The 41,440-nt window shown below is 64.6% G+C and carries 36 protein-coding genes and 4 pseudogenes; 14 read left to right on the forward strand and 26 right to left on the reverse strand.

Annotated elements, in window-relative coordinates:
• Positions 1–7: 7 nt before the first annotated feature.
• Positions 8–1,108 carry an NAD(P)-dependent alcohol dehydrogenase gene (locus tag R4I43_RS28460; protein WP_324268780.1) on the reverse strand — a complete coding sequence of 367 codons (1,101 nt, stop codon included), beginning with the start codon at positions 1,106–1,108 and terminating at the stop codon, positions 8–10.
• Between the two features lie 124 nt (positions 1,109–1,232).
• Here R4I43_RS28460 and R4I43_RS28465 point away from each other — a divergent pair, with 124 nt between their 5' ends.
• The 7 genes from R4I43_RS28465 (at position 1,233) to R4I43_RS28495 (ending at position 8,867) form a co-directional block, all read left to right on the forward strand.
• Positions 1,233–2,033, forward strand: coding sequence for a crotonase/enoyl-CoA hydratase family protein (locus tag R4I43_RS28465; RefSeq protein ID WP_324268781.1), 801 nt, complete (start codon positions 1,233–1,235; stop codon positions 2,031–2,033).
• Positions 2,034–2,102: 69 nt separating this feature from the next.
• Positions 2,103–3,308: an acyl-CoA dehydrogenase family protein gene (locus tag R4I43_RS28470; RefSeq protein ID WP_324268782.1), complete on the forward strand. Its 1,206-nt coding sequence runs from the start codon at positions 2,103–2,105 to the stop codon at positions 3,306–3,308.
• On the forward strand, positions 3,305–4,345 hold the full coding sequence (locus R4I43_RS28475) for a phosphotransferase family protein (RefSeq protein WP_324268783.1): 1,041 nt from the start codon (positions 3,305–3,307) through the stop codon (positions 4,343–4,345). The genes R4I43_RS28470 and R4I43_RS28475 overlap by 4 nt, the downstream gene beginning before the upstream one ends.
• Positions 4,342–5,082 (forward strand): SDR family NAD(P)-dependent oxidoreductase, encoded by a 741-nt coding sequence (locus R4I43_RS28480; RefSeq protein WP_324268784.1) that lies wholly within the window; start codon positions 4,342–4,344, stop codon positions 5,080–5,082. The genes R4I43_RS28475 and R4I43_RS28480 overlap by 4 nt, the downstream gene beginning before the upstream one ends.
• 18 nt (positions 5,083–5,100) lie before the next feature.
• Complete coding sequence (locus R4I43_RS28485; protein WP_324268785.1) at positions 5,101–6,282, forward strand: thiolase family protein; 1,182 nt, start codon at positions 5,101–5,103, stop codon at positions 6,280–6,282.
• Between the two features lie 32 nt (positions 6,283–6,314).
• The gene (locus R4I43_RS28490) at positions 6,315–7,076 is read left to right on the forward strand and encodes an SDR family NAD(P)-dependent oxidoreductase (protein ID WP_324268786.1); all 762 of its coding nucleotides are present in this window, start codon (positions 6,315–6,317) and stop codon (positions 7,074–7,076) included.
• Between the two features lie 528 nt (positions 7,077–7,604).
• Positions 7,605–8,867, forward strand: coding sequence for an IS256 family transposase (locus tag R4I43_RS28495; RefSeq protein ID WP_324268787.1), 1,263 nt, complete (start codon positions 7,605–7,607; stop codon positions 8,865–8,867).
• A 40-nt stretch (positions 8,868–8,907) separates the two neighbouring features.
• On the opposite strand, the pseudogene R4I43_RS28500 reads toward R4I43_RS28495, so the two are convergent.
• The 24 genes and pseudogenes from R4I43_RS28500 to R4I43_RS28615 form a co-directional block, all read right to left on the reverse strand.
• Positions 8,908–9,739, reverse strand: a pseudogene (locus tag R4I43_RS28500) (transposase family protein).
• 251 nt (positions 9,740–9,990) lie between these two features.
• Positions 9,991–10,494 carry a hypothetical protein gene (locus tag R4I43_RS28505; protein WP_324268788.1) on the reverse strand — a complete coding sequence of 168 codons (504 nt, stop codon included), beginning with the start codon at positions 10,492–10,494 and terminating at the stop codon, positions 9,991–9,993.
• A 37-nt stretch (positions 10,495–10,531) separates the two neighbouring features.
• On the reverse strand, positions 10,532–11,179 hold the full coding sequence (locus R4I43_RS28510; protein WP_324268789.1) for a hypothetical protein: 648 nt from the start codon (positions 11,177–11,179) through the stop codon (positions 10,532–10,534).
• A gap of 1 nt (position 11,180) precedes the next feature.
• Positions 11,181–11,768, reverse strand: coding sequence for a hypothetical protein (locus tag R4I43_RS28515; RefSeq protein ID WP_324268790.1), 588 nt, complete (start codon positions 11,766–11,768; stop codon positions 11,181–11,183).
• A 16-nt stretch (positions 11,769–11,784) separates the two neighbouring features.
• Positions 11,785–12,309, reverse strand: a complete 525-nt coding sequence (locus R4I43_RS28520) for a hypothetical protein (RefSeq protein WP_324268791.1) — start codon at positions 12,307–12,309, stop codon at positions 11,785–11,787.
• A 17-nt stretch (positions 12,310–12,326) separates the two neighbouring features.
• The gene (locus tag R4I43_RS28525) at positions 12,327–12,932 is read right to left on the reverse strand and encodes a hypothetical protein (protein ID WP_324268792.1); all 606 of its coding nucleotides are present in this window, start codon (positions 12,930–12,932) and stop codon (positions 12,327–12,329) included.
• A gap of 92 nt (positions 12,933–13,024) precedes the next feature.
• A complete protein-coding gene (locus tag R4I43_RS28530) occupies positions 13,025–13,468 on the reverse strand; it encodes a hypothetical protein (RefSeq protein WP_324268793.1) in 444 nt (147 codons plus the stop codon).
• Positions 13,469–13,553: 85 nt separating this feature from the next.
• The gene (locus R4I43_RS28535; protein ID WP_324268794.1) at positions 13,554–14,321 is read right to left on the reverse strand and encodes an alpha/beta fold hydrolase; all 768 of its coding nucleotides are present in this window, start codon (positions 14,319–14,321) and stop codon (positions 13,554–13,556) included.
• A gap of 2 nt (positions 14,322–14,323) precedes the next feature.
• Entirely contained in the window at positions 14,324–15,241 is a 918-nt protein-coding gene (locus R4I43_RS28540; RefSeq protein ID WP_324268795.1) for a dihydrodipicolinate synthase family protein, read from the reverse strand.
• 24 nt (positions 15,242–15,265) lie between these two features.
• Positions 15,266–17,179, reverse strand: a complete 1,914-nt coding sequence (locus R4I43_RS28545; protein ID WP_324268796.1) for a flavin-containing monooxygenase — start codon at positions 17,177–17,179, stop codon at positions 15,266–15,268.
• Positions 17,176–18,012 carry an acyl-CoA thioesterase gene (locus tag R4I43_RS28550; protein WP_324268797.1) on the reverse strand — a complete coding sequence of 279 codons (837 nt, stop codon included), beginning with the start codon at positions 18,010–18,012 and terminating at the stop codon, positions 17,176–17,178. Before R4I43_RS28550 ends, R4I43_RS28545 begins: the two co-directional genes overlap by 4 nt.
• Positions 18,009–18,794, reverse strand: coding sequence for a crotonase/enoyl-CoA hydratase family protein (locus R4I43_RS28555; protein ID WP_324268798.1), 786 nt, complete (start codon positions 18,792–18,794; stop codon positions 18,009–18,011). The genes R4I43_RS28550 and R4I43_RS28555 overlap by 4 nt, the downstream gene beginning before the upstream one ends.
• A complete protein-coding gene (locus tag R4I43_RS28560) occupies positions 18,791–20,608 on the reverse strand; it encodes an AMP-dependent synthetase/ligase (RefSeq protein WP_324268799.1) in 1,818 nt (605 codons plus the stop codon). Before R4I43_RS28560 ends, R4I43_RS28555 begins: the two co-directional genes overlap by 4 nt.
• A 3-nt stretch (positions 20,609–20,611) precedes the next feature.
• The gene (locus R4I43_RS28565; RefSeq protein ID WP_324268800.1) at positions 20,612–21,406 is read right to left on the reverse strand and encodes an enoyl-CoA hydratase/isomerase family protein; all 795 of its coding nucleotides are present in this window, start codon (positions 21,404–21,406) and stop codon (positions 20,612–20,614) included.
• A gap of 47 nt (positions 21,407–21,453) precedes the next feature.
• On the reverse strand, positions 21,454–22,290 hold the full coding sequence (locus R4I43_RS28570; RefSeq protein WP_324268801.1) for an alpha/beta fold hydrolase: 837 nt from the start codon (positions 22,288–22,290) through the stop codon (positions 21,454–21,456).
• 263 nt (positions 22,291–22,553) lie between these two features.
• Positions 22,554–23,735 (reverse strand): acetyl-CoA C-acyltransferase, encoded by a 1,182-nt coding sequence (locus R4I43_RS28575; protein ID WP_324268802.1) that lies wholly within the window; start codon positions 23,733–23,735, stop codon positions 22,554–22,556.
• A gap of 128 nt (positions 23,736–23,863) precedes the next feature.
• A complete protein-coding gene (locus R4I43_RS28580) occupies positions 23,864–25,894 on the reverse strand; it encodes an acetoacetate--CoA ligase (protein WP_324268803.1) in 2,031 nt (676 codons plus the stop codon).
• An 80-nt stretch (positions 25,895–25,974) separates the two neighbouring features.
• Positions 25,975–27,222, reverse strand: a complete 1,248-nt coding sequence (locus tag R4I43_RS28585) for a CaiB/BaiF CoA transferase family protein (RefSeq protein ID WP_324268804.1) — start codon at positions 27,220–27,222, stop codon at positions 25,975–25,977.
• A complete protein-coding gene (locus tag R4I43_RS28590; protein ID WP_324268805.1) occupies positions 27,222–28,058 on the reverse strand; it encodes an enoyl-CoA hydratase/isomerase family protein in 837 nt (278 codons plus the stop codon). Before R4I43_RS28590 ends, R4I43_RS28585 begins: the two co-directional genes overlap by 1 nt.
• 45 nt (positions 28,059–28,103) lie before the next feature.
• Complete coding sequence (locus tag R4I43_RS28595) at positions 28,104–29,609, reverse strand: coniferyl aldehyde dehydrogenase (protein ID WP_324268806.1); 1,506 nt, start codon at positions 29,607–29,609, stop codon at positions 28,104–28,106.
• A 52-nt stretch (positions 29,610–29,661) separates the two neighbouring features.
• The gene (locus R4I43_RS28600) at positions 29,662–32,202 is read right to left on the reverse strand and encodes a carbon-nitrogen hydrolase family protein (RefSeq protein ID WP_324268807.1); all 2,541 of its coding nucleotides are present in this window, start codon (positions 32,200–32,202) and stop codon (positions 29,662–29,664) included.
• Complete coding sequence (gene ribB / locus R4I43_RS28605; RefSeq protein ID WP_324268808.1) at positions 32,199–33,452, reverse strand: 3,4-dihydroxy-2-butanone-4-phosphate synthase; 1,254 nt, start codon at positions 33,450–33,452, stop codon at positions 32,199–32,201. Before ribB ends, R4I43_RS28600 begins: the two co-directional genes overlap by 4 nt.
• Positions 33,389–33,988 carry an NADPH-dependent FMN reductase gene (locus tag R4I43_RS28610; protein WP_324268809.1) on the reverse strand — a complete coding sequence of 200 codons (600 nt, stop codon included), beginning with the start codon at positions 33,986–33,988 and terminating at the stop codon, positions 33,389–33,391. The genes ribB and R4I43_RS28610 overlap by 64 nt, the downstream gene beginning before the upstream one ends.
• Before the next feature lie 370 nt (positions 33,989–34,358).
• Positions 34,359–34,531 (reverse strand): annotated as a pseudogene (locus R4I43_RS28615) (transposase domain-containing protein); the annotation flags it as partial.
• A 447-nt stretch (positions 34,532–34,978) separates the two neighbouring features.
• Between R4I43_RS28615 and R4I43_RS28620 the strand changes: the two are divergent.
• The 3 genes and pseudogenes from R4I43_RS28620 to R4I43_RS28630 form a co-directional block, all read left to right on the forward strand.
• Positions 34,979–35,101, forward strand: coding sequence for a hypothetical protein (locus R4I43_RS28620; RefSeq protein ID WP_324268810.1), 123 nt, complete (start codon positions 34,979–34,981; stop codon positions 35,099–35,101).
• Between the two features lie 162 nt (positions 35,102–35,263).
• A complete protein-coding gene (locus R4I43_RS28625) occupies positions 35,264–35,449 on the forward strand; it encodes a hypothetical protein (protein ID WP_324268811.1) in 186 nt (61 codons plus the stop codon).
• An 88-nt stretch (positions 35,450–35,537) separates the two neighbouring features.
• Positions 35,538–36,245, forward strand: a pseudogene (locus tag R4I43_RS28630) (IS5 family transposase); the annotation flags it as partial.
• Positions 36,246–36,381: 136 nt separating this feature from the next.
• On the opposite strand, the gene R4I43_RS28635 reads toward R4I43_RS28630, so the two are convergent.
• A complete protein-coding gene (locus R4I43_RS28635) occupies positions 36,382–37,335 on the reverse strand; it encodes an AraC family transcriptional regulator (protein WP_324268812.1) in 954 nt (317 codons plus the stop codon).
• A 101-nt stretch (positions 37,336–37,436) separates the two neighbouring features.
• On the opposite strand from R4I43_RS28635, the gene R4I43_RS28640 reads away from it, so the two are divergent.
• The 4 genes and pseudogenes from R4I43_RS28640 to R4I43_RS28655 all read left to right on the forward strand — a co-directional run bounded on the left by R4I43_RS28640 (position 37,437) and on the right by R4I43_RS28655 (position 41,413).
• Positions 37,437–38,483 (forward strand): AraC family transcriptional regulator, encoded by a 1,047-nt coding sequence (locus R4I43_RS28640; RefSeq protein ID WP_324268813.1) that lies wholly within the window; start codon positions 37,437–37,439, stop codon positions 38,481–38,483.
• 250 nt (positions 38,484–38,733) lie between these two features.
• The gene (locus tag R4I43_RS28645; protein ID WP_324268814.1) at positions 38,734–39,162 is read left to right on the forward strand and encodes a tautomerase family protein; all 429 of its coding nucleotides are present in this window, start codon (positions 38,734–38,736) and stop codon (positions 39,160–39,162) included.
• Positions 39,163–39,226: 64 nt separating this feature from the next.
• Positions 39,227–40,359, forward strand: a pseudogene (locus R4I43_RS28650) (IS701 family transposase).
• A 124-nt stretch (positions 40,360–40,483) separates the two neighbouring features.
• Entirely contained in the window at positions 40,484–41,413 is a 930-nt protein-coding gene (locus R4I43_RS28655) for an MFS transporter (protein ID WP_324268817.1), read from the forward strand.
• The last annotated feature ends 27 nt before the right edge of the window (positions 41,414–41,440 follow it).

Below are 41,440 nucleotides of genomic sequence, written 5' to 3' on the forward strand. Positions count from 1 at the left end.
GGTGTACTCACTGCCCCTCCGGGATCAGAACCGGTTTGATGGTCACGCCGCTTGCGGCGTCGCGCTCCGCCTCGTTGATGGCGCTGAGCGGGTAGGTGCGGATCAGCTTGTCGAACGGGAACCGGCCCGCGCGCCACAGCGAGATCAGCCGAGGCAAGAACACGTGCGGAACAGCATCGCCCTCAAGGATGCCCATCACGTTCTTGCCCGTGGCCAGAGCCGAAGGGGCGAGGACCAATTCGCGGGAGCCGGCACCAACGAGCCCGATCGTGCCGGTAGGGCGGAGGGCGTCGATGCCGGTGGCGATCACTGCGGGGGCACCGGTGGTGTCCAGGGCGTACTGCACTCCCCCGCGGGTCAGCTTCCGGATCTGCTTGGCGACATCATCGGCTCCGCCGCGCAGCACGTGCGTGGCTCCCAGTTCCTTCGCCAGCTCGAGCCGAGCATCGTGCAGGTCGACGGCGACAATCATGGCGGCACCCGCCACCCGGGCGGCCATCACCGCTGCCAGTCCCACTCCGCCCGCGCCGAATACCGCGACATCGCTGCCTGCCTCGACACCGAGTGCGATCAGCACTGAGCCCGCACCGGTCTGGATACCGCATCCTAGCGGTCCCATCAGCTGTAGTGGCAGGTCGTGGTCCACAGCTACGACGTTGCGCGTTCCGGCGATCACGTGGCTGGCGAACGACGACTGACCGAACCAGCGCGCCGCGACAGGATGCCCCGCACCGTCAACGACGGGCCCTGGGCCGTCCTGCGCCTTTCCGGTCATGTTGCGCTGGAAGAACGTCTCGCAGTAGGCCGGGTTCCCCAAGGCGCAATTCGTGCAGCACCCGCACGAGTCGAAGCTGAGCAGCACATGGTCACCAACGGCGATGTCGCCGACACTCGACCCCACCTCGGTGACCACGCCCGCGCCCTCGTGCCCGGCGATGAGTGGCGGTGTCGCGAGGAATCCGGCCTGACGGGGTAGCACGTCGGTGTGGCAGAAACCCGTCCCGGCGATTTCCACCAGCACCTGACCAGGTTCTGGGGCTGCGAGCTCCACGTGTTCGAGGGCGAACGGAGCCGCCCGATCCCGGAGCACAGCGGCGTGCACCTGCATGACATCTCCTAGAATTGACCGCACGTACGGTCATAGCTTAGCTTCTCGGAGACGTCGCGCAACGGCCTCGTCGCCACCAGGCCTCTTTCCACGCCGTTCGCACTGTCGCCAAGGAGGAATTCCGGTGACCATCGCCGAGCAGAGCGCTCCCGCCGCCTTGTTGGAGCGTCACGGAGCCGTGGCTCTCATCACCCTGAACCGGCCGCGCGCGATGAACGCGGTCAACGCCGCGCTGTCCACTGCGGTCGGTGCAGCACTCGACGAACTCGCCTCCGACCCGTCGTTGCGAGTCGGAGTCATCACCGGCGCGGGCCGCGCCTTCAGTGCTGGCGCCGATCTGAAGGAATTGGCCGCCGGGCGGAGCGTGCACGACCCGCAGCATCCTGAACGCGGCTTCGCCGGCATTGTCCGGCACTTCGTCGACAAGCCGCTGATCGCCGCTGTGAACGGCTTCGCGCTCGGTGGCGGCACCGAAATCCTGCTCACCTGCGACATGGCCGTGATGAGCGACGAGGCCGAACTCGGTCTTCCCGAGGTCACCCGAGGGTTGGTCGCCGCGGCAGGTGGACTGCTGCGCTTGCACCGGCAGATCCCACCGAAGGTCGCGGCCAGGGCCGTCTTCACCGGCGATCCGATCGACGCGGACGACGCGCTGCAATGGGGCCTCGTCAACGAGGTCGTGCCCGCCGATCAGGTACTGGGCACCGCGCTCACGCTCGCCGAGCGGATCGCCGAAAACGCCCCGCTCGCCGTCCGCGCGAGCAAACGGATCATGGCCCACAGCAACGAGGTCGGCTCTGACTGGCACGAGGCAGCTTGGGCGATGAACGAGGAGGAGTTCGCCACCGTCCGCACAAGCCAGGACGCCCGCGAGGGCGCTGTCGCCTTCGCCGAGAAACGCAGGCCCGCCTGGACCGGTTCGTGAAGGCCGGGCCAGCGCCCACGCGGCTCGTCCATTCTTCGTGACCGCCGAGACACCCGAAGAGGAGAAATCGTGCCCGTGCAGTTCGACCCCGGTCCAGCCGTGACTGAGCTCGTCCGGCGTACCGAGCACCTCATCCAAGACGTCGTGCTCCCGATCGAGCTCGCGCACCAGGGCTCGGCCCACGACGCAAGCGAGGATGTGCGGCGACAGCTGCAGGACGCCGCGCGCGAAGCGAAGGTGTTCGCCCCGCATGTCGACACCGAGTTCGGCGGACTCGGCCTCGACATGCGCGACCGCGCACCGGTGTTCGAGGCGGCCGGCTATTCGCTCTTCGGCCCGCTAGCGCTCAACTGCGCAGCGCCCGACGAGGGCAACATGCACTTGCTGGAGAAGATCGCCACGTCACAGCAGAAGGAGAGGTTCCTGCGTCCGCTGGCCGCCGGCGATGTCCGGTCCTGCTTCGCGATGACAGAGCCCGTGCCCGGCGCGGGCTCCGACCCCAGTGCCCTGGCCACCACGGCCCAGCGCACCTCAGCGGGGTGGCTGCTCAACGGTCGCAAGTGGTTCATCACGGGCGCTCACAACGCCGGTTTCGCGATCGTGATGGCCCGCACCAGCGGCGAACCCGGATCCCGCGGCGGCGCCACCATGTTCCTGGTGGACGCCGGAGCACCCGGCTTCCAGCACGTGCGCAACATCGACACACTGGACGAGAGCATGTTCGGCGGTCACTCCGAGCTCGCCCTCGACAACATCGAGGTCGGCCACGACGCGATTCTCGGAGAGCTCGACCGCGGGTTCGAATACGCTCAGGTACGCCTCGGTCCGGCTCGCACCACGCACTGCATGCGCTGGCTGGGCACGGCACGCCGCGCCGCCGACCTGGCCGCTGAGCGGGCCGCAACGAGGCAAGCGTTCGGTGGCAGGCTCGGCGACCTGGGGATGGTGCAGCAGCTGCTCGCGGACAACGAAATCGACATCGAGGCCAGCAGGACATTGATCCTCAAGACGTGCTGGGACCTCGACACCGGAGCCCCAGCGGGCCACATCACCTCGATCACCAAGACCTTCGTAGCCGAAGCCGTCAACCGCGTGGTCGATCGCGCACTGCAGATCTGCGGCGCGCTGGGCGTCTCCGGTGATGCCGCCCTGTCCCGGCTCTACCGCGAGGTCCGGCCCTTCCGCATCTACGACGGTCCATCGGAGACCCACCGCTGGTCCATCGGGCGCCGTATCGTCCGCCGGGCCCTGACCAGGCTGGAGGCACGGCCATGAGTATCTCCTCCCACGTACCTCCCGGTATCAACCTGCCCGCTCTGCAGCGCTACTTCGACACCGCGGTATCGGAGACGGCCGGTCCGTTGACGGTTGGACTGATCACCGGCGGCAAGTCCAACCTCACCTATTCGGTCACCGACGGCTTGCACAACTGGGTGTTGCGCAGGCCCCCGATGGGACCATTGACGCCTACCGCGCACGACATGGCCCGCGAGTTCCGCATCGTCGCTGCCCTGCACGGCACCGGCGTTCCGGTCGCCCGAGCGGTCACCCTCTGCGAGAACACCGAGGTCCTCGGTGCGCCCTTCGCGGTTGTGTCCTACGTGGAGGGCAGGACGCTGAGAGACGGTGATGACGCCGAGAAGCTCAGCTCCGAGGAGGCAAAGCGGTGTTCCCGCGCTCTCGTCGACACGTTGGCCCAACTCCACGCCGTGCCCTACGACGAAGTCGGGCTGACCGGCTTCGGGCGTCCCGATGGCTACCTGGAGCGTCAGGTCAGGCGTTGGCGCGGACAGTGGGATCGGGTGGCGACCCGCGAATTGACCGCGGTGGACGTTCTTCACCAGGAGCTCGCCCGCTCGCTGCCGCACCAGTCCATCTCAGCCGTCGTCCACGGCGACTACCGCATCGACAACACCATCCTGGATTCCTCGGACGTTGGCCGGATCGCCGCGATCGTCGACTGGGAAATGGCCACCCTCGGCGACCCGCTCGCCGATCTCGGACTGCTGCAGGTCTATTGGGACCCGGTGACCGAGCCCGTTCTGGGCGTGCGCCACGCACCGACCGCGAATACCGGGTTCCTGTCAGCGGACGAGCTGGCTGAGCGCTATTCGATCAGCTCGGGGTTGCACATCGCCAACCTTGGGTTCTACCGCGCGCTGGGCTACTTCAAGATGGCCGTCATTGCCGAAGGAATCCACCAACGCTACCTGGCAGGCGAAACCATCGGGGACGGCTTCGACAGGGTCGGCCAAGCGGTCCCAGAGCTGCTCGAATCCGGCCTCGACACCCTGGGAGCTCGACACCCATGAACACACCCTCCGCACTCGTCACCGGCGCATCCCGGGGCATTGGGCTGGCCATCGCGCAGCGCCTGGCCGAGGCCGGGTACGCACTCACGGTCTCCGCCCGCCGGGAGGAAGGACTGACACGAGCCGCCGCACAGATCAGCGAAGACACCGGCGCCACCGTCCACTCGACGGTGGCGAACTTGGCAGTCGAGGACGACGTGCGTGGACTGGCCGCGGCCCACTCGGACCGGTTCGGCAGTCTCGATGTCCTCGTGCTCAACGGCGGGGTGGGTACGGCGGGCTCCCTGGCGGAGACGTCGATGAAGACCTACGACCTCACGCTGTCGGTGAATCTACGCGCCCAGTTCCTGCTGATCCAGCAATGCCTACCGCTCCTGCGGAAAGCGGCGGCGCGAGAACCGAACCGGGGCGGCAAGATCGTTGCGCTCGCTTCGATCACCGGGGTCGCCTCGGAACCGCACCTCGCCGCCTACGGCGCGAGCAAGGCCAGCCTGATCTCCCTGTGCGAGAGCGTGACACTCGAGGAATCAACGCATGGGGTGACGGCCACGGCCATCTCCCCCGGTTTCGTCGACACCGACATGACCGCGTGGAAACGCGACTCGCTCGGCTCGGACACGATGCTCACCACCGGTGACGTCACCGAACTAGTCCTCGCCGTCACGCGCCTGTCCGCACGCGCAGTGGTACCCAACATCGTCGTGACCCGCGCCGGCGACCAGCTCTGGCGCGCCTGATCATCCAGTGGAGGAAGCATGAACAACGCCGTCATCGTGGATGCGATCCGGACGCCGTCCGGCAAGGGCAAGCCGGGCGGTCGACTGTCCGGAGTGCACCCCACCGATCTCCTCGCCGGAGTCCTGCACGCGCTCGTCGAGCGTTCGGACCTCGACCCCGCGCTCGTTGACGATGTGATCGGCGGATGCGTCGACCAGGCCGGCGAGCAGGCGCTCAACATCACGCGCAGCGCAGTCCTCGCCGCCGGGTTCCCGCAGGCCGTACCCGGCACCTCCATCGACAGGCAATGCGGTTCCAGCCAGCAGGCAGCGCACTTCGCCGCACAGGGAGTGGCCGCGGGAGCCTACGACATCGTGATCGCGTGCGGCGTGGAGTCGATGAGCCGGGTTCCGATGGGCAGCACCACCATGGGCAAGGACCCCTACGGCGAGGCTCTGGCCGCCCGGTTCCCGCAGGGACTGGTCAACCAGGGCATCGCGGCTGAACTCATCGCCGCGCGCTGGAGGCTGACCCGCACCACCCTGGACGAGTTCTCGGCACGCTCGCACGCCCGGGCGGCAGCAACCGCGGCCTCCGGGGGATTCGACGCCGAGATCGTTCCGGTCACGACCGCGGACGGCGAACCCATCAACGCAGACGAGACCATCCGGCTGAGCAGCACAGCAGACAAGCTCGCCGACCTCCCACCCGCATTCGCCGATCCCACTCTCGGCCACCGGTTCCCCGAGATCGACTGTCGGATCACCGCGGGCAACTCCTCACCGCTGACCGACGGTGCCTCTGCGGTACTCATCATGCGCGAGGACAAGGCCGCCGCATTGGGCCTGCAACCCATCGCGCGCTTCCACAGCTTCGCGGTGACGGGCAGTGACCCGCTGCTCATGCTCACCGGTGTCATCCCGGCGACACACCAGGTCCTCAAGCGGGCCGGCCTCGCTCTCGACGACATCGACGCCTACGAGGTCAATGAGGCGTTCGCCCCGGTACCTCTCGTGTGGAAGGACGAGCTCGACGCCGACCCGCAACGGCTCAACCCCCGCGGCGGCGCCATCGCACTCGGCCACCCCCTGGGCGCATCCGGTACCCGCCTGCTGACCACGCTCGTCCACCACCTCAAAGACACCGGCGGCCGCTACGGCCTGCAAACGATGTGCGAAGCAGGCGGCATGGCCAACGCCACGATCATCGAACGCCTGTGACCCGTCGCCTGCTTTGACAACCGGAGTATCGAATGGACATTGCTGAAACATCTGCATTGATCACGGGTGGCGCTTCGGGGCTCGGCCTGGCCACCGCTCAACGGCTGGCTGCCGCAGGCGCACTGGTCACACTTCTCGACCTGCCATCTGCCAGGGGCCAGGAGGCTGTCGAATCGATTGGCGACACTGCGACCTTCGCCCCTGCCGACGTGGCCGATCCCGAGAAAGTGGGCGCCGCTGTTGCGCTCGCAGCGGACCGGGGACCGCTTCGGATCGTCGTCAACTGCGCCGGGATTGGCGATCCAGGTCGCACGGTCGGCAAGAACGGGCCCCTGCCTTTGGAAAGCTTCCGCAAGGTCGTGGAGGTAAACCTGATCGGTACGTTCAACGTAATTCGACTCGCCGCAGCACGCATGGTCGAGGTCGAACCCAGCGGGCAAGAACGGGGCGTGATCATCAACACCGCATCGGTTGCTGCCTTCGACGGTCAAATCGGCCAGGCGTCCTACTCCGCATCCAAGGGCGGGATCGCGGCAATGACATTGCCAATCGCCCGCGACCTGGCCGGCCGACAGATCCGCGTGGTCACGATCGCTCCCGGCATGTTCGCGACGCCCATCCTCGACGGGATCACCGACGACGCCCGGCGCTCACTTGAAACACAGGTGCCGCACCCGTCCCGGCTCGGCGCCCCCGATGAATACGCCGCACTGGTCGAGCACACCGTGGCAAACCCCATGCTCAACGGTGAGGTCATCCGTCTCGACGGCGCGATCCGCATGGCACCGCGCTGACGATCCCCATCAAAGTCGGTATCGATGAAAGGTCGTCCAAAAGCCGCCTCGCGCCCAGACCGATGCGCGTTGCGTACGCGGTCAGCCCCGGACGGGTACCGCACCCCGCGATCGTTGAGTTCCCGCGCGTATGCGGGCAACGCTGCGCCCCGCAGCGCGCTGGGTGAACATCCACCCCACCCACCGGGCGGTCGCCGGATTCGGCTCCAACCGATGCAACCGACGCCCCCACTGCGCATGAACACTATTCGGGTGTGGGCCCGCACCGCCGCCAACACCCGATGCCGCGCCTTCAACACTTCACGGTCAAGCTCAACCCGCACACCCGCCTCCGGCCAGCAATGCCATCACCACCCGCGCTGTTGGCAGATGGCCTTGATGCCAGGACCACCGCCTCGAACGCCCCGCATCGCAATACTCCGCCACAATGAGGTGATCTCAGCAAAAGTTTTGGGACTGTCCGGGATCTTGTGGGCGGGGTGGTGATCCGGGAAGCTGGGCCGTCCTGGCTCGGCGGGAAGGATCATCGTGTCGGAGGAATCGGAACAAGCGGCCTCGGAGCCGTCCGTGGTCGATGGTGTGGATCTTGCGGATTTGGTGGAACGGGCTCGATCCGAGGACGTGTCGTTAACCGGTCCAGGTGGCCTGTTATCGCACATTACGAAAACAGTTCTGGAGTCCGCGTTGACCGCGGAACTGGATGATCATCTCGGTTACGAGAAAGGCGATCCGGCGGGTCGGGGCGCGGCCAATCAGCGGAATGGCCGTTCGCAGAAGACGGTCCATACCGATGTCGGTTCGGTGCGTATCGATATTCCACGGGACCGCAACGGATCGTTCGATCCGCAGATCGTGCCGAAACACGCACGCCGCATCGAGGGATTCGACGAATCGGTTATCTCGCTGTACGCGAAGGGATTGACTACCGGCGAGATCCAGAAGCACCTATCCGAGATCTACGACGTCGACGTGTCCCGAGAGTTGATCTCGAAGATCACCGACAAAGTCGTGGCGGAAATGAATGAATGGCAGGTCCGCCCGCTGGACCGGGTATATCCGGTCGTGCTGATCGATGCAATTTTTGTGAAAATCCGGGACCGCCAGGTCGCCAACCGGCCGATCTACGTGGCCGTGGGCGTGACCCTGGCCGGGCAACGAGAGGTGCTGGGCCTGTGGGCCGGCACCGGCGGTGAGGGCGCCAAACACTGGGCCGGCGTGCTGACCGAGCTGCGCAACCGTGGCGTTGAGGACGTGATGATCGTCTGTTGCGACGGCCCGAAAGGGCTACCTGAGGCGATCAACGCCACCTGGCCGCTGGCCGATATCCAGCAATGTGTGGTGCATTTGATCCGGAGCAGCCTGAAGTACTCCTCCAGGAAATACTGGAGCCAGATCACCACCGAACCCAAAACCATCTACACCGCCCCTACGGTCGAGGCAGCCCAAGCCGCGTTCGACGAATTCGCCACAACCTGGGAAGACCGCTACCCCGCGATGGTCGCTACCTGGCGCAACAGCTGGGAACAATTCATCCCTTTCCTCAAATTCCCGGCCCCAATCCGGAAACTCGTCTATACCACGAACGCGATCGAGTCGCTGAATTCGCGATTCCGGCACGCCGCCCGCAGGCGCGGGCACTTCCCCAACGAACAAGCCGCACTGAAAGTGCTCTACCTCGTCATCAGAAATCCCATCAAAAACCGCCCCAACATCACTGGCAAAGTCGCCGGATGGAAGGATATACTCAACACACTCGCCATGTTCTACGGCGACCGAATCACCGAAAACTAACCGGAACGGTCACCGCCCTACCCACAAAAAATCGGTTTTTTTATGGGGTTCGGCCGCGTTCGAAATGGGTGAGGACAAGTGCGGCTTTGACGATGTCACCGATGCGGCGGGGGCTGGTGGTGATGTGGCGCAGGGATCGCCAGCGGCCGGTCAGGAGAGCGAAGCCGCGTTCGCCGAGGCAGCGCAGGGCGCGGAGCAGGCTGTTGTAGGTGTCGTTGCTGGCGTCGAGGGCTTGGTGGCTGGTGGGTTGTTTGACCGGGGTGTGGACGCCGATACCGGCGCCGTCGTAGCCGCCGTCGGCCAGTGTCGGGAGGTCGAGCTGGGAGGCGGCCCAGTACAAAGCGCCGAGGACGTGCTCGCGAGCACAGGTCAGGTCGTGCACGGAGCCGGGCTCGACGTCGGAGACCCAGAGCGGGAATCCGTCCGCTTGCAGCAGGCCCTGGATGTTGCCGGCGGGCTGGTGGGCCTTGCCTGAGTACCAGGCGTCGATGGGTTTTCCCTTCACGCTGGTGGCTTTCTCGCCCAGTCGGTCGGTGGTGAACAGTTTGACCGTCGAGGATCACATACGCCGCCCCGGCGTTATGGGCCTGGCGAAGGGCTTCGTGCAGGTCCGGGGCCTGGGCGGCCAGAACGTCGATGACTTCGGCCAGATATCGGTAGCCGGTCGCGCGGGAGATGCCGTGATCGCGGGCCAGAGCGGTGACGTCGCGGTGATCCCGGAACCAGCGCAGCCCGAGTACGGCCTGCCAGAAACACGTCAGCGCCCGGGCCTGTTTCCGTGTCCCGCGCCTACGGCGTTCGGCCCGCAGCAGGCCAGACACATACAGGGCAAGTTCGCGAGGGACATCGAGGATGGCACGATAGACAATCACGTGGAGTCCTTGGCATGGAGTTGATCTTTGGCGAGTTCTCTTCTACCAAGGACTCCACGCCCTGACTTCACCCGGATCCCCACGCTGCCAACCGGATCCGCCACCTCGCGCGAAACTCATCCCAACACTACTGAGATCACCTCATCGTGTGCTCTCCTTTCAGGCGACGGGATCGGGGACGGAATTCGACGCCCGGGCCGCCGAGCAGTGTCGGGGAGCGGGCAGCCAGCATTCCAGCTTTGACCGCGTATTCAACGGCTGAGTTCAGGCAGTACGAGCAGGATTCGCAGCTTGCTTTCGATGCGCTGGGCTCGGGCGGAGGTTTCGTCCAACATGCCGGCAAGGCAGCGGACCTTCTCGTCGGAGTCGGCCAGTGGTCCCACGATTCCCTCGAGGGGCTTTGCTGCGGCGCCGGCTTGTTCGGTGGAGGTTCGGGTGGCTTCAACGATGCTTACCAAATGCGAATCGGCCCTGGTGAGTACTGTTCCGAGGGTGTCGAGCTGTCCGCCCAGGGCGCCCAGGGTCGTCTGGGCTTTGCTCAGCGAGTTGAGTGCCCCGACGACTTCGGGCAGGCTCTGCCCGGTCGCCGCGTCCGCCGACGGGAGCTGGTCGGCGGCGCCAAGCGCCTTGCCCGTCGTGGCGACCACCTCCTCGGCCTGTCCGACGCCGTCTTTGAAAATGTCGTTGGTGACCGCCAGGTCCCGTGTTACCACCAGGATGCCCGTCAGCATAGGCAGCGAGAAGATCGCGGCCACGGCCCAGGAAACTCGGAACATGTTCTCCCTTTCCTCGTCAGCGGCCTATGTTGAGCAGGCCGGGCAGCAGGCTCCCGTTGTCTGAGCTGGTCACCGGCCGCAGTAGGGACAGCACCGGAGCGACCGGCCGCAGCCTCGCCGATTCGGATTCGATCTTGCCGAGGGTTCCTGAGATCATTTTCGCCCGCGGCCCGAGTGCCTGCAGATCTCCTTGGATGGTGGTCAACCCGCTGCCGATGTTCTCCAGTTGCGTGGTCACAGATCCGACGGCCGTGCCCAGCTCGGCCACTTGCGGGGCCGCCTGGCGCGCCCGGCCGGTGACCTTGTCGATCATCGAGGGAAGGGGGCGGGCAATGTCGCCCACCGCCGCGGTTTCGGCATTGACGCCCCCGGCCGCGGGCACGAGTTCACCGGTCTTGCCGACGAGACCGTCGAGGTTTCCAGCCAGAACGTTGAGCACCTGCATGCGTTGGCCGAGATCTTCGTGCGCCGGCACCAATTCCGAGGTCAGCCGGTCCAATTCACTCGCGGAGTGGATGACTTCCGAGCTCAGCTGCGAAGGACGGCCGAGCGGGTCGGCGATGTCCCGCAAGCCGGGAACGAAGCCGTTCAACATGGCGACTGCCACGCAACTTCCGCAACCCAGCGCTGCGACCGAGGCGAACCATGTCTTCTTCGTGATCACGCTACCTCCCGGTGGAGGGCAGAAGCGCCAACTTCTGCTCCATCGTGGCCAGTTGCGCGTTGAGCTTGCCGACCAAGTCCACAGCGGTGGACAAATCGGAATTCACCTGTGAAACGCTCATGTGCGCATCTCTGGCGATGCTGTTCAAACTTCCCGCGGACTGTTGCAGCATGTCGGCCACGGCGCGCAGGTCTTGCGCCAATGCCACATCACCTCGCCCCGCCTCGAGCAGGCGCGCCACGTCGGGCAAAGTGGCCGAAAGGGCATTGACATCCTTCTCGGTCGTTTCGTTCAACCGGCTCAGCACACCGTATAACCGTTGAAGGTGGTTCTTGGCCTGCGCCGCTGCGGCGAAGTCCGCGCGAGAAGAGAAGTAGTCGTTGGCCGTGTGGAAGTTGTGCACGACCTGCTGGGCGCTGTGCTGCACAGCGAGTCCCTTCTGCACGGTGAACATGACCAGTACGAACAGGACGATCGAGATCATCGCAGCCACCCGCCCGGTCCATTCGGTGATGATCGCTGTCGCGCTGGAGCTGCGCACTGCTTCGGCCGGGATATCCGTTCGTCGTTCCATTTCCGCCTCCAGCACCTGCCGAGCGCCAAGCTCAGAGGGGCAGTGAATCGTTGATCCGCTCCGCCGCGGCCACAGCCGCTTCCAGATCCGTTACCAGGCCACGTAGGATCGCTACCAGCTGTTTGCCCTGGTCACCGAATTCCTCCGCCGAGCCGACGAGGGGCACCACGCGTCCGCGGACCTGTTCGAGGACGCCTTTGATCGTGGCGAGTTTGTCGTTGCTCTGCTCCGCTCCGGCCGTGCCGTCCGACACCGCAGCCGCGGCCGGTCCGATGGCATCGCGCAACTGGATCAACAGCGGTGTGAGCGATTCGGTCTCGTCCACGGCGAGCTCGACGCTGTCGGCCAGCTTGTCGAGCTGGGCCAGTCGAAGGGTGAGCTTGTCGTTGACCTCGACGATCGCTCGCGAAGCCGCGAGGCTCTGCTGATTGGCTCGTTCCTGGGCGTCCAGCCGAGCGTTGAGGTTGAACACGACGAAACTGAGCAGCCCGAGCACCGCGACCCCGATCAACGACAGGATCATGCGCGCCGGGCCGTGCCTGGGTCCGAAGAACACGGCCTTCTCCTCGCTTGTCAATCGCCGGAAACATTGTCGGCGGCCTGATCTGCGTCCTGCCGCGCCTTGTGCACGTCAGCAGCCGTCGAACGGACGTCGTTGAGGATGGCGGCCAGCCGCGCGCGGTCCCCGGCCAGCGCTGCCTCAGCACCACCCACCGGCTCGTGGAGGCCCCGCACCTCACGCTCCAACTCGTCCAGCGAACTGTTGAGCGCCTGAACGCTAGCGTCTGTATCGTCCAATGTGGCCTGGAGGTCTCCGCGGATCTGGCCGATCAACATCCGCAGTTCGGCCGCTACCCTCGCGTCGGTGGAGCGAACATCGGACACCGAGACGTCCATGCGGTCGAGCGCGGCAAAGGCCGCCAGCGTGACCTTCTCCTCAGCCACTATCCTGTGCAGGGCGAGGTTATACCGGTTGGCGTGCACGACGGCCTGGTCAAGGCGGTACGGAATGGCAACCAAGTTGAAGATCCTCGGGCACAGGTAGAAGGTGAGGACCGGGATCAGCGCGAGTACCGTGAGCACCTGCAATGCGCGCAGCACTGAGCTCGGTTGTGCGTGCCTGCCCGGGGGAACCACATCGGTCCGCGAATGCTGACTTGCCAAAGCATTGCTGTTCACTGTTCCGTCCTTTCCTCGCGCACCGGCAGGACGCGACCGGAGAATGCCGCCCGGCACGGGTTGGTCGACGTGGTCGCCGGGGCATTCCGGCGCTAGTCAGCCACCGAGATGAGCGCGACGAAGTTCAGCGCTGTGGCGGTGTGCGTGAGTAGTCCCTTGATAACGAGGTTTCTGGTCATGATCTGCTCGAGGATCCGTCTACCTCGGCGGGTGAAGAATCCGACTGGCAGATAACCCCGGGCTTTCATGTACACCTGCGAGACCTCCGCGAGCTGCGGGACGCTGGCCTTGACCACGACGCTCGGCCGACCAACCAGGTCGTTGAACACCAAGGCCCGGTCTTCATAGAACACAATGCTTGTGGTCTGCTTGGTGTCGGTGCTGTGCACCGTGACCGGGCGCGGGATCGCACGGGCAATCTTGTACCGCTGCGGGGAGCTTTCCAGGTTCTGTTTTAGCCATCCCGTCAGGATGTTCGCGAGCTCGTTCGGTTCGCTATCGTATGCGGAGATCTCGTACTTCTGCGCAGTCTTCATCCGGCAACGATTCCCAATAGTCTGATCAGCGAGGCGTATGAGGCGTGACTTGTTGAAGGTGTTCATGAGTGTGCCGACACTGGCCTCAGTGGTTGGTGTCAACATGTCGTTGGACCGACTCTGTGAAGAGTTCCGGCTGCTCTACGTTGCACAGATGCGCGCAGCCTGGCAACGAGCGAAGCTCGGCGCCAGGGATGGCGGCCGCGAGTTCGGCGCTGCCCGCTGGAGGCGTGGCGACGTCGTCCTCCCCCGACAAGACCAGCGTTGGTACGGTGATGGACGCGGCTGCGTCATGACCCTCAAATCCGGCGAGGGCGAGGCAGGCATCGGCATAGCCGCGTGGGTCCATGCGTCGTAGGTGATCCATCTTGGCCTCGACGATCTCGGGATGCTCGGTCCGGAACCGCTCGGTGAACCAGCGAGGGGCCGAGACGTCGGCGATCCAGGCCGTCCCTTCTTCGAGCACGCGCTGGGCGCGCTCAACGAGTGCTTGCTTGCTCAGAATGGTCAGGCCCGTTGAGGCAAGCACCAGTGAGCTGACTCTGTCCGGGTAGCGGGCCCCCAGGTTCTGCCCGATGACACCACCGATCGACAGTCCGCAGAAGACGAAGCGATCAACGCCCAGCTCGTCAGCGACGGCGATGACATCATCGGCGAAGTCATCGACCGACGGTGTCTCGAGACTCAATGGCGAGGCTCCATGACCACGAAGATCGAAGGCAACCACGTTCCACGCTCGCGGAAGCAACCGCACCTGCTCCCGCCACATAAAACGATCGGTGCCCAGTGATGAACCGAGGATCACGGTCGGCCCGCCCGCAGGGTTGGATGCCTCATACTTGATCTTTGTCATGTTCACTCCATGAACTCTTCGACGATCGCAGCGAGCCGTGCCATGGCTGACTTGTCGTCCCGGATGGATGTGGCAGGAAAGCGGGGGAAGCCGGCGTCGACTCCGGCCGCGAACATCAGCGCTTTGATCTGGGCGTGCCACGGTTGGCCAGGGCAGAGAACCTCCAGAACCGCTGACTTGAACTCGGTGAGGTTGTCGACGATCACGCAGGCCTGATCGATCTCACCTCGCCAAACCAACTCGAAGGCGTCCGCGAGTCGACTTCCCAGTGGCATACCGCTACCGATCTGGCCGCGCCCACGCTGCTCATGCGCGAAGACCGGGAAGGCGCTCGGCTCGAGGACGTCGGAGAAGATCGCGTGGTGCTCACCAAGATCACGCAACGTCGTGATCCGCCGCTGCCCGGACGGGGTGTTGTCCTTGACCCCGACGATGCCGTCGATGGTCAGGAGACGGGCAAGCAGCTCGACCGGGATGTCGTATCCCACCACGGCCGGCACGTTGTAAACGAGCAGTGGCAGCGGAATCTGCTTAGCCATCGCGGCATAGAACTCGAAGATCTCGTCGTCGCGAAGCCATCGCGCTGGTGGGATCGTGAGAAGTGCACCGTCGGCCCCCATCTCGGCGGCGTGACGTCCCAGGATCACGCTGTCCTCGGGTCGAATGCTGCCGATCCCGACGAGGAGGGGCGTCTCAGGTCCCACGGCTCCGCGGGCGATCTCGAGCACCTTCTGACGCTCATCGACCGACTGAGCCACCCACTCGCCGGTGGTTCCGTTGACGACGAGACCGTGCGGGCGCTGGCCGACGAACCACGCCAGCACCTCCCGCAGCCTCCCCGGGTCCAGCGCGGCGTCACGGTCGAACGGCGTGGGAGCGGCCGGGAAGTAGCCGCGCCATTCGCGATGGTGATGTCGCATCCTCAAGCCTTTCTGGATCCACGGTCAAACCGACGTTTTCTGGGTCGACGGGTACGTCATGACCACCTCGTCCTCCTCCACAGATCGAGTGAGCTCGTAGTAGGTGAGCAACGGGTACGGCCAGGACACCGTGTTCGTTCCGTTCGCGTTGCGGTACCAGCTCCGCTCGGCCGAGGCAGCCCATGCCATGCCGCGATTACCCTCCTCGATCCACTTCACGTATCCGCGGTAAGCATCCTGCGTCGGCTCAATCGCGGCGGCACCAGTCACCAGCAGCTGACGCAGGCACTCGGTGATGTAGTTGATTGCGCACTCAGCCATGAACGTCTGACTGCCGATGGCGACCAGTCCGGTGTTGGGGCCCTGGACGCAGAACAAGTTGGGAAATCCGGGGATAGCGACGCCCTTGTGGGCACGGGATTCATCGCCCCAGTGCTCGCGCAGGCTGAGCCCGCCACGCCCGCGCACATCGATCGTGCCCAGATAGTTCGTGCCGTCGAATCCGGTCGCGAGCACGGTCAGATGCGCGCGGTGATGATCTCCGCTGACGGTGCGGATGCCCTCCTCGTCGAACTTGTCGATCTCCTCGGTCACCAGGACGGTGTGCGGCTGCTGGAGTGTCCTTGCCCATCGCCCATTGTCTCGCAGCATTCGCTTGGCACCGACGGGATAGCTCGGGATAACCGAATCGAGGAGGTCCTCGTGCCCGACGTACTGGCGCCGGATATTTTGGACCAGAGCGTCGCGGAAGCGCTGGTTCGGCTCTGAAACCGACTCGGTGGACGACCAGTTGGGATCGGCCTTGGTCACCGCGTACTTGCCGATTGTCGAGAACCAGAATTCCCACATCCGGAGCCACCGATGATAGGTCGGAATGTTCTCCATGAGCCATTGCCGGCCCTGCGATACCTCCGCCTCGTACAGCGGCGCCGGAAGAATCCACGGGGCGCTGCGCTGGAAGATCGTGAGCGACTCGACCTCGTCCACGATGTTCGGTGCGATTTGATAGGCGCTTGCCCCGGTGCCGATGATGGCGACCCGCTTTCCGCGGTACTCGACCCCAGAATGCCACTCAGCGGAGTGAACCTTTTCACCCTGGCACTTGTCCAGATCGGCGAAATCCGGGATCTTCGGTTGATTGAGGAACCCAACCGCACTCACCAACGCCTGAACCCGCACCGTGGACACTTCACAGGATCGCGTATCCTCCACGGCCAACTCCCACCGGGAGTCGTCTTCTTTCCAGGACGCTCGGACAACCTTCGAATTGAAGCGGATACTCTCCAACAGCCGTTCATGCTCGGCGAAGTCGTTGTAGTAATCCTCGATCTCCTCACGCACCGCGAAGTAGTGGCGCCAGTCCCGCCGCTGGAAGAACGAGTAGCTGTAGGCGAGAGTGCTGGTGTCCAAGCGGCAGCCCGGGTAGGCATTCCACCGCCACGTACCGCCCACCTTGTCCGCTTTCTCGAACATCACGAAGTCGATGCCCGAGCGCCGGAGCGCCCGGGCCATCGCGAGCCCTGACTGCCCGGCGCCGACTATCCCCACGACGAAGTCACGTCCGACGGCGACTTCGTCCTTCGTCCACGTCACCGGCTCGGGCTCGCCCAATTCGTGCCTCATGAGGTCTGCGTATTCGTCCGAACCGTCGGTGAGGAAGTCAACGAGGTCCTCGGCGGACAAGTCGGTCTGACCATTCTTGCGGCCCGAAGCGAAATGCCGCTTCAATGCGTTCCGGATCCGTTCGAAGGCTTCCTCGGCAACCTCTTGGCTCAGGCCGCCAAACTCAGGAATCGCGATCATCTCAAGGTCCAGCTTGGGCCTGAACTCGTCGGCGAGCAGAGTCCGATCACCGGACAGCTCAGCGACCGAGCAGAGCAGCGGGATCAGTTCGCCCGCGTCGACGAACCGGTCGATGTCCTGCGCACTTGTCGTCATAGCCGCTCCTCAGTGACTCTTGTGTTCGTTGCCGCGAGCCGGAGTTGCCGGCCAGACCCCAGATGCGCACCATCTCGATCCCAGGCCTCGATCGACTCCGTCACCCAGCACCCTTCACTGGCGCGCACGGTTCGAGAGCGCACGAGCACCCATGGCGAGGTCGGGACGTTTGAGGTGACGTGAGCGGAGAACTCGAGCGTGGGCACGGGCCGTGGCTGTGTCAGCACCGCGGTGTAGGAGGGCGGAAGCCCATCCAGGAAGAAGATCAGGCTGCACGGGTCGACCGGTGCATCTCGACCCTCCACCCGCATCCACGCCGTCATGGTCGGATCCGCGGCACCGGCGTACAGCCGGATCGGGCCGACGGGCCGGAGGTCGACCTGACTCAGGACCGGAACCTTTTCCGCCAATCCCTCCAGCGCCGGTAGCGAATCGGGCCCCGGCACGTCCGGTGCCTCCCGAGCAATTGTTGGCGCCTCACCCGCTTGGTCGGATCCGAAGACCGCCGTGGCGGTGAGACAGGTCCCGTCGGAGCCGGAGCCGGTGGCCTGCACGGCTCCCGCGCTACGTCCGGATCGAATCACGCGCGATTCGATGGCGAGAGTCTCGCGGATGGGCCGGTGGAAGTGCCCGGTGATCGATCGAAGGGCGTGGTCCGGGATGCTGCGCCGCATCGAGGATGCGACAAGAGACAGCGCCAACCCACCGTGGAGGCCACCGTGGCCCCAGGCGAACGGGGGGACATCGAGAACGGCGGGAGGCTCAGTGAAGAGCATCGACGCCAGGTCGTGCCCCTCCCGAGACCGGGTCGCACCGGTTTCCACCGCGGTCATCGCCCGACGAATACGGGAGCGGAGACAGGCTGCCGGAACGTGTCGATACCGGCCTGACCGTCTTCGGAGTTGAAGGTCTGCTGTGCGAGCCGAGGCATCTCCAGCTCAGCCGCTGCCTCCCCCTCCCGCAGTGCCCGACGGCTGTTCTCGAGCACGGCCTTGATCGCCAACGGCGCTTGGCGAGCGATCTTCTCCGCCAGCTGCATGGCTCGCGTCAGGTGGTCGCCATCATCGACAACCTCTTGGACCAAGCCAAGGCGGTAGGCCTCCCGTGCGTCGTACTCCTCGCAGGTGAGAATCCATCGCATCGCGTTTCCCCAGCCGGCTCTTTGCGGAAGCCGAACGGTGACGCCGCCGAACGGGAACAGCCCGAGCAGCGGCTCGAGCTGCGCGAAGCTCGCTGAAGCGGCACACACCACGATGTCGGCAGCAAGCACCAACTCGACCCCGAGAGTCAGGCACTTTCCGTGCACGGCGGCGATCAGCGGTTTGGAAAGCCGTTTGCCCTCGACCATCCAGGGGTGAATACCGCCCGGTGCGAGTAGGGAGCTCCCGCGCGACACCTCGGGACCAACTTCACGAAGATCCATGCCAGCGGTGAAGTGCCTGCCGACGCCGTGGAGCACGCCCACCCGAATGGAATCGTCCGCGTCCAACTCCGCGTAGGCGCTGGAAAGCTCCCGGCAAAGTTGCAGGTTGAAGGAATTGGCCTTCTTGGGACGATTGATGCCGATCACCATCACATGCCCATGGCGCTCCACCTGCACGTATTCGTAGCTCATGATTCTCCGTTTCCTGGCTGTTCGTAAAGGCCGTCGACCATGGAGGAGTAGCGTGCGAGGACGGCCCGCCGTCGCAGCTTCAACGTGGGTGTCAGATCCCCGGAGTCGACCGACCACTGGTCAGCCACCAACCGGAACCGCTTGATCTGCTCCGGTCGAGACACTCGCTCATTGGCCAGGTCAACGATCCGCTGCGCTTCGTGGAGCACAACAGGGTGCTCAACCAGCTCCGCCAGGTCGCCCGCGATACCGAATTCGGTGGCGAATGACAGGAGCGCAGGCTCATTGACGGTCATGATCCCAGTGATGTATGGCCTTCCATCGCCGATCGCAATGACCTGGTTGATGAAACCGTGGCCCGAGATCTTGTCTTCGATCGCCGTCGGCGAGATATTCTTCCCCGAGGCGTTGACGATCATTTCTTTCTTACGGTCGGTCACGTGCAGGCGTCCAGCTTCATCGAGGTGCCCGATGTCCCCGGTTGCGAGCCAGTCGCCCACGAAGAGCCCCGACTCGTCTGGTGCCATGTTTCGATAGCCGGGGGTGTTCCCGGGGCCCCGAATGAGGATCTCCCCATCTTCGGCGATCGCGATCTCGCAGCCGGGCACGGCAAAGCCGACACTCCCCCGGCTGGCGCCGCCGATCCGCTCCCACACGGCCACTCCCGTGGTTTCCGAGAGTCCGTATGCTTGCGTGAGGTCAACGCCGACCGAGCGCCAGAAGTCCCTGAGATCCTCCGGTAGCGCAGCGGCCCCGCACGCTGGATTGACGGTCCAGTCGAGGCCGAGGTCGCGACGGAGATCGTGCAGGATCCCTTCGCGAGCCCGCAGTGCTCGAAGTCGCTGCTCGGGCCCGAGGGAACCGTCCTGGGACTGCGACCAGGCTTGCGCGAGTACGTCGCGATCGGCTGCGACTTTAGCACTGCGGCTGAGATAAGGCTCGGCCTTCAAGATCATTTTCGCCGCGCCGCGCAACTTCTCCCAGACGCGCGGTACACCCATGAAGTAGCTCGGGCGTTGCAGCCTCAGGTAGCTGACCAACTGGCTTTGGTCAGGACACAGCAGCACGTTGCCCCCGGACTTCAGCGGGAAGTAGAGGCTCCACAAACGTTCGGCGATATGCGCCAGCGGAAGATAGGAGACCACCCGGTACCCGCCGACGAAGAGGCCCATCCGGTCGAAGGCTTCCATCTCGAACAGGAGGTTGGCGTGAGTCACGATCACACCCTTGGGCATGCCGGTCGTGCCCGAGGTGTAGACGTAGGTCGCCGCGTCGTCGACACCCGAGTTGGCCAGACGGGTACCGAGTTCTCCGCGATTCGCATCGAGGCTCTCAGAACCGCGCGTGAGCAGGTCCGCCCATAACACGTGCGCGCCGGCTGAACCTTCACCCTGGCCCTGCACACACACGATCCGGGCAGCCGAATGCTCCGGCAGCGCGCTTCTGATTCGGCCGGCGCCGGTCACATCAGCGATGATGACCACAACGGGTTGGGCATCAGCCAGAATGTGTACCAGCTGCTCGTCGACGAGCGTGGGGTACAGGCTGACCGTGGCCGCTCCGCAGAGGATCGCCGCCAGGTCCGCCACGTAGTGCTCGACGATGTTCGGAGCCAGGATCGCCACGGTCTCGCCCGGTTTCACCCCCAGGTCGAGGAATCCGGAGGCCACGGCCCAAACCCGCTGACGGTAGTCGGCCCAGGTGAGAACTTCCCGGCCATCCTGGGTAAGCCAAGAGAGCGCGGGATGGGTCGGTACTCGCTCGGACTGCTCGTCGAGCAGCTGAACGACATGGGTCAGCGATGAGTTGTGCATGCCCTATGCACCCCGGAATTCGACCTGTTTGGGGTCCTTCATGAACTCTCGTGACCCCCTGGTCAGCATGACGTCCACGGCGGTCTGCATGTCGGCGGTCTCCAGGAGTGTCGGCCCGAGCTGCAGCAGCAGTTCGTCCGCATCCCGCATGCCCTTGGTCCTGGCCGTGCGCAGGACCTGCTTGCTCACCCGGTGAGCCGCGGTCGGCCCACTCGCCAGCGATGCAGCCAACGACATCGCCTTGGTCTCGAAGTGGTCCTCATGGATCACCTTCGAGACGATTCCCCACGACGCGAAGGTGTCCGCGGTGTATAACGATCCCGAGTAGGTGATCTCGAGGGCACGTGAGGCGCCGCACCGCTGCGCCAGCCGTTGGGTGCCGCCGAGGAACGGCACCGCGCCCAGCAGCACCTCCACCTGCCCGAACATCGTCGCCCTCTGCGCCACAACCAGATCGCAAGCCAAGGACAGTTCGAGCCCACCCCCGAGGCACATGCCCTGGACCGCCGCGACGGTCGGGACGTCCAGACTCTCTATGTCATGCACGACGCTCATGTAGTCGGTGAACAGGGCCCGCGCCTCGGTCTCGCTCATCCCCTTGAAGCCGGCCACGTCAGCGCCGGCGAGGAAGACAGGCCCTTCGGCGCGCAACAGCAGGGCGCGGGCGTTGTCCGCTCGAGCCTTGCCGACCTGAGTGCCGAGTTGACTCATGAGCCCGGGTTCGAGAAGGGGGGCCTTATCGTGACTGATGGTTAGCACGGACAGGTCATCGACGAGCTGGTAATCGACACTAGACATGACGAATGAGGTTCCTTCCTGGAGGGAGCGGCCAGCGGGAGAACGAGTCAGGGGCCGTCGATGCGGTCGAAGAAGTCGCGGAGTAGCTTCGCGGTGTCCTCCGGATGCGAGATGTTCGGCGAATGGCCGGCCTCGAGGCGCTCGATCCGGACGTCCTTGAGATGTTTGGCGACCAAGTCCTCCCACCCTGGTTCCAGCATGCGGTCGAGGGTCCCGGCTACCAGAAGCGTCGGTATCACACTGGCGGAAAGCGCTTCGGGGAAGTCCCACGGGCGCGCCTTCTCGGTCTGGGCGGGGTTGCGCAGGGTGGGCGCCACCATGCCCTCCCACTGACCGGGGCGCATGCTGCTCTCAAAACGCGCCTGCGCATGCTCTTCGTCCCTCGCGCCGGGAGGCAGAATCCAGCCGTCGAGCTGCCTGGCAGCTTCGATGCTCGGATCGAACTCCGCCATCTCCTTCAGTGCCTCCGGTTTCCGAAACGGACCACCGGTGCCGGAAATGCTGGTCACCGACCTCATACGCCACGCTGTCTCGGCGCGAACCGAGAGCCGGAGAACCATACCGCCGCCGAACGAATTGCCGACGAAATGCGCGTCCCTCAGGTCAAGGGCGTCCAAGAACGCAGCGAGATGACGCAACCGCGGCTCATACGGGTTCTCGCCGAAGAAGATCGCCTTATCGGTACCGCCGAAACCGAGCATCTCCGGGAGCACCAGGTGATAGTCGTCCGCGAGCAGACCAACCAGCCGCCCGTATGTGTTCAGCGCATCACCGCCATAGCCGCCCTCATGAACCAGCACGACCGTGGGCCCAAGCGGGTTGCCACCTTCGAAATAGCGTGTCCGGACCGGCCCCAGCTTGACCTGATGCTCTCTCAACAACATGCGCCACCTTTCGATTCAGGCTTTCGTCTCCTCGACCACCGTTGGCCGCGTGCACGAGAAGGTCACGAAACTCGTTGAAGCGGCCAACGTGGCGTTGACCAAGAATGGATCGTGTGGACGCTGAACTGCTAGAACGAGCGCGCCCGATGCTGGAATCTGACTGCCATGTCGATGAGCGGTGATCAGGCGATCGACTCGGCCTTTGGGTCGTCGCCGGGTGACATCGCGAACCACTTACCCTCAGGAATTCACCTGGTGAGCGGTCAGGCGACCTCGAACAGTCCGGCGGCGCCCATACCGGTTGCCGCGCACATCGTCACGACGACGTACTTGGCGTTGCGTCGCTTGCCTTCAATCAGCGCGTGCCCAGTCATCCGCGCGCCGCTCATGCCGTACGGGTGGCCGATCGAGATCGCACCACCGTTGACGTTGAGGAGTTCATCCGGGATGCCCAGCTTGTCGCGGCAGTACGCAACCTGCACCGCAAACGCCTCGTTGAGTTCCCACAGGTCGATGTCGGCCACTGAGAGCTTGAACCGATCCAGTAGCTTGGGGACGGCGGTAACTGGACCGATGCCCATCTCGTCGGGCTCGAGGCCGACGCTCGCGTACCCACGGAAGTACCCCAAGGGCTGCTGCCCTCGGCGCTCGGCCTCCTCACTGCTCATGATCACGACCGCGGAAGCCCCGTCCGATAGCTGACTCGCGTTGCCGGCGGTGACGCAGCCATCGGGACGAGCGATCGGCTTGAGCGCCTGCAACCCCTCCAGCGTGGTACTGGGCCGGTTGCCCTCGTCCTGGGACAGAGTCACCGTCTCGTACGACACCTCGCCGGTTTCCTTGTCGACGAGCTTCTTCGTCGACTCCATCGGCACGATCTCGTCGTCAAACAGCCCCTCTGCCTGCGCGCGAGCGGTACGCTGCTGGCTTGACAGCGAAAGCTCGTCCTGCACGCCTCGGCTCACGCCATAGCGGTCATACACCACCTCGGCAGTGTCGATCATGTGCGTATAGAAATCCGGCCTGTTCTGCTCGATCCATGGCTCGGTGACCATGAACTCGTTTCCGGGTACCTGAACCATACTGATCGACTCGGCGCCACCGGCCGCGACCACGTTCAGCCCTTCGTTGAGCACCTTGTACGAGCCGACCGCGATCGCCTCCAGCCCCGAAATGCAGAACTTGCTCACCGTGAGCCCCGGCGTGGTCACCGGAATACCGGCCCGAATCAGCATCTGGCGCGCGGGGTCTCCCCCGGCCACGCCGGATGTCATCGCCATGCCCATGACGACGTCTTGCACCTCGCCCGGCTCAATCCCGGCCCGGGCGGCGGCATGCTGCACGACATGTCCACCCATGGTGGTGGGGTGGGTGTCGTTCAAGGCGCCCCGATACGCCTTTCCGATTGGGGTACGGGCGGTTGAGACAATGACAGCTTCACGCATTGTTGATTCCTCAGGTCGTGGGTTGATAGTGGACACCGCTGGCAAGCCAGCTAGGTTTGGGCTCAGAAGGAGCACTTTCCATTCGTGGCGGTCGCGAACGCGGTTCGGCTACTGGTCTGCGAGCACGCCTACAGTTTCGCGCCAATCTTGACAAACGCGTCGATCGCGTCGAATCCCGTGACCGCACCTGGACTCACCACTTCGCGCGCCGGGCGTCCCTTCAAGATTTGCTTGACTGGCTTCTCCAGCTTCTTTCCGGTCAGGGTCCGCGGGATCGCCGGAACGGCCGCGATGACATCGGGTACATGGCGAGGCGAGAGGTCGGACCGGAGAGCCGCTCGGATGCGCGCCTGCACAGCCTCGTCCAGTTCGAATCCTGTACCGAGCAGCACGAACAGAACGAGTGTTCCAGCGCCCCCTTCGGAGTCTTCGAGGTGCACCACGAGACTGTCCAGCACTTCCGGCAAATTCTCGACGACGGCGTAGTATTCACCGGTACCGAGCCGAACCCCACCACGGTTCAGGGTCGCGTCCGACCGGCCGTGGATGATGAAGCTCCGACGGTCGGACATGCTGACCCAGTCGCCGTGCCGCCACACACTGGGATAGGTGTCGAAGTACGACTCGAGGTAACGCTGATCGCCCTCGTCGCCCCAAAACTTCACCGGCATCGACGGCATCGGTGCGCGGACGACCAACTCCCCCACCGCACCGACGGTTTCATTACCGTCCTCGTCGTAGGCGGTAACGTCCACGCCCAGCGCCGGCCCGGCGAGTTCACCCCGGTACACCGCCTGCCAGGGACTTCCCGACAGGAAGTTCCCGCAAATGTCGGTACCACCACTGATCGAGTTGACGATCACGTCGGGGCCCAGCTTCTCGTACAGCCAGTCGAATCCTTCCGCGGGAAGCGGCGCGCCGGTAATGCACAACGTGCGCAGGGCGCTGAGGTCGTTGTCCTTCGCCGGCTCCAGCCCAGCCTTTCGACACGCCATCACGTAGGCCGGGCTGGCACCGAACAGGGTCGCGCCTGTATCGGCGATGACCCGCCACTGTTCGGGCAAGTCGGGATAGAGCGGATTGCCGTCGGTCAGCACGATGGTTGCCTTTACCAGCAGGGCGCTGACCAGACAGTTCCAGACCGTCCACGCAGTGGTGGTGGTCCACAGGATGCGGTCGCCGGGCCTGATGTCCAGGTGCAGCGCGTGCGTCTTGAGGTGTTCGAGCAGGATCCCGCCATGTCCGTGCACGATTGCCTTCGGAAGGCCCGTCGTCCCCGAAGAGAACAGGATCCACAAGGGATGGTCGAAGCCAACCTGCTCGAAGCTGAGCGCCTCCGGCTCTCGAGCCAGCAAATCGTCCCATCGGAGGACCTCGTCAGTCCGGTAGTCCCCGTAGTCCACGCCAATGACGTGGCGCACGGTGGGCAGGCCCGCACGGATGGCGTCCAACTCAGCGGCTCTGTCCACCTTCTTGTCGCCGTAGGTGTAGCCCGTGGTCGAGATGAGGACCTTCGGTTCAACCTGAGCCAAACGATCGACAACGCTGCGTGCGCCGAATTCGGGCGGGCAGCATGCCCAGATCGCCCCCAGGGACGCACAAGCGAGAAACGCGACGACCGCCTCCGGGATATTCGGCAGGTAACCCACCACCCGGTCCCCCGCACCGACACCAAGCCCGACCAACGCCGAGCGGATGCGACCGACCTGATCGGCCAGCTCCCCCATGGTGAGCTCGATCGGGCCACGGGTCTGGCAGCGGGCGATGATCGCGACACGGTCCGGGTCCCCGCCAACGTCCAACAGGTGTTCGGCATAGTTCAGCTTGGCACCGGGAAACCACTGCGCGCCGGGCATGTCCGTGGAACCCAGCACGCTCGTGTAACTCCCGCGGATGGAAAAGTAGTCCCAGATCGAAGCCCAGAACTCCTCCGGTTCCGAAACCGACCACTTCCAGAGTTCGTCGTAGTCGGCGAAGGCCCGGCCTCGGGTATCGGCCAGCCATTGTGCGTACTGGCCGATACCGGTGGCACCGAGCGAGGCGAGATCGGGCTCCCGAAGCACGGCCCCGCTGCCTACCGAATTCGCCTCGGAGTTCGACGAGCCCTCAACGGCCAGGCCCGGCGCCGCCCGCCCCGCCCTATCCGCAGCATTGCTCATGGACCGCGCTTCTGACATGGTGTCTGAACCTCGCAATCGTTGGGTTGTGTTGTAGCTGAACTGGGGTAATTTATTTCATGTTATTGGCTCTCATGGCCGGCTTCACTGGAGTCGGCGCGTTGGCCTCCGATCAGCGCGGACAGTTTGTAGAGTCCCTCTACGGCCTCTTCGCCGTAGCCGATTTCCTGAAGGATTTCCCAATTGTGTTCGCCTTGGAGGGCGGGCATCTGAGGGGCAAGCGGGGCGTCGTGCCCGCTGAAGTGCCACGGCGGCCCAGGGATCGTGATCTCGCCGCCTTCGCGATCCGGGACCGCGCGGGTTGCCCCCCAACGCTGCGCCCATTCGGTCTTCGCGAAATCCTTCATGTCTCGAACGGTGCCCGTCGCCAGCTTCGCTTCGTCCAATTGCGCATCGAGGGATGCCATGTCCTCGAAAGTGAGGATCCACCTTTGGACGATCTCGTGCAGGGCATGCAGGTTCTGCTTGCGTAGTGCGGGAGTCAGGAAGCGGGGATCGTCGGCCAGGTCCGGTCGACGCATTACCTTCAGATAGAAATTGAATAGTTGCGTGCCGACCAGAGACATCGGGATGACGAAGGTGTCCCCCTCCGGGCTGGTGAAGAACGGAACCCCCGTGGCGCCCAGAACAGGGGGCTCGGGTCCCAGGTCTGCGTCGGAGAGGTCGTAATGAACTCGTTCGTTCATCGACAAAATGACCGAGGCCATCGCAATGTCGATATACTGCCCCTCACCGGTTGCGTTGCGGTGGTTCAGCGCTGCGAGAACGGCAATGGTCGCATGCAGGCCGGAGTACACGTCGGCGTGCGATAGGGCGTCGGTTTGGAGATCGCCTTCTTCCACGTCGAACTGCCTATGGGTGTTCGTGGTGAACCCCGCTTCGGCCTGGATCGACGGCGCATATGCCATACGACTGCGCCACGAGCCCTTCTGGCCGTAACCACTGATCGATGCGTACACCACATTTGGATTGACCGCCGCGATCGTGTCATAGTCCAGACCGAATGATGCCAGGGTGCCCGGCCTGAAGTTCTCGACGATGACGTCGGCGGTTTCACACAATTTGAGCACGACCGACCGGGACTCCGCGACGTTCAAATCGATGCTCAGGTTGCGCTTGCCGGCATTCTGCTGAGCGTAGTAGCCGCTGACCGCGCCGAAGGCCGGTTGTGCCAGGCGGGAAATATCACCCATCGGTGGTTCGATCTTGATGACGTCCGCGCCGAGATCAACTAGATGCTTCGTACAGTGCGGGCCGGCCAGAACCCGTGAGAAGTCGATGACCCGAAGCCCTTCAAGAGGAAGTGACATCAGTTGCCCCCGAATCGCGCCGCGCCGGGGCCGTTCGTGACCAGCGACCGCAGGCCTTCTTTCAGGTCATTGGACGACCAAATGTCCTTCTGCAATTCGTGCATCGCTTCATCGGCGGCCCGCACGCCCTCGTTGACCGCGACGCTGATGATGCGCTTGGTGGACGCATGGGCCACGGTGGGGCCGTGTGCAAGCTCCTGGGCGATCACGTTGGTCGCATCAACGAGCTGCTCGTCTGGGACCACGCGGTTGATCACATTCCACCGTTCCAGGGTGCGCGCGTCATATCGGCGAGCGAGCAGGGCCATCTCCTTGGCCCGGGCAGCGCCGGCACGCTGGGCGACTCGCTGCATGGCACCCATCAAGGGATTCATCCCGATCGTGGCCTCCACCGAGCCGATCTTCGACGACTCCGTGGCGATGACCAGATCACATGCCAAGGCGGTCTCGAGGCCACCACCAACGCAGACACCGTGGACAGACGCGACGATCGGAAGGGGTGATTCTTCGACCGCCCGCAGTACCTCGGTGAGATCTTGTTCTGGAGAGGCACCGTCCTGTGTGCCTTCAAACAGGGACACGTCGGCACCCGCGCAAAAGTGGCGCAATGAGCTACGCAGGACAACCGCTCGTGCCCCCTGCTCCTGAGCCCACCGAACGCCTTCCACAAGTCCTTCCATCAACGCAGGGTCAAGGAAGTTGTGCGGGCGGTGCTGCATGATCAAATGCGCGACCTGCCCGTCCATCTCATAGATCACTGGACGCGTATCGCCAACCGATAGCTGGCCGGCGGGCTGAGCAGCTTGCACTGCATCACTCTGCGACGTCTCACTCATTGTCGGGTCTCCAATCGCGTTGGCATGGTCGGTGAAAGATCGAGGTCAGATGCGGCGCATCAGCTTGAGCAGCACGTCGACGATCTTTCCGTAGGGTGGGTAGAGCATTTGGACGCCGGTGCGTCCGAAGATGGCTCGCTGGTACATGACCGGCCGGAGGTGTGACATGGCGTCGAATCCCTCGCGTCCGTGGTAGGCGCCGTACCCCGATCCTCCCCGTCCCCCGAAGGGCAGGTCGTTCTGCAGGTAGCCGACCATCAGGTCGTTGACCACGGCACTGCCACTGGCGACGCGAGTCAGCCATTGCCGCTGGCGGTGCTTGCCGTTGCTCAGGACGTAGAGCGCCAATGGTGTTGGCCGAGAGTTCACGAAATTGACCGCGGCGTGGTCGCCGTCGTAGCCGATGATCGGAAGAACAGGCCCGAAGATCTCGTCCTTCATCACCGACGAGTCAGCGGGCGGATTGATGACCATGGTCAGCGGAAGCTGTCGCCGCTCCCGGCCCAATTCGGGATCCTCGACTGTGATCACCTCGAGGTCCAGGGCCTTGGCCTCGGTGATGTAGGCGTTGACCCGGTCGTAGTGTCGTTCATTCAGAATCGCCGTGTAGTCGGGATTTCCGGCGAACTTCGGGTAGAGCTTGTGGGCTGCTCCCCGCGCGGCGATCGCGAACTCCTTCTCCCGCCCACGCGGCACCAGGACGTAGTCCGGCGAGACGCAGACCTGGCCGCCGTTGAGGAGCTTCGCCCACGCCACGTTGGCCGCGGCCCGCTCGATGGGATAGTTCTCGTCGACGATCACCGGGCTCTTGCCGCCGAGTTCGAGGGTTACCGGTGTCAGGTTCTCGGCGGCGGCTTTGGCGACGATCTTGCCGACCTGGGTGGAGCCGGTGAACAGCAGGTGGTCGAACGGCAGCGTGGTGAACTTAGAGGCGACCTCGCCGGCGCCATCGGTGACGGAGAAGACATCGGGGCTGAAGTTCTCCTCGATGAGCCGCTTGAGTACCGCCGAGGTGTGCGGGGTGAACTCACTGACTTTCAGCATGACGCGGTTGCCCGCAGCCAGCGCCGTGGCCGCTGGAATCAATGCGAGGTGTAGCGGGTAGTTCCACGGTGAGACGATACCGACAACTCCGAGGGGGCTTGGCTCGACACGGTTCTTGGCCGGTTTGAACCAGATGGAGACCGACCGCCGACGCGGGGCCATCCAAGATCGAAGGTTGCTCCGCATGTAGCGGATGATGCTGATGGTCCCCACGATTTCGGACATCTCGGTCTCGACCGCGGCCCTGGTGCCGAAGTCCTTGTTGGCGGCCTCGACGAAGAGCAGCCGATTCCGTTCGATGAGGCTCTGTAGCTTGAGAAGGTTTGCCCCGCGCTCGCGCAGCGATGGTGCGGGATTGCGGTCGAACGCGGTGCGTTGCCGCGCGAAGATCTTATCGAGCTCTTCAGAATAGGTGGCCGTTTGCGCATGATCGCTTCGCGGTGGCTTCACCGCGGAGTTACGCGGCCGGGTCGCGGAGTTTGTGCTGTCCTTATTGGTGGTGGTCATCGTCGTTCCTTATCTACTCGTCGAGGTTGGCAATGAGATCCGCCGAGCGGAGTTAGCCCGCACTGGCCCAGGTTGTGCGCCCGCGGGTTGTGTGCGGGTAATATGCGGCGGGCTTGGCGGCAGTGCGCAAGAGCAGGTCCACCGGCATTGCTAGCTTGTTTCTTTCGATATTCCAGACTCGACGCTCACGCGTGATTTTGCGAACCGCGCGCCGGGCCGCGGAATCTGGATTCACACCCCTCATGACGGCTTCTGCGGCGGCTACTGCTGCGGCCGCACCGGAGGCCATTCCGTCCGAGTAGGTCGCCGAGACACCTTGGTGCGCGATCATTTGCAGTTCCAGGGTGCCGGGTGCTGATTGGGGTGCGTTCCAGGGCGAGCCGGGAATGAATCCGGAGTACAGCGTCTCGTCTGGGTCGTCGACGTCCATTCCCAACGCATCGGCGATTCCGTAAAGTTCATCGGTGATGATGTCGAGTTCACGGTGTTTGTCATCTCCGGGAGAAACTTCGACGACGATGATCCCGTAGAAGGTCGAACGGGGTGACAGTGGATCTCCGTACGGGTTGAACAGCCCGACGTCGATCTTCTTGCCGCGGCGCACGCCGGCGAACAGCGCGGCGTTGGTATCGATGTGTCGAAACCCGCCTGGCCTGACCACCAAGGGCGCCTGAACGGCAACCGTGGCCCAATCGACCTGGGGTGCTTCACCGCGGAGAAGTCGCGAGTTATGGCCGGCGTTGACGATCAGGGGCCGCTTGCCGGGTGCGAGGGCGAATGCCTCGTCTCGTGACTTAACCGCCTCGGGCACCTCGATCACACCGCTGCGGTCCATCAGTTCGTAGATCGCAGCCTGCGCCCGGCTGTTTCGGACACCGTAGAACAAGGGACGCGGAGCCCCTCTGTGCCCGCCCATCACGGGTAGGTTCCGGCCGAACTCGAAGGCCCCGCTCGGACCCTTCCTCGTCATGGCCGACAGCAGGCGCGTTCCCACGCCACGGCCGTCGGTGATGTCGCCGTACAACGCATCGACGAAGGCGTACTGCGGCACACCCAACGCATAGCACAAGTAGTCGGTCCCGTGGCCCCGCAGCGTCGCCCCGTCTTTGAGCCGGCGAGATTCCTCGGCACGGGGACCCGCCAGGACGACCTTGCCGTGGAACTGTTCGCTGCGCGCCAACCGGGCCGCCATGACACTGGCCGTGAAGCCCGCGCCGACGATCACCACAGAGTCGTAGTACGGTCCCGACCCGGTTCCGACGGCGCGGTCGACGAGCTTGCCGATGTGGGCGAATCGTCTGACGTCACGCTCGGTCGGGTAGTAGATGCTGCCGTTGTGTTTGATCGTTTCCGAAACCGAAGCGGCGGCAGCCGGTTTCGTCTCATTAATAGCGGTCATAGTGATGCCTTCCTTGGGTGTCGTCGACCTGATGGGAGCGCACGGACCTTCGTTGGCCCAGCTCCGGTGAAACAGCGAGTGCGCCAGCGGACGTGCCGGCTTTGGCGCTGTCCGCCAGTCGAACGGTCCGGGGCCGCCGAATGCGTTCGGTTCGGTCTTCGAGTCGCCCGGGTTGTATCCCGGCAGGTCGCTGTGCTCGCGGACCTGCCATGGGAATCGGCGCATCAGCAGGTCGTATTGGAACCGTGCGCGTCCGTGCAGCTTCAAGTAGTGCCAGAACGCGTGGATGGCGAAGGTGTTGGGCCGCAGCCAGAAACTTGACGCTATGTCGTTCACCGGCTTGGGCGGGCCGACATCGACGGTCGCCGCGACGCTTCCCTCGCCGTCGGCGTAGGTCATCCGCGCCAGTACATGCCCGTCAGAGCTGACGATCTGGCTTTCGCCCGTCATGATCGTCGGGTAGGGGACGCCTGGCAGCCCGGGCATCTTGCAGTCGATCGGACCGACGTGGAATGCCACCGCCGCCGGGGCGCCCACGGCGCGCGCCAGAGCGGACGGGGTATCGGCCGCCCACAGCATGTAGTACTCCTGCTCGCGTTCCCAAAGCCTCCGCAGAACAGGCCAGCCCGGAGGCCCTGGCCAGCAGTCTCCGCCCAGGATCAGCTGGACTCCGCCGTCGCACATGCGCTGTGCGGTGCGGGTGCGCGCGGTCTCAAACCCCATGGCGACGCCGATGCTTCCGAACGGCGTGGAGAATACTCCGTCATCTTCGCCCGGGGTGTAGTAGCAGTACTCCCACATGGACGGCTCGTCCTTGTCGTGGATGTAGGTCGTGCCGTCCGGCTCGGCGATCACATAACTGCCGCGGGGCCGCGTGCCGCGCAATGACACGTACCCACCGCCGACCCAGCATCCATGCTCGCGCGCCATCTTCTTGAGCAACTGATAGGGAGCGCCGTCGATGGGGACCGGTGTCTGTCGTAGCACGGGGTGGTAAACGTTGGGAGTGTTGTAGGCCTCAGGCAGCACCACGACGTCCGGGTGATGTTCGCGGACAGCATCGCGGACGAGCGACTCGACTCGCCGCAGATTCCAATCCTGCTCGGCGAGACGCAGGGCCGGTTGGACCACGGCAATCTTCAGCCGGCGCGTACCGGCTGGGGCGGCAAAGGTGTTCTGCGGGTTCTGGGTCATCGGCCGACCACCTGCACCCCGCGCACGGCGATGCTTTTCACATCATCGTGGACCGACTCCGCAGCACTGCGGCTCAGAGACGCTGCGCGCGCGGGAATGTTGGTGGAAGGCACCTTCGGACGGTCGGTGTCGCCACACGGCCCATGGGCATCGGCCGTAGCGTGTACCGACGCGTCCAGAGGGTCGGGGAACAACGCCATTGCGTCGGGGACGACGCCCAGGTCGGCGAGGATCTGGGTCTCGATGTAGTCCAGCGTCTGGCGCACCGGCGGGCATTGGAGGCTACGACGGCGGCCGTGGCCTTCGCGCAGATAGACAACTACACCGGCACCGTTGTCGACGATGAGATCGAAGGCGCGTTGCAGTTGAGCTCCACAGTCGCATTGAAGAGAACCGAATACGTCGCCAGCTAGGCATTCGGTGTGGATGTGAACGGGAAGATGATCGGTTGCTGTCACATCTCCGCAGACAAGGGCGATGTGCTCACGGCCGTCCGTCTTGTCGCGATAGCCGACAGCCGTGAACTCTCCGCACGGAGCCGGCAATCGCGCTTGCGCTGCCCGGCAGATCAGTGTCTCGGTGCGCCGGCGGTAGGCGGCGAGCTCAGCGATGGTGACGATGGTGATCCCGTGCCTCTCCGCTAAGTCAACGAGTGTCGGCATGCGAGCCATTTCCCCGTCGTCATCGGTGATCTCGCAGATCACCGCGACCGGGTCGAGGCCGGCGAGTTTGACCAAATCGATGGCAGCTTCGGTGTGTCCGACACGCTCGAGTACCCCGCCATCGCGGGCGCCCAGCGGGAATACATGGCCAGGACGCGAGAAGTCCTCCGCACGCGCGTCCGGGTCTGCGAGCGCACGGATAGTCGATGCCCGGTCGCTAGCCGAGATCCCAGTCGTTGTGCCCGAACGCACATCGACGCTCATGTGAAACGCGGTACCGGCAGGGTTGGTGTTGCGGGCACCCATAGGCTCAATCTGCAGTGCGGCCAGCCGCACAGCAGTCATGGGCGCGCAAATCAACCCCCGGCCCTCCGTGGCCATGAAGTGGACGTGGCGGGCGCTGACGTGTTGAGCAGCCATCACGAGGTCGCCTTCGTTTTCGCGGTCGGCCGAATCGACCACGATCACCATCTCTCCTACGCCGATGGCTGCGACAGCGCGCTCGACAGTCCCAGGAAAGGTTTTCATCGTCGTGCACCTGCGAAGTCGAGGACCTGACTGCTGAGCGCCGTCAAGTGTCGGGCGCATTGATCATCGACCACCTGCCCGGCGTCATCAAATATCGTCTGGGCAGAGTTGATCGCAACCCCCAACGGCGTCGGCCAGCCGCGAAGTGCGTGCACGGTTGAACGCAACGACACCAGCGTGGTCGTGGTCGCCTGCCAACCGTATGCGCACACGATGCAACCGATCGCGCGGCCGTCCAGGTACGGCGGTGCGTGGTCGCGGAGATCCTCGACGTAGTCGAGCGCATTCTTAACCAGTCCGGAAATTCCGCCGTGGTAGCCGGGGGTTGCGATGATGACCCCATCGGCCTGCGCGAGAGCGTCCACCAAAGCAATTGCCGCGGGGGTTCTTCCCGAGCGGTCCACCGTGTACATCGGCAGATCGAGTGCCTGTCCTGCGAACAGCTTCGTTCGTGCTCCCTGCCCGGCGGCTGCCGCCAGGGCGTGACGTAGCGCGCGCTCGCTTGAGGAGGACTCGCGCAAGGTGCCGCCGAGTCCGACAATGAGCGGACGCGGATCAGGGGCAGCCTCGTGGCACGAATCGACTGCGACAGACATATCTGCTCGCCTCCAATGCGGATGTGCAGTAGTGCGCGGTGGCCGTGGCAGCGTGTTCGTTAGTTATGCTGCTGTCACCGGCATTTCGCGACCACCTACGGTGGAATTCAGGTCATATCGGCCAAGCTGGGTCAGTGCGGCATCGCGGTGTCGTTTCCGAAGTCACCACTACGTTAGGAACGAGCGGTGGGTGGTCGGTAGGACGAGCGTGCCCAGCCCTGGAACACAAGCGCCAGGATCCTCTTCGCCGACCTGGCCCGAAGACGAGCAGCTGGGCCCGGTCGTCGTCGAGGGAGATGACTCATCGAGCCGAACAGCTTCCGGACCTCATACAGCTCGCTCTCAGAGCACCGGCACACCCCTCCCGCCTGAAAAGGCACATCGCCAGCACGAAATACACCAACACCCGAGCGGGCAGCAGCCGCTTGCGCTGCTCACGGCGCCCCGTGGCGCGGACAGCACATCATCGACCAGCTCCGCAGGGATCGCCTTCGTCAGCACACCGATCGCGATCCGATCCGGCAACCGCTCATCCGACTTGATCTGTCCGGTCTGGACGCCTCGCCATGAGGAGGTCACGCCTGCTGACCGAGGGACCTGGTGTGGGCGCGGCGCTCGCGCGGCCAGCGGCAGGTGGAGACCACGGCGGCATTGTCGCGGGCTCGGGCCCGGCTGAGCCCGGAACCGCTGAAGGCGTTGTTCGCCCGCGCGTTCCCGTCCCGGTGGATACTGAGACCACAGCCGGGGAGTGGTACCACGGCTGACGCTTGGCCGCCGTGGATAGCACGACTTTTGACGTGACAAACCATCCAATGTGGATTGTTTCGGGCGTCCGGGTACTCCCGAGGCAAAGTGAAAGTGTCTATCCGCAAGTGCGGGTGGCCGCGCTGGCCGAGTGCGGCACGTATGCGATCTTCGCCGCAGCCCCTGGCCGCTGGCTACACACGAGACCACACTGGTCCGGCGGCTTTTCCCTTGCTGTCGGCGGGCATGCTGCTGCTGGCCGACCGGGGTTTCCTGAGTTTCAATCTGTGGCGCGAAGCCGCGGCTACCGGAGCTGGCCTGCCCTGGCGGGTCCGGGCCAACGCGGTCCTGCCGGTGATGCGGCAGTAGAGATCTACGGATTCCTGCTCACCCACCACGCCCTACGCCCCTGATCCACGACACCGCCGAAGGCACCGGCATCGATCCTGACCGGATCTCCTTCATGCGAACACCGCGCGTCGTCCGCCGCCAGGTCACCAGCCAGGCGGCTTTCCTGGCACGCCTGAAACAATGACTGACCGCACCCATGACGAGATCCTGCGCCACCTCCTACCCGCCGGCGACAACGCTCCAACCCGCGTGATCAAACGAAAAATGTCCAGCTGGCACCTCAAACGCACCCGCCACACAAATTCTCCACCACCCGAGAACCAGACGATCACCATCGTTCCCGCCACCAAACCCGCCACAACCTGACGCAAACCACCTAAGAAGTCCTAACAGAATGATCTTGGATGTGGTTTGATCTTGAGGTCGTGGTTGGATCGTCTGGTTGGGGTTGGTGTTGGCACAGCGCAGGCCGTGGGAGGTCGAGGACGGGCTCTTGGGCCGGATCGAGCCTTTGTTGCCGGTGGTCGAGCGGCGGTTTCGCAACCCTGGGCGCAAGCGGCTGGACGATCGCAAGGCACTGTGTGGGATCTTGTTCGTGCTGTACACGGGTATGCCGTGGGAGTTCCTTCCGCAGGAGCTCGGGTACGGCTCGGGCATGACTGCTGGCGACGGCTGCGGGACTGGACCGAAGCCGGCGTGTGGCAGCAGTTGCACGAGGTACTGCTGGCCGAGCTGAACGCGGCCGGGCTGATCGACTGGTCACGCGCGGCGGTGGACGGCTCCCATGCCCGAGCGTTAAAAGGGGGCAAAAACCGGCCCCAGCCCAGTAGACCGAGCCAGGACCGGCTCGAAACATCATGTGCTCGTCGACGGCGGCGGAACCCCGCTGGCGGCCACGCTGACCGGCGGACAGCGGCACGACGTCACCCAGCTGATGCCTCTGATCGAAGCCGTCCCACCCGTGCGCGGACGACAAGGCCGCCCACGCAAGCGACCCGAGGTGCTCTACGCCGACCGGGCCTACGACTACGACAAGTACCGCAAACTCGCACGAGCCAAGGGGATCCAACCCCGGTTCGCCGAACGCGGCTCCGGACTCGGCGTGCACCGATACGTCGTCGAACAAACCATCGCGCTGCTGCACTTGTTCCGGCGCCTGCGCGCTCATGACCCCTGGAGTGGTCCTCTGCAGGTGGTGTGGCGTGGGACGCACGCAAGCCTACGAATGCGCGACGGGCGGCTCATAGAACGATTGCGCCACGCCTTGTAGAGGGGTGCCGCCGCCCGCGGGCAGGCAGTCAGGCGAGTCCGTAGGCTTCTCGGTAGTCGCCAGGCGACATCGAGAACTCACGCCGGAATTCCCGTCCGAAGTGGCTGGCATCGCAAAAGCCCCACCAGTGTGCGATTCCGGCAATGGGGTTGTTCGTATTCACCAGGTCTCTCCTGGCCGCTGCCAGGCGGCGCGCGCGGACAATCGATCCGACCGTGTCTCCGGTCGACTCGAAGGCCCGCTGAACGGTCCTCGGAGCAACATTGTGCGCGGCAGCGAGGTCGGCGATGCGGATCGCGCCATCGGCGAGATGGTCGTCGATCCATTGCTCCAGCTGCCGTCGGAACAGCGGCAGCACGTCGCTGTTGCCGAGATCGGCTTGGCCCGCACGGATCAGACTGGCGATGAGGACGAGGACGGCGTTGCGCGCGCCCTCGACCTCCACCGCGGACATCCGCCCGACATGACTGTCCATACGCGCGAGGAAGTCCTGGACAAGGTTGGCCAACGGGCTTCGGGCGGTCTCCAGAAGCAGGCACCCGGGTACACTGGCTCCCGTGTCGAACGGGGCCAGAGCGGCCAGCGGCACCTTGATCGTGCGTTTGGTCACGTGCTGCGGAGTGAGGAATCTTCCCGTGGCACGGGTGCTCATGAGAAGAACCGTCCCTGGCCGGAGAACAACGGTCTCGTCCGGCGTCTCGATGATTTGCCTACCGGCGGAAGCGGCGAAGAGAACCAGCGCGTCATCGTCGCGACGCGCAACGCCACTGCCTCGGATCCCTTCGAGCTGGGGGCACACCCAGTCGGTGATGAGTAGGTCGCCGAGGTCTCGCTCCTGAACCGATCCAAAGCACTCGGCCGGCCCGGTCGGGCGGAGATCCACGCTGAGCAGGCGGTCCCGGACCGCGAGCCGCCAGCGGTCGACGACCTCCTCGGGTGTCGGTACGTCAGCTCGGCGCGCGATTGAATGGGTTACGGTCATGGTCTTGCTCCGGCTTCATTGACGGTGGGCTCGACTCTCAGAGGTGTATTTTGATCCGTTGAACCTCGAGTTACTTGCCCTCAAACGACAAGGATTTGTCCTTGCGTGACATCGATCTCCCCATCCGGGCCTCCATCTTTCGGGGGCTGTCCGCGCTGGTCAGCCAGGCCGGCGGCGTTGGTCCCGAACTCCTCGCGGCGTACGGCTTGGACGAGGCAAAGATTGACCAGGGCGACTCGTTCGTCAGCTTTCGACTCCTCGAGCGTGTTCTCGAGCAAACAGCCAGGCGGTTCGCGCTTGCTGACCTAGGGTTGAGGATGGCGGCTCAGCAGGATGTGCAGATGATCGGACCGCTGGCGATCGCCATGCAGAACTCACGCACGATCGGCGAGGCCATCGAGTGCGCGAAGCGGTACCTGTTCGTCTACAGCCCGGCCCTCACACTCGATGAGACCGAAGATCCGCTTGGAAACCCCGGGGTGGCCGGGCTTCGCTACGCGACCACGACAGGGAACACATCCCCACAGACCATCGACTACGGCATCGGGATCGTTCACCGAATCCTGACACTGGTCAACGGACACACACCCTACGGACTATGGTCGGTGCAACTTCCCCACCCTCGCCTAGCCCCGGAAAGCGTCTATCGGGACTACTTCGGGGCCGAGGTCAGGTTCAACTGTCCGAGCGCGGTGCTGCGCGTCCCGAGCCGCCTGTTCTCGACGCCTATCAGTGGCGGCAACGAGCTGCTTCGCGACATCGCAATGGACTATCTCGATACGCACTTCGGCCATCAGAAAGTGCCGATCTCGGACCTGGTGGCAGCGATCCTCAGCGAGCAGCTCGGATCCGATGGTCCAGACCTGCCGAAAGTCGCCCGCCTGCTGAGTCTCCACCCACGTTCACTGCAGCGCGCCCTCTCCGAGGAGGGCACGACTTTCACCGACGTCGTCGATCACGTTCGCAGAAGTCAGGCCCTGGACTTGATCACAACCACTGACCTGCCGTTCTCGCAGATCGCGGCCAGGCTGGGAATGCACGAACAGTCCAGCCTCACGCGTGCCGTCCGCCGGTGGTTCGGCACGTCACCGTCCAGACTGAGACATGCAGGACAGGAGCCGACAGGCCAATCCGCCTGGATCGAGTGACCATCGCTACGCAGAAGACGATCCTGGCGCTTGTATTCCAGCGCCCGGCGCGCTCGTCCTACCAATCACTCTCCGCTCGTTCCTAACGTCGTACTGACCTCGGCGAAGGCACAGCAATGCCGCACGGATGCCGAGGACCCGCTGGCGCTGCCCGGGACCGCAACTAGCGGGCAGGCATCGTGGATACTGCTACCCGTTCGCCCACCACAGCCAACCCCATTGAACGCGAATACAGGTTGAGAGGGAGTTCATGCCGCTCTATCAGTGTCTCGTCCCGGCCGGGTCGCTCGATGCCGATCGCCATGCTGAGCTGGCGGAAGCAATCACAACCATCCACTCCTCGGTCACCGGAGCGCCCCGGGGACTCGTCCATGTCGTGTTCACCGAATACGAGCCATCGGCGTTCTTTACCGCTGGCAGGCCCAACACGGTTTCAGTGATCAGTGGAGCGATCCGGGCGGGCAGGGATCGTGCGGCGCGAGCCGAACTCTTGACCCGGCTATCCGAGGCTTGGACCGCAATCACGGGCCAGCATCCCCGCAGCCTGGTGGTCGGGCTCAACGAGATCGATCCGACCTCCATCATGGAAGCTGGCCTGATCATGCCCGCTCCCGGTGAAGAGGCGGCTTGGATGGACCGTCACAAGCAGGAGCTCGGGGAGCTTCTGTCAAGCAAGTAACAACCTGTAACAGCCTTAGTACTGCAACGGCACTCGCGTGAGTCGGTAGTGGATCATGGTGGGTGTGGTGCTGGATGTGATCTCGGCGGAGTTGGAGCGGGTGCACGCGCGGATTGCGGGGCGGTTCGTGCGGTCCGAGCCGCGGGCGCGGGTGCGTGAGTACGTGTCGGGCCTGGTCGCGGGCTTGGAACGCAAGAACGGGTGGACGATTGCCGAACAGGCCGGTGAGGTCAGTCCGGACGGGATGCAGCGGCTTTTGCGGCGGGCGGACTGGGACGTTCACGGGGTCCGCGATGACGTACGCGACTACGTCATCGAGCATCTCGGCGAGCCCGACGGGGTATTGATCGTCGACGAGACCGGGTTCCTCAAGAAGGGCACCCGTTCGGCGGGGGTGCAGCGCCAGTACTCCGGCACGGCCGGGCGCACGGAGAACTGCCAGATCGGCACCTTCCTGGCCTACGCCTCTGGGTCCGGGCATGCGTTGATCGACCGGGAGCTGTATCTGCCGAGGTCGTGGACCGACGACCGGGATCGGTGCCGAGCGGCCGGGATACCCGACGACGTCGGTTTTGCCACCAAGCCCGAGCAAGCCCAGTCCATGATCGACCGTGCTGTGCAGGCCGGAGTGCCGTTCGCCTGGGTCACCGGCGACGAGGCCTACGGGCAGCACACTACCTGCGCGACTGGCTCGAGCACCGCGATGTGGCCTACGTGCTGGCCACCAAACGCAACGACACCCTGACCACCACCTCCGGTGACACGCATCGGGCCGATGAGCTCGTCACAGCGCTCTCGCCGGGATCGTGGCGGCGACTCTCGGTCGGAGCCGGCGGGCACGGGCCACGCCTGTATGACTGGGCCCGCCTGCCACTGGGCACGACCTGGCCGGCAGGCCGGGGGCGCTGGCTGCTAGCGCGACGCTCGATCAGCGACCCCAGCGAGATCGCCTACTACGTCGCCTATGGGCCCCGCCGCTCCCGGCTGCTCGACCTGGCCTGGACCGCCGGGTCTCGCTGGCATGTCGAGGAATGCTTCCAGCAAGCCAAAAACGAGGCCGGACTCGACCACTACCAAGCACGTTCTTGGCGAGCCTGGTACGCCCACACCACCCTGTCACTACTCGCCCTCGCGTGGCTAGCCGTCGCGAAAACCCAGGCCATAAAGGGGGAAACCGCGTCAGCAACCAGGGCGTGATCGACTACACCTTAGCAGAGATCCGTCGCCTGTTGATCAATTTCGTCTGGTCCTGGTCACGCTGGCGCCGACGACGCCAACACCAAGCCCGACACTGCCACTACCGACGACGCGGCTACCCACTCTGAGTGCCGTTGCAGTACTAAGCCTCGTCGGTGCGAGCGTCGAGTGGTTCGACTTTTTCCTCTTCGGCACGGCTGCGGCCCTGGTTTTCCCGCGGGCGTACTTTCCGGCCTCGGCCGACCCATTTCTGGCAACGCTGTCGTCGTTCGCGGTTCTCGGTGTGGGATTCCTGGCCCGACCTTTGGGCGGAATCATCTGGGGGCACCTCGGGGACCGCATGGGCCGGAAGGCCACATTCCTAGCGGCGCTGATGACGATGGCGACGGCCAGTGTGCTGATCGGCCTGCTGCCGACCTACGCCGCGACCGGAGTCACCGCACCAATCCTGCTCACCGTGCTCCGCTTCGCCCAGGGGCTCGCAATCGGCGGCCAGTGGGGCGCCGCGGTGTTGCTGGCTACCGAGTTCGCACCGAAGCATCGTCGAGGCTTTTACGGAAGTTTCGCCCAGGTCGGGGTGCCTGTCGGGGTGTTGTTGGGCGTCGTAGCGTTCTTCCTGCTGGGCACCAGCATGACGCCGACGGCGTTCACCAGCTGGGGCTGGCGGGTTCCGTTCTTGCTGAGTGCGGGGCTGGTCGGTGTCGCGATCTACGCGAGAAAGCGGCTGGATGACACGCCCGCCTTCCGAAAGTTACAACTTCTCGCGGCTGAGCTGCCCGCGCGGCGACGGTCCCCCGTGGTCGAGGTGATGCGCCGACACTGGGGCCGGGTGCTGCTGGCGGGTGGCGCTTTCATGGTCATCAATACGGCGTTCTACATCTATTCGACATTCCTGCTCACCTATGGCACCAAGACCGCGCACATCTCGCAGACGACGATGTTGATGGCCACTGCTCGGAGGTCGTGGACGTCGACGGTGAGGGCGTTGCGTCGCACTCGCTGTTCGGTGGCACCTACGACGCCAAGGCGAAGGTCACCCAGGGCACCCCGGTGATCACCGTGCTGCCCGGCAGCATCGAGG

The sequence above is a fragment of the Saccharopolyspora mangrovi genome (assembly GCF_035320975.1).
In the GTDB taxonomy this organism is placed as follows: domain Bacteria; phylum Actinomycetota; class Actinomycetes; order Mycobacteriales; family Pseudonocardiaceae; genus Saccharopolyspora; species Saccharopolyspora mangrovi.

What these genes read in the sequence shown, in the direction of transcription:
- R4I43_RS28580 (WP_324268803.1), bottom strand. Translation starts at nt 25,894, where the DNA reads ATGAGCAATGCTGCGGATAGGGCGGGGCGGGCGGCGCCGGGCCTGGCC.
- R4I43_RS28555 (WP_324268798.1), bottom strand. Translation starts at nt 18,794, where the DNA reads ATGAGCTACGAATACGTGCAGGTGGAGCGCCATGGGCATGTGATGGTG.
- R4I43_RS28625 (WP_324268811.1), top strand. Translation starts at nt 35,264, where the DNA reads ATGACTGACCGCACCCATGACGAGATCCTGCGCCACCTCCTACCCGCC.
- R4I43_RS28575 (WP_324268802.1), bottom strand. Translation starts at nt 23,735, where the DNA reads ATGCGTGAAGCTGTCATTGTCTCAACCGCCCGTACCCCAATCGGAAAG.
- R4I43_RS28490 (WP_324268786.1), top strand. Translation starts at nt 6,315, where the DNA reads ATGGACATTGCTGAAACATCTGCATTGATCACGGGTGGCGCTTCGGGG.
- R4I43_RS28535 (WP_324268794.1), bottom strand. Translation starts at nt 14,321, where the DNA reads ATGACAAAGATCAAGTATGAGGCATCCAACCCTGCGGGCGGGCCGACC.
- ribB (WP_324268808.1), bottom strand. Translation starts at nt 33,452, where the DNA reads ATGCGCCCGACACTTGACGGCGCTCAGCAGTCAGGTCCTCGACTTCGC.
- R4I43_RS28600 (WP_324268807.1), bottom strand. Translation starts at nt 32,202, where the DNA reads ATGACCCAGAACCCGCAGAACACCTTTGCCGCCCCAGCCGGTACGCGC.
- R4I43_RS28550 (WP_324268797.1), bottom strand. Translation starts at nt 18,012, where the DNA reads ATGACCGCGGTGGAAACCGGTGCGACCCGGTCTCGGGAGGGGCACGAC.
- R4I43_RS28635 (WP_324268812.1), bottom strand. Translation starts at nt 37,335, where the DNA reads ATGACCGTAACCCATTCAATCGCGCGCCGAGCTGACGTACCGACACCC.
- R4I43_RS28485 (WP_324268785.1), top strand. Translation starts at nt 5,101, where the DNA reads ATGAACAACGCCGTCATCGTGGATGCGATCCGGACGCCGTCCGGCAAG.
- R4I43_RS28565 (WP_324268800.1), bottom strand. Translation starts at nt 21,406, where the DNA reads ATGTCTAGTGTCGATTACCAGCTCGTCGATGACCTGTCCGTGCTAACC.
- R4I43_RS28570 (WP_324268801.1), bottom strand. Translation starts at nt 22,290, where the DNA reads ATGTTGTTGAGAGAGCATCAGGTCAAGCTGGGGCCGGTCCGGACACGC.
- R4I43_RS28460 (WP_324268780.1), bottom strand. Translation starts at nt 1,108, where the DNA reads ATGCAGGTGCACGCCGCTGTGCTCCGGGATCGGGCGGCTCCGTTCGCC.
- R4I43_RS28645 (WP_324268814.1), top strand. Translation starts at nt 38,734, where the DNA reads ATGCCGCTCTATCAGTGTCTCGTCCCGGCCGGGTCGCTCGATGCCGAT.
- R4I43_RS28545 (WP_324268796.1), bottom strand. Translation starts at nt 17,179, where the DNA reads ATGACGACAAGTGCGCAGGACATCGACCGGTTCGTCGACGCGGGCGAA.
- R4I43_RS28560 (WP_324268799.1), bottom strand. Translation starts at nt 20,608, where the DNA reads ATGCACAACTCATCGCTGACCCATGTCGTTCAGCTGCTCGACGAGCAG.
- R4I43_RS28530 (WP_324268793.1), bottom strand. Translation starts at nt 13,468, where the DNA reads ATGAAGACTGCGCAGAAGTACGAGATCTCCGCATACGATAGCGAACCG.
- R4I43_RS28620 (WP_324268810.1), top strand. Translation starts at nt 34,979, where the DNA reads ATGCTGCTGCTGGCCGACCGGGGTTTCCTGAGTTTCAATCTGTGGCGC.
- R4I43_RS28610 (WP_324268809.1), bottom strand. Translation starts at nt 33,988, where the DNA reads ATGTCTGTCGCAGTCGATTCGTGCCACGAGGCTGCCCCTGATCCGCGT.
- R4I43_RS28595 (WP_324268806.1), bottom strand. Translation starts at nt 29,609, where the DNA reads ATGACCACCACCAATAAGGACAGCACAAACTCCGCGACCCGGCCGCGT.
- R4I43_RS28590 (WP_324268805.1), bottom strand. Translation starts at nt 28,058, where the DNA reads ATGAGTGAGACGTCGCAGAGTGATGCAGTGCAAGCTGCTCAGCCCGCC.
- R4I43_RS28475 (WP_324268783.1), top strand. Translation starts at nt 3,305, where the DNA reads ATGAGTATCTCCTCCCACGTACCTCCCGGTATCAACCTGCCCGCTCTG.
- R4I43_RS28585 (WP_324268804.1), bottom strand. Translation starts at nt 27,222, where the DNA reads ATGTCACTTCCTCTTGAAGGGCTTCGGGTCATCGACTTCTCACGGGTT.
- R4I43_RS28480 (WP_324268784.1), top strand. Translation starts at nt 4,342, where the DNA reads ATGAACACACCCTCCGCACTCGTCACCGGCGCATCCCGGGGCATTGGG.
- R4I43_RS28540 (WP_324268795.1), bottom strand. Translation starts at nt 15,241, where the DNA reads ATGCGACATCACCATCGCGAATGGCGCGGCTACTTCCCGGCCGCTCCC.